General features: G+C 45.8%; 54 protein-coding genes and 1 pseudogene (1 of these 55 running past the window's edge). 21 read left to right on the top strand and 34 right to left on the bottom strand.

Annotation, left to right across the window (positions count from 1 at the left end; translation table 11 throughout):
• Positions 1 to 668, bottom strand: the 5' end (the start) of a protein-coding gene (locus tag IRQ95_RS09405; protein ID WP_194436701.1) for a tagaturonate reductase. It extends 766 nt beyond the left edge of the window; 668 of the gene's 1,434 nt are visible here — the first part of the coding sequence; the start codon lies at positions 666 to 668; the stop codon falls past the left edge of the window.
• A 330-nt stretch (positions 669 to 998) separates the two neighbouring features.
• On the opposite strand from IRQ95_RS09405, the gene IRQ95_RS09400 reads away from it, so the two are divergent.
• Positions 999 to 2,489 (top strand): UxaA family hydrolase, encoded by a 1,491-nt coding sequence (locus tag IRQ95_RS09400; protein ID WP_194436700.1) that lies wholly within the window; start codon positions 999 to 1,001, stop codon positions 2,487 to 2,489.
• Between the two features lie 286 nt (positions 2,490 to 2,775).
• Positions 2,776 to 3,288 (top strand): superoxide dismutase family protein, encoded by a 513-nt coding sequence (sodC, locus tag IRQ95_RS09395; protein ID WP_194436699.1) that lies wholly within the window; start codon positions 2,776 to 2,778, stop codon positions 3,286 to 3,288.
• A 92-nt stretch (positions 3,289 to 3,380) separates the two neighbouring features.
• On the opposite strand, the gene IRQ95_RS09390 is transcribed toward sodC, so the two are convergent.
• On the bottom strand, positions 3,381 to 4,256 hold the full coding sequence (locus tag IRQ95_RS09390; protein WP_194436698.1) for a LysR family transcriptional regulator: 876 nt from the start codon (positions 4,254 to 4,256) through the stop codon (positions 3,381 to 3,383).
• Positions 4,257 to 4,372: 116 nt separating this feature from the next.
• On the opposite strand from IRQ95_RS09390, the gene IRQ95_RS09385 reads away from it, so the two are divergent.
• Positions 4,373 to 4,801, top strand: a complete 429-nt coding sequence (locus IRQ95_RS09385) for a PACE efflux transporter (RefSeq protein WP_075650208.1) — start codon at positions 4,373 to 4,375, stop codon at positions 4,799 to 4,801.
• 239 nt (positions 4,802 to 5,040) lie between these two features.
• Here the strand turns inward: IRQ95_RS09385 and IRQ95_RS09380 are convergent, their stop codons facing one another.
• On the bottom strand, positions 5,041 to 6,549 hold the full coding sequence (locus IRQ95_RS09380) for a glutathione synthase (protein ID WP_194436697.1): 1,509 nt from the start codon (positions 6,547 to 6,549) through the stop codon (positions 5,041 to 5,043).
• 342 nt (positions 6,550 to 6,891) lie between these two features.
• Here IRQ95_RS09380 and IRQ95_RS09375 point away from each other — a divergent pair, with 342 nt between their 5' ends.
• On the top strand, positions 6,892 to 7,638 hold the full coding sequence (locus tag IRQ95_RS09375; protein WP_194436696.1) for a phosphatase: 747 nt from the start codon (positions 6,892 to 6,894) through the stop codon (positions 7,636 to 7,638).
• Positions 7,639 to 7,694: 56 nt separating this feature from the next.
• Here IRQ95_RS09375 and IRQ95_RS09370 read toward each other — a convergent pair whose 3' ends face one another.
• From IRQ95_RS09370 to IRQ95_RS09340, 7 genes are all read right to left on the bottom strand, one after another.
• The gene (locus tag IRQ95_RS09370; protein WP_194436695.1) at positions 7,695 to 8,756 is read right to left on the bottom strand and encodes a DUF4056 domain-containing protein; all 1,062 of its coding nucleotides are present in this window, start codon (positions 8,754 to 8,756) and stop codon (positions 7,695 to 7,697) included.
• A gap of 9 nt (positions 8,757 to 8,765) precedes the next feature.
• Entirely contained in the window at positions 8,766 to 9,884 is a 1,119-nt protein-coding gene (locus IRQ95_RS09365) for a BamA/TamA family outer membrane protein (RefSeq protein ID WP_194436694.1), read from the bottom strand.
• A gap of 12 nt (positions 9,885 to 9,896) precedes the next feature.
• Positions 9,897 to 10,694 carry a TonB-dependent receptor gene (locus IRQ95_RS09360; RefSeq protein WP_194436693.1) on the bottom strand — a complete coding sequence of 266 codons (798 nt, stop codon included), beginning with the start codon at positions 10,692 to 10,694 and terminating at the stop codon, positions 9,897 to 9,899.
• An 813-nt stretch (positions 10,695 to 11,507) separates the two neighbouring features.
• Entirely contained in the window at positions 11,508 to 12,113 is a 606-nt protein-coding gene (locus IRQ95_RS09355) for a fructose PTS transporter subunit IIA (protein WP_194436692.1), read from the bottom strand.
• Positions 12,114 to 12,125: 12 nt separating this feature from the next.
• Positions 12,126 to 13,817: an alpha-amylase family glycosyl hydrolase gene (locus IRQ95_RS09350; RefSeq protein ID WP_194436691.1), complete on the bottom strand. Its 1,692-nt coding sequence runs from the start codon at positions 13,815 to 13,817 to the stop codon at positions 12,126 to 12,128.
• A gap of 22 nt (positions 13,818 to 13,839) precedes the next feature.
• Positions 13,840 to 16,500: a glycoside hydrolase family 38 N-terminal domain-containing protein gene (locus IRQ95_RS09345; RefSeq protein ID WP_194436690.1), complete on the bottom strand. Its 2,661-nt coding sequence runs from the start codon at positions 16,498 to 16,500 to the stop codon at positions 13,840 to 13,842.
• A gap of 165 nt (positions 16,501 to 16,665) precedes the next feature.
• Positions 16,666 to 18,069: a PTS fructose transporter subunit IIC gene (locus IRQ95_RS09340; RefSeq protein ID WP_194436689.1), complete on the bottom strand. Its 1,404-nt coding sequence runs from the start codon at positions 18,067 to 18,069 to the stop codon at positions 16,666 to 16,668.
• A 175-nt stretch (positions 18,070 to 18,244) separates the two neighbouring features.
• Here IRQ95_RS09340 and IRQ95_RS09335 point away from each other — a divergent pair, with 175 nt between their 5' ends.
• Positions 18,245 to 18,892, top strand: coding sequence for a MurR/RpiR family transcriptional regulator (locus tag IRQ95_RS09335; RefSeq protein WP_194436688.1), 648 nt, complete (start codon positions 18,245 to 18,247; stop codon positions 18,890 to 18,892).
• A gap of 200 nt (positions 18,893 to 19,092) precedes the next feature.
• Here the strand turns inward: IRQ95_RS09335 and IRQ95_RS09330 are convergent, their stop codons facing one another.
• Together IRQ95_RS09330 and IRQ95_RS09325 are read right to left on the bottom strand one after the other, a co-directional pair.
• Entirely contained in the window at positions 19,093 to 19,635 is a 543-nt protein-coding gene (locus tag IRQ95_RS09330) for a flavodoxin family protein (protein WP_228481357.1), read from the bottom strand.
• 233 nt (positions 19,636 to 19,868) lie between these two features.
• Entirely contained in the window at positions 19,869 to 20,339 is a 471-nt protein-coding gene (locus IRQ95_RS09325) for an ASCH domain-containing protein (protein ID WP_194436687.1), read from the bottom strand.
• A 297-nt stretch (positions 20,340 to 20,636) separates the two neighbouring features.
• Here IRQ95_RS09325 and IRQ95_RS09320 point away from each other — a divergent pair, with 297 nt between their 5' ends.
• Together IRQ95_RS09320 and IRQ95_RS09315 are read left to right on the top strand one after the other, a co-directional pair.
• Complete coding sequence (locus IRQ95_RS09320) at positions 20,637 to 20,777, top strand: hypothetical protein (RefSeq protein ID WP_194436686.1); 141 nt, start codon at positions 20,637 to 20,639, stop codon at positions 20,775 to 20,777.
• Between the two features lie 21 nt (positions 20,778 to 20,798).
• Positions 20,799 to 21,242: pseudogene (locus IRQ95_RS09315) on the top strand (outer membrane beta-barrel protein); the annotation flags it as partial.
• Positions 21,243 to 21,325: 83 nt separating this feature from the next.
• On the opposite strand, the gene IRQ95_RS09310 reads toward IRQ95_RS09315, so the two are convergent.
• The gene (locus IRQ95_RS09310; RefSeq protein WP_194436684.1) at positions 21,326 to 22,717 is read right to left on the bottom strand and encodes an MATE family efflux transporter; all 1,392 of its coding nucleotides are present in this window, start codon (positions 22,715 to 22,717) and stop codon (positions 21,326 to 21,328) included.
• Positions 22,718 to 22,998: 281 nt separating this feature from the next.
• Between IRQ95_RS09310 and IRQ95_RS09305 the strand changes: the two genes are divergently transcribed.
• Positions 22,999 to 23,745 carry a methyltransferase domain-containing protein gene (locus IRQ95_RS09305; protein ID WP_194436748.1) on the top strand — a complete coding sequence of 249 codons (747 nt, stop codon included), beginning with the start codon at positions 22,999 to 23,001 and terminating at the stop codon, positions 23,743 to 23,745.
• A gap of 85 nt (positions 23,746 to 23,830) precedes the next feature.
• On the opposite strand, the gene fusA is transcribed toward IRQ95_RS09305, so the two are convergent.
• From fusA to mngA, 4 genes are all read right to left on the bottom strand, one after another.
• A complete protein-coding gene (fusA, locus tag IRQ95_RS09300) occupies positions 23,831 to 25,855 on the bottom strand; it encodes an elongation factor G (RefSeq protein WP_194436683.1) in 2,025 nt (674 codons plus the stop codon).
• 544 nt (positions 25,856 to 26,399) lie between these two features.
• Positions 26,400 to 27,593 (bottom strand): mannose-6-phosphate isomerase, class I, encoded by a 1,194-nt coding sequence (gene manA, locus IRQ95_RS09295; RefSeq protein WP_194436682.1) that lies wholly within the window; start codon positions 27,591 to 27,593, stop codon positions 26,400 to 26,402.
• A gap of 83 nt (positions 27,594 to 27,676) precedes the next feature.
• A complete protein-coding gene (mngB, locus tag IRQ95_RS09290; RefSeq protein ID WP_194436681.1) occupies positions 27,677 to 30,328 on the bottom strand; it encodes a mannosylglycerate hydrolase in 2,652 nt (883 codons plus the stop codon).
• 127 nt (positions 30,329 to 30,455) lie between these two features.
• Entirely contained in the window at positions 30,456 to 32,396 is a 1,941-nt protein-coding gene (gene mngA, locus IRQ95_RS09285) for a PTS 2-O-a-mannosyl-D-glycerate transporter subunit IIABC (protein ID WP_194436680.1), read from the bottom strand.
• Between the two features lie 254 nt (positions 32,397 to 32,650).
• Between mngA and IRQ95_RS09280 the strand changes: the two genes are divergently transcribed.
• The 3 genes from IRQ95_RS09280 to IRQ95_RS09270 all read left to right on the top strand — a co-directional run bounded on the left by IRQ95_RS09280 (position 32,651) and on the right by IRQ95_RS09270 (position 35,048).
• On the top strand, positions 32,651 to 33,370 hold the full coding sequence (locus tag IRQ95_RS09280; protein WP_194436679.1) for a GntR family transcriptional regulator: 720 nt from the start codon (positions 32,651 to 32,653) through the stop codon (positions 33,368 to 33,370).
• Between the two features lie 104 nt (positions 33,371 to 33,474).
• Entirely contained in the window at positions 33,475 to 34,110 is a 636-nt protein-coding gene (locus IRQ95_RS09275) for an SGNH/GDSL hydrolase family protein (protein WP_194436678.1), read from the top strand.
• 47 nt (positions 34,111 to 34,157) lie between these two features.
• The gene (locus tag IRQ95_RS09270; RefSeq protein ID WP_194436677.1) at positions 34,158 to 35,048 is read left to right on the top strand and encodes a LysR family transcriptional regulator; all 891 of its coding nucleotides are present in this window, start codon (positions 34,158 to 34,160) and stop codon (positions 35,046 to 35,048) included.
• A gap of 45 nt (positions 35,049 to 35,093) precedes the next feature.
• Here IRQ95_RS09270 and IRQ95_RS09265 read toward each other — a convergent pair whose 3' ends face one another.
• Positions 35,094 to 35,480, bottom strand: coding sequence for a VOC family protein (locus IRQ95_RS09265; protein ID WP_194436676.1), 387 nt, complete (start codon positions 35,478 to 35,480; stop codon positions 35,094 to 35,096).
• A 162-nt stretch (positions 35,481 to 35,642) separates the two neighbouring features.
• On the opposite strand from IRQ95_RS09265, the gene gloA2 reads away from it, so the two are divergent.
• The 4 genes from gloA2 (at position 35,643) to IRQ95_RS09245 (ending at position 40,124) form a co-directional block, all read left to right on the top strand.
• On the top strand, positions 35,643 to 36,029 hold the full coding sequence (gene gloA2 / locus IRQ95_RS09260; protein WP_194436675.1) for an SMU1112c/YaeR family gloxylase I-like metalloprotein: 387 nt from the start codon (positions 35,643 to 35,645) through the stop codon (positions 36,027 to 36,029).
• A gap of 230 nt (positions 36,030 to 36,259) precedes the next feature.
• The gene (locus IRQ95_RS09255) at positions 36,260 to 37,603 is read left to right on the top strand and encodes a PTS transporter subunit EIIC (protein WP_194436674.1); all 1,344 of its coding nucleotides are present in this window, start codon (positions 36,260 to 36,262) and stop codon (positions 37,601 to 37,603) included.
• Positions 37,604 to 37,641: 38 nt separating this feature from the next.
• Positions 37,642 to 39,084 carry a glycoside hydrolase family 32 protein gene (locus IRQ95_RS09250; RefSeq protein ID WP_194436673.1) on the top strand — a complete coding sequence of 481 codons (1,443 nt, stop codon included), beginning with the start codon at positions 37,642 to 37,644 and terminating at the stop codon, positions 39,082 to 39,084.
• Positions 39,085 to 39,116: 32 nt separating this feature from the next.
• Positions 39,117 to 40,124, top strand: a complete 1,008-nt coding sequence (locus IRQ95_RS09245; protein ID WP_194436672.1) for a LacI family DNA-binding transcriptional regulator — start codon at positions 39,117 to 39,119, stop codon at positions 40,122 to 40,124.
• A gap of 67 nt (positions 40,125 to 40,191) precedes the next feature.
• Here the strand turns inward: IRQ95_RS09245 and IRQ95_RS09240 are convergent, their stop codons facing one another.
• The 3 genes from IRQ95_RS09240 to IRQ95_RS09230 form a co-directional block, all read right to left on the bottom strand.
• Positions 40,192 to 40,701: a MerR family transcriptional regulator gene (locus tag IRQ95_RS09240; protein ID WP_194436747.1), complete on the bottom strand. Its 510-nt coding sequence runs from the start codon at positions 40,699 to 40,701 to the stop codon at positions 40,192 to 40,194.
• Positions 40,702 to 40,789: 88 nt separating this feature from the next.
• Positions 40,790 to 41,413, bottom strand: a complete 624-nt coding sequence (locus IRQ95_RS09235; RefSeq protein WP_194436746.1) for an MOSC domain-containing protein — start codon at positions 41,411 to 41,413, stop codon at positions 40,790 to 40,792.
• A gap of 164 nt (positions 41,414 to 41,577) precedes the next feature.
• On the bottom strand, positions 41,578 to 41,988 hold the full coding sequence (locus IRQ95_RS09230) for a PaaI family thioesterase (protein ID WP_194436671.1): 411 nt from the start codon (positions 41,986 to 41,988) through the stop codon (positions 41,578 to 41,580).
• Positions 41,989 to 42,014: 26 nt separating this feature from the next.
• Between IRQ95_RS09230 and IRQ95_RS09225 the strand changes: the two genes are divergently transcribed.
• Positions 42,015 to 42,290 (top strand): DUF134 domain-containing protein, encoded by a 276-nt coding sequence (locus IRQ95_RS09225; RefSeq protein ID WP_075649153.1) that lies wholly within the window; start codon positions 42,015 to 42,017, stop codon positions 42,288 to 42,290.
• A 35-nt stretch (positions 42,291 to 42,325) separates the two neighbouring features.
• Here IRQ95_RS09225 and nqrM read toward each other — a convergent pair whose 3' ends face one another.
• From nqrM to IRQ95_RS09210, 3 genes are all read right to left on the bottom strand, one after another.
• On the bottom strand, positions 42,326 to 42,520 hold the full coding sequence (gene nqrM, locus IRQ95_RS09220; protein ID WP_075649154.1) for a (Na+)-NQR maturation NqrM: 195 nt from the start codon (positions 42,518 to 42,520) through the stop codon (positions 42,326 to 42,328).
• A complete protein-coding gene (locus IRQ95_RS09215) occupies positions 42,517 to 42,954 on the bottom strand; it encodes a NifB/NifX family molybdenum-iron cluster-binding protein (protein ID WP_194436670.1) in 438 nt (145 codons plus the stop codon). Before IRQ95_RS09215 ends, nqrM begins: the two co-directional genes overlap by 4 nt.
• Before the next feature lie 114 nt (positions 42,955 to 43,068).
• A complete protein-coding gene (locus tag IRQ95_RS09210) occupies positions 43,069 to 43,716 on the bottom strand; it encodes an exonuclease domain-containing protein (protein WP_194436745.1) in 648 nt (215 codons plus the stop codon).
• A gap of 411 nt (positions 43,717 to 44,127) precedes the next feature.
• Here IRQ95_RS09210 and IRQ95_RS09205 point away from each other — a divergent pair, with 411 nt between their 5' ends.
• Entirely contained in the window at positions 44,128 to 46,221 is a 2,094-nt protein-coding gene (locus IRQ95_RS09205) for a methyl-accepting chemotaxis protein (RefSeq protein WP_194436669.1), read from the top strand.
• Between the two features lie 67 nt (positions 46,222 to 46,288).
• Here the strand turns inward: IRQ95_RS09205 and IRQ95_RS09200 are convergent, their stop codons facing one another.
• The 4 genes from IRQ95_RS09200 to IRQ95_RS09185 form a co-directional block, all read right to left on the bottom strand.
• The gene (locus tag IRQ95_RS09200) at positions 46,289 to 46,702 is read right to left on the bottom strand and encodes a GFA family protein (RefSeq protein ID WP_075649157.1); all 414 of its coding nucleotides are present in this window, start codon (positions 46,700 to 46,702) and stop codon (positions 46,289 to 46,291) included.
• Between the two features lie 51 nt (positions 46,703 to 46,753).
• Positions 46,754 to 46,993, bottom strand: a complete 240-nt coding sequence (locus IRQ95_RS09195) for a hypothetical protein (protein WP_194436668.1) — start codon at positions 46,991 to 46,993, stop codon at positions 46,754 to 46,756.
• Between the two features lie 107 nt (positions 46,994 to 47,100).
• The gene (locus IRQ95_RS09190; protein WP_348541598.1) at positions 47,101 to 47,607 is read right to left on the bottom strand and encodes a hypothetical protein; all 507 of its coding nucleotides are present in this window, start codon (positions 47,605 to 47,607) and stop codon (positions 47,101 to 47,103) included.
• Positions 47,608 to 47,829: 222 nt separating this feature from the next.
• Positions 47,830 to 48,144 carry a helix-turn-helix domain-containing protein gene (locus IRQ95_RS09185; RefSeq protein WP_194436743.1) on the bottom strand — a complete coding sequence of 105 codons (315 nt, stop codon included), beginning with the start codon at positions 48,142 to 48,144 and terminating at the stop codon, positions 47,830 to 47,832.
• Positions 48,145 to 48,282: 138 nt separating this feature from the next.
• Between IRQ95_RS09185 and IRQ95_RS09180 the strand changes: the two genes are divergently transcribed.
• Both IRQ95_RS09180 and IRQ95_RS09175 read left to right on the top strand, forming a co-directional pair.
• Complete coding sequence (locus IRQ95_RS09180) at positions 48,283 to 48,603, top strand: hypothetical protein (RefSeq protein ID WP_194436667.1); 321 nt, start codon at positions 48,283 to 48,285, stop codon at positions 48,601 to 48,603.
• Positions 48,604 to 48,871: 268 nt separating this feature from the next.
• Positions 48,872 to 50,785 (top strand): methyl-accepting chemotaxis protein, encoded by a 1,914-nt coding sequence (locus IRQ95_RS09175; protein ID WP_194436666.1) that lies wholly within the window; start codon positions 48,872 to 48,874, stop codon positions 50,783 to 50,785.
• Positions 50,786 to 50,856: 71 nt separating this feature from the next.
• Here the strand turns inward: IRQ95_RS09175 and IRQ95_RS09170 are convergent, their stop codons facing one another.
• The 5 genes from IRQ95_RS09170 to IRQ95_RS09150 form a co-directional block, all read right to left on the bottom strand.
• Entirely contained in the window at positions 50,857 to 51,540 is a 684-nt protein-coding gene (locus tag IRQ95_RS09170; protein ID WP_194436665.1) for a glutathione S-transferase family protein, read from the bottom strand.
• 130 nt (positions 51,541 to 51,670) lie between these two features.
• The gene (sigZ, locus tag IRQ95_RS09165; protein ID WP_194436664.1) at positions 51,671 to 52,243 is read right to left on the bottom strand and encodes an RNA polymerase sigma factor SigZ; all 573 of its coding nucleotides are present in this window, start codon (positions 52,241 to 52,243) and stop codon (positions 51,671 to 51,673) included.
• Positions 52,227 to 52,523: an ArsR/SmtB family transcription factor gene (locus tag IRQ95_RS09160; RefSeq protein WP_075649163.1), complete on the bottom strand. Its 297-nt coding sequence runs from the start codon at positions 52,521 to 52,523 to the stop codon at positions 52,227 to 52,229. Before IRQ95_RS09160 ends, sigZ begins: the two co-directional genes overlap by 17 nt.
• 559 nt (positions 52,524 to 53,082) lie before the next feature.
• The gene (locus tag IRQ95_RS09155) at positions 53,083 to 53,634 is read right to left on the bottom strand and encodes a carboxymuconolactone decarboxylase family protein (protein ID WP_194436663.1); all 552 of its coding nucleotides are present in this window, start codon (positions 53,632 to 53,634) and stop codon (positions 53,083 to 53,085) included.
• A gap of 39 nt (positions 53,635 to 53,673) precedes the next feature.
• Positions 53,674 to 53,916 carry a DUF2798 domain-containing protein gene (locus IRQ95_RS09150; RefSeq protein WP_102778453.1) on the bottom strand — a complete coding sequence of 81 codons (243 nt, stop codon included), beginning with the start codon at positions 53,914 to 53,916 and terminating at the stop codon, positions 53,674 to 53,676.
• Positions 53,917 to 54,064: 148 nt separating this feature from the next.
• On the opposite strand from IRQ95_RS09150, the gene IRQ95_RS09145 reads away from it, so the two are divergent.
• Positions 54,065 to 54,988, top strand: a complete 924-nt coding sequence (locus tag IRQ95_RS09145; RefSeq protein WP_194436662.1) for a LysR family transcriptional regulator — start codon at positions 54,065 to 54,067, stop codon at positions 54,986 to 54,988.
• Positions 54,989 to 55,060: 72 nt separating this feature from the next.
• Here the strand turns inward: IRQ95_RS09145 and IRQ95_RS09140 are convergent, their stop codons facing one another.
• Positions 55,061 to 55,576: a hypothetical protein gene (locus tag IRQ95_RS09140; RefSeq protein ID WP_194436661.1), complete on the bottom strand. Its 516-nt coding sequence runs from the start codon at positions 55,574 to 55,576 to the stop codon at positions 55,061 to 55,063.
• A gap of 802 nt (positions 55,577 to 56,378) precedes the next feature.
• On the opposite strand from IRQ95_RS09140, the gene IRQ95_RS09135 reads away from it, so the two are divergent.
• The gene (locus IRQ95_RS09135; protein WP_194436660.1) at positions 56,379 to 57,455 is read left to right on the top strand and encodes a permease; all 1,077 of its coding nucleotides are present in this window, start codon (positions 56,379 to 56,381) and stop codon (positions 57,453 to 57,455) included.
• Positions 57,456 to 57,671 lie beyond the last annotated feature (216 nt).

The following is a 57,671-nucleotide window of genomic DNA, read 5'->3' as shown; positions in this document are numbered from 1 at the left end:
ATCTCATCTCTTGGATATCCAGTGACAATTCTATCAACAAGGGTTGAGCAAAATACGTTTGAGTTCTCAATCCACGTAGAAAAGTCATTTTCTAGCTGCCAAACTTGCGCATATTTGAGCACGATCTCTTTTAATTTTTCGCCGTTTGCGTCTATCAATTCACACGGTAAAACTATTAGCCCTTTATCATTGGCGCCATTGAAATGTTGATAGCGGTGATAAAGAAACTGCGTTAACTTGGCAGGAAAAGATTTCGGTGGGCGCGTGGCGAATTCATCATTTTCATCAAAATAAATCCCTGCTTCCGTTGTATTAGAAACCACCCATTCCAATTCAGAGTTTTCCGCGATGGCAAGCACTTGGTCATATTCACCATATGCCAACAACTCACGATTCACTGAGGTCACCACTCGCGGCAACGAAACACTTTCGCCTTGCTCATTAAGACCACGAATCAATGCCGTAAAGACACCACCTTGGACATCCAATTTTGGGTGGCCTGCGTCAATCGGTCTAACGATGGTTATACCCGCATTGAAATCAGTGTGTTCATTGAGTAGGTCAATCTGCCAATCAACAAATGCACGAAGAAAGTTCCCTTCACCGAACTGAATCACCTTCTCTGGGCGATAAGCTTGCGTTGAAATGTCTCTATTTAGTTGTTCCATTATTGTCCCTTCTGTTGGCATCTTATTGATACCTAATCTAGGTAAACACTGCGTCGGACAGGTGTTATCGAATATGAAGCGAGTCTAGGTCGAGGGAGGCGGCAACTAGTTTTTTATAACCACAAAACGTGTATGTGATCATCTTTACCTGTTTTTTATCTGTATTTAATTTAGCAATTAAAACCAAAGTAGTAGATTAAAAGGCTTAATTTAGATTCCATTGGCTTTATTTAATGCTCTTTGAACAGTTTTATGGTTTTTTATTTGATTAAAATACCGAAACAAGGCTAGTATATTTAAGTCGGACGGGGTCACTTAATTGGGATACCCATGAAAAAATTCATAAAAATTAATAGCAATGACAATGTATTAGTTTGCCTACAAGCAATAGAAGCCGGACAAACAATTGAAATTGATGATCAAGCCATTGTTGTAAAACAGGATGTAGAACGCGGAAGTAAAATCGCCTTAGCACCAATATCAGCCAATCACGACATAATCAAATATGGTAGCCCAATCGGTTATGCCAAAGCCGATATTACTGTTGGTGAGTGGGTGCATACGCATAACATCAAAACCAAGCTATCTGATACCGATAGCTATCAATATCAGCCCAACTTTAGCCCAATCAAACCTTCTAACCTTGCCGAGCGTTTCTTCCACGGCTATCAACGTAGCAATGGTGACGTAGCCATTCGCAATGAAATTTGGGTCATTCCTACCGTAGGCTGCGTCAATGGTATCGCACAACAAGCGATTCAGCGCTTTACGCAACGTCACCCTGAGTTGCTATGTGATGGCGTCTATCTCTTCCCACACAACTACGGCTGCTCTCAACTCGGCGACGATCACCAAAACACTAAACAAATTTTAGCCAACATGGTCAATCATCCTCACGCAGGTGGTGCTCTTGTGATTGGGCTTGGTTGTGAAAACAATCAAATCGGTCCATTTAAACAGTGCGTTGGTGAGGTTGATGAAGACAGAGTGCGCTTTATGATTGCGCAGAAAGAACAAGATGAAATTGAAGTCGCCGTTGCGCATCTTGAAGAAATTTATCAAACCGTTAAGCAAGACAAGCGGACAGATATAAGCATCGGGAAGCTGCGTGTCGGACTTGAATGCGGGGGCTCAGATGGTCTCTCTGGTATTACCGCCAACCCGCTACTCGGTGAATTTTCTGATTATCTTATCGCACACGGTGGCACATCCGTGTTAACCGAAGTACCCGAGATGTTTGGCGCAGAGCATCTACTGTTTGAACGCTGTATTGATCACGCAACCTTTAGCAAAGCCGTCAATATGGTCAATAACTTTAAACAGTACTTTATCGATCACAATCAGCCGATCTATGAGAACCCATCACCGGGCAACAAGAAAGGGGGCATTTCTACCCTTGAAGACAAATCGATGGGCTGCACGCAAAAAGCGGGGACCAGCCCGGTTATTGGGGTGCTTGAATATGGTGAGCGTTTAACGACACCAGGTTTAAACTTGCTGAGCGCACCAGGTAATGATGCGGTCGCAACCTCAGCACTCGCAGCCAGTGGGTGCCATATGGTGCTCTTTACCACCGGACGTGGCACACCTTACGGTGGTTTCGTACCAACCATGAAGCTATCAACCAACTCTGAACTGGCAAACAACAAACCACATTGGATTGATTTCAATGCCGGAGCTCTGGTTGAAGGTGTCACCATGGAGACCATGTTGGAACAATTTATAGAATGTTTCACTTCCATTGCCAGCGGTGAGCCAACAAAAAACGAGCGCAACGGCATTCGTGAACTAGCGATTTTTAAATCTGGAGTCACTCTTTAAATCACGTTTGAATTGGCTTTGTGCATCTAGCTTGCAGTGTCTGTCCCTGCAAGATTTCGAACTTGAAGCTTGCGAACTTGAGGTGTCTGTCCCTATAAGGCTGGTTCCCACTAGCCTAGATCTTCACACTTTTTTCTGTCGGCATCGGTTTTCTTGTCACAATTGAGAACCTTTGCTGACTATGCGGCAATTATCATTTTTCTCGCCATACTTATAGCCAGGTAACCGCGTTATCCAGTGAGGATAATTAGGCGGTCGCTGAAATAGATCGATAAAGGAAAAAGCGATGAAGCAAAAACTACTAATAACGGCTTTATGTATGGCAGCGACTTCTGCGATGGCTGCAGAAATGAGCGTAGAAATGGTTGACCTTAAAAGTGGCAACTCAGCAGGGACAGTCACCATTGTGGAAACCGAATACGGCACCGTATTTACCCCACAACTGCAAGGCTTAACCGAGGGCGTACATGGTTTCCATGTCCACACTAACCCTTCATGTGAAAGCTCAGAAAAAGAAGGCAAAACCGTACTCGGTGGCGCAGCGGGTGGTCACTATGACCCCGCCAATACTGGTAAACATGGTCTTCCTTGGACAGATGACAACCACCTTGGCGATCTACCTGCACTGTATGTCGCCAAAGATGGCAGCGCAACTCAACCAGTTTTGGCACCAAGAGTGAAGATGAGTGATTTAAGCGGACGCGCATTAATGATTCACGCGGGTGGCGACAATCACTCCGATCACCCAGCCCCACTTGGCGGTGGCGGTGCACGTGTTGTGTGTGGTGTGATTAAGTAGTATCACACTAGAAATGGTAACCATGTTTAATGCAGTAAACGTCAAATGAAGTAAGCATGGTTACCTCCTCCCCCTGATTGCACTGCTCGTGATCACGACATATTTTGCAACAGCTCAATCAACTTCTCGCGCACCGGACCTGACGCTTGGCTACGTGATACAAGGCAGCCTGTAGTGGTGAGCCAACCCTCTTTTTCATGCGCAACCGGCAACTTGGCAAGCTTGCCTTGCTCAATCATTGGGCTTGCCATTACCTCGGGTACCAATGCCCAACCGATGCCTTGGCTGGCGAGCGTCACCATCATTTGGTGACTGTTGGCATGCCAATAATTGGAGCTAATGCCATAACTAAACCACAGCTCCTTTTCGCTGGCGCTGCGGTGAACAATTTGCCGATGGGCTTTTAAGTCTGAGTCGCGTACCTCTTGCAAGCTAGCAAGATGGTGCTCACTCGCTGCAACGGTAACAAAGCGCATCTGTCCAAGGGTAAAGAAGTCCATATCTTCTCTTAACTCTCCATCCGCGAAGATGATCCCGACTTGCGCTTTATTACTGCGCACTAACTCTTCCACATCAAACGTCGACACCGTGATCAACTCAATGTTGGTCACCGGAAATGCTTGTGCTAGACGAGAAAGAACCGCTAATAACTCATCCGTCACCAAACATTCATCAACCGCAATCGCGAGGGTGTTTTCAATGCTTTGCTCTAAAGACTCGACTTTTTGATCGAACAATTGCTGCTGACCAAGAATCGAGCGAGCAATCGGCAGCAAGGCAAGCCCCGTCGTGGTTAAGCTGAGCGCATTCTTTTCGCGGCTGAACAAGTCTTGATTAATCGCCAGCTCCAAGTTAGCAATGGACTGGCTTACCCCAGATTGAGCACGTTTCAACTTACGAGCTGCCGCAGACACCGTGCCGCATTCACACACGGTGACAAAGATTTTGAGTTGTTCAAGACTATACATAAAGGACTCTGAAGCTGCCATCAACCAAGCTATCACGATATGTGATAGCCGCTAACTTTCATTCTAATCTCAAAACCGCATAATCGCCGCCTGTTTTTAGTTATGAGGACTATTGAGTGAGTCGTTTAGAGCGCGTATTTCACGCAGTACTATTTGAAGTGTTGGCAATTTCGCTAGCGATTACGGGTTTGGCTATTTTTACCGATCATGAAGTGGCGCATCTATCAGGAACCATGATAGTTGTGGCAACCATCGCGATGATTTGGAATGTATTTTTTAACTGGGTGTTCGATAAATTTGTACCCGGCAAAAAAGAGCAGCGCTCTTTAATGACGCGCATCAATCATGTGGTTTTATTTGAAGCAGGTTTGCTGTTTTTTACCGTACCTGTGATGGCTTACATACTGCAAGTGAGCCTTTGGGAAGCGTTAGTTATGGACATCGGCGTCACCATTTTTATCACCATTTATGCCTTTGTATTCAACCTCGCTTATGACCATATTCGCGCATGGCTCGTTGAGCGTCGCTCTCCTGCAGTAGCGTGATACTTACCAATACAAAAACGACGAAGCCGAGCAATGCTCGGCTTCTTATACCAATCAGGATAAGTAAGTGGTCAGAAAATTGCGCAAGAAAAATCGCTTAGAACTAGGCGCAGATTGCAGCTAACTAGTTATTCTAATTACAAAATCTGCAACAACGTTATCAGCGATTTTAATCAGCAAGAATGATCAAAGACTTATGCTGATTGGTATTAACATCAACTTGCGAAGTTGAAAACGGCTTAATCCACCAGCATCAACGAATCAAGTATGCCTTTACCACTGTGGATACCACCTTCGTTCTCACTCGCAGGTTTGCTGCGAATTAAATAGCCAGCATAACCATCAAATTCCGTCACTGGTTGCCCTTTATAGTGCGCGGTAAATAAACCAATTTCACTGATCAAGTCATCCACGATGATCTGCTTAGCATCACGAATTGCGACGGTTGGTTTTTCACGATCATGGGGATACAAGCGCTGCATCAACGCCCACGCGTCATACTCTTCCGGTTTCAATTGCGCCAGTTTGACTCCGATGTCATCGGCAAAAATACAATGACCACCACCCTCGCCTTGGTTTTTTAGTACCCACTGAGATTTATCAGCATGGCGGTTAAACCATTCGATATTGGCTAAGTTTACCGGCTTCATTTCCGCCAGCACGCTTTTAACCAGCTCCGCTTCTTCAAGGGTTAAACCCCAACGCAAATATTGCTCAGCAGGTAACATAGTCAGCACCATTTGCATCGATTTACTGGTCGCCAATTGCTGACTAATGGTCGCGTTCATTGCGACTTTATGCTGCTCAATAAATACGCGAGTCTGGCTCAGAGTATGGCAGCAGTGCGCTTCAACAATCTCAGGATCGCAGTAATCAGAATGTTGATAACCGGCGCGCAGATACACCGCATCAATCGCACCAACATCTTGCAGCATCAAGCGCTGATTTTCACCGCTTGATAGCTGGTAACTGAGCTGTGCAAAGGTACGTCTCACCGTTCGCACGCCAAGATGTTGCAATGCGACTTCCAACAAATGTTGATCATAAACGTTGTCTTCGTTTGGCTGAACCACCATCAAAAACGTCGCTCGTCCTTCGTCAGCAAACTCTTGTTTGATGCTCTTTGCCGCCGTCGCAATACCCAGCGCCAACTGCTCCATACCAAGGTTATCCGCTGGCGTTGCGGCCTGAGCAACAGACCATTGTTGGAACTGCATCGGCCATTGCTGCTCAATATAGCGATGAAGCTCAGTCGCACGTTGTCCAAATGGCGCCATGCCAGCTGCAATACCGTTAAACTCAATCACTTTGGCGCCCAATTCGCGGTCATCCATAAAATCAGTGCGCATCAACAGTAGCGGCTCGCGCGCAGGCGCTAGCAATAAGCGAGCTTCATTTTCAGTTTGCGCAGCTTGTTCAATTGCACCATGCAGTTGCTGATGCATCGACATCAACAAAGCAAAAAACGGCTCGGCTTGTGACATGTTGGCTAATGATTGACGCAAGAACTGATGATCTTCAGAGACATTGCTGATCAACTTGGCGATTAAAGGGGTCACCTTTAACAGATGTTGATACATGTGGCGCTCTAATGTGGTTGGCGCAATGCTAAACGGACAGTGCCTTGCGGTATTATCCGACTGTTTAAAAGCAACTCCATGCATGATTGCCCATTCACAAACATCTTCAATAAGATGTTGAGAAAGCAAAGGTTTAATCTGTTCCAAAGTTTCTGGGGTGTTTTTCATTTATTCAATTACGCAAAGTTAATCATCGTCTAACTACTTAGACGAACAAAGTCTGAAAAAGACGGCGCGAGTTTAAAAATTTTTTTGCTAGCTGGATAGTAAAATTATCGCTTTCATTAACGATTATAAATTTGGTCAAAGAGGAAACATATATTGCTAAAATTGACCTCTTTTTTGATATGGATTTACTTGCAACAGCGTGAGTTAAATCGCAGAATATTTGAACATTTCTGTAGTATTGCTCAAACGTTCTAGCGCGGCTTGAGCATATTCTTTGCAACTGTTCACGAGTCTTCCTCAACTCTACTCGAACCGTTGCTTTGCATTTTTCGGGAGGGAAGAATGGACATAGTGGTTGATACTCATACCCATACACTGGCTAGTGGTCACGCATACAGCACCATTATTGAAAACGCAGAAGCCGCGCAGCGCAAAGGCTTAAAGCTTCTCTGCAATACCGACCACGGCCCTCGCATGCCCGGTGCGCCTCACTATTGGTACTTCACCAATCAAAGAGTGATCCCTCGCTTCTTATCTAATGTTGGGATTATCAAAGGAGTCGAAGCTAATCTTCTAAACACCGATGGCGACATTGATCTGCCTTTAGATTCAGATTCCTATTTAGATTGGCTAATGGTCGGTTTCCACGAACCTGTTTTTCACCCAGCCAATCCTGAAACTCACACCGAAGCGTTGATGAACCTAATCCAAAGTGGGCGCGCGGATGCAATCAGCCACATCGGTAATCCTAATTTCCCTTTTGATATCGAACGAGTATTACGCTGCGCGAAAGAGCACAATGTCGCAATAGAGATAAACAACTCATCGCTATTGGGGGAGAGCCGTCAAGGCAGCGAAGTGAGATGTGATGAAATTGCACGTATTGGTGCAGAAATCGGCGTTTATTTTACTACTGGCTCAGATGCCCACTTCTGCGAAGATATCGGTAGATTGGATCATGCGATCGCACTATTAACAAAATATAATGTCGATGAAGAAAAAATCATCACCTCTAGCACGAGTCGTTTCTTAAACTTCTTATTGCTACGAGGTAAAAAACGCATCACAGAGTTTGAGCATCTCTACTAAAGCTAGAAACACGAGCATTAAGCCTTTGGTCTGCGCCAAAGGCTTTACTACATTCATCACCGATGAGGATGAGTGTTTTGATCGCTCTGGCGAGCAAAATCCGCGATCATCTGGAACTGCTTTGCACGCCAACTCGGCATAGCGGTTAAAGCTTGAGGTAACTCAGCGAATGATGTCTCTTTTATACTGGCATGCAATTCAAGCTCCACCCAATCTTCTATCGATTGCTGGTTGGAAAAATAAGAATCAAGGCTCAACGCTTGATTGGCGGTTGGATAGTTAGGTTTGAGCTCTAGACCTAAATGGTAGTCACGAAACAGTACCACCCACTTATCTGGCAAGCGGCGACTGCTATCCCACCAAACACCGTCTAGCTGCTGCATAACGTCACGGGTCACCGCTTTAGGTTGCGCTTCTAGCGCCTCTAACGCTTGCTGAAAAACACTGTCCATCGCTTGAGCGAAACCCTCTGGGCAGGCGTCCGGCTGCTTGAGTAAAATATCTCGCGCTAACATTGCCCCAAGCATGTTTGAATAAAGATCTTCGGAAGAAAATGCCGAGGCGTATTCTTTAAACCCCGTCACTGAAACCATACCAAACCACTGTGCAATTTCATGCCACTGGGCAAGCCGATAAGCCATAAGTGCGGCAGCTTGCGCGCTGTATTGTAGACGCTGCGGTTCGGTTAATACCGTATCCTGCTTGCTCCACCGAAGCGTTCGCACTCGCAGTTCCGCTGGCAGACTAACCTCGGCATCAGAGCCGAGATAGTGACGGTTAAGCTGATAGAGATAGTAAGTGTAGTCTGCCGTATCGCGCACATGAGCGGTATCAATAAAGCCGCCCTGCTTAGTGAAAACAATTCCATTCACTTCATCATTAAGCCCAAGCAAACTGCCAGAAACTGATTCGCTACCGTCATTGTATTTGTGTATCCCCACTTCATCAGCAGCTAGGATGTTTTCAAGAGAGAAAAAGGGCACAGGAACACGGCCAAGTTGCGCCTTAAGATCCATACCAAAAGCACAACAAGGTCTAACGCCGACCGGTGCTTTAAGAGATTGAGCTTGTGCGAGTCCAGCCACCAAGCTCAACGCTAAAATCGCTATTTTCATCACTCACCACCTCTAGAATGCTTCGTTAATTTGGAAGTAAAAACCCGTACTCTCTTTACCGACCGCAAAATCGACTCGCACATTGATGCGCGCCTTAAAGGCAAAACGATAGCCAACACCAACACTTGGCAGCCAATCGCTCTCAAATAACTCACCATATGTTGGCGCAACATTGCCCATGCCCAACCACGTCACCACACCATGACGACCAGAAATGGTATGGCGCACTTCGACTTGGGTGGAAAGTTGGTGTTTATCGCGATACTGCCCCTGATAGTAACCACGCATGCGTTGATCATCACCAAGCTGCGCGTAATCAAACCAAGGCGCTTCACCAATAATCGATTGGGAATACACTTCCATTGCGATAATGGTCGACTCAGACCACGGCTGATAATGGCGAATGTTAGCAATCAAATTGTCATAGTTGCTGTCACTGCCAAGGCTTTCGCGGTTTGCCGTCCATTCGATATCAATAAACTGACCATGCATAGGATTAGGCTCAAAGTCGCGTGTATCGTATTCCAAACCAATCACGCTGCCGCTCGAAGTCGCATCTTGCATTTCTGTCGGCAGAATATCGCCATCAACGCCTTTTAACTCGCTATAGGATTGCCATTGCCAACCCGCTTTAAGGTAAGTATTGGGTAACACTTCAACCGCAAGCTTGGGATTGAACTGTAAGCGCTGCGCTTCATACTGCACTTTTCTGCTGTCATTTTCCGCAGCACGTGCGCCAATACCCCAATAGTAACCTGGCGTATGGCTAATCCACGCTTCACCAAGTAGGCGAACCTTATCGCTATTGAGATAAGTACGATTGTTTACCCCGAGGCCATAAGAGCCGGAGGTGGAACCATAGGAGGTGACGGTTAACGTCGAATAAGGATCGCCCTTTTGCCAATCATAAGGGGTATAAAGACCAACTGCAGCGACACCGATACCAAAACCTTGTTCAGGGTTTACAAATGGCCCTGGTAACACGCCCCAGTCGATTAGCTTTGATTCATCAACTGTTTCGCTTGAACCTAGCTTAGTCAGTAGCTCATCCATCCAGCTTTGCTCTTCTTGAGCAAAGACTGGTGATACAACAAAAACCGAAGTACACACAGCAATACAAACAGCTTTCATTACCACGGCTCCTTAAAAGCGGTAATCCAATGAGAAGAACAGGCTTTCACGTTCACCAAAGCCCATTTCACCGAGCAAATACAAACTCTCATTAATCTGATACTGCATACCGGCAATGGTGTTCCATTCTGAAGCGAGGCTTTGTTTAACTTCAAATTGAATAGGAATACCAGTCAGAGTTCCTGAAAGTTCCTGTTCAACATCTTGATACATTGCCCCAACCCATAGACGCAATGGCAAACCGTGTTGATTGAAATCATATCCGACTCGCGGAGACACTACATAAGCGTCAATCGAACCATCGATAACTGTAAGTTTTGTTTGAGTGTAACTAGCATCAACCAAGGCAAACCACTGGTCATATCCCCCAGCTAGAACAAATCCAGCACCTTTTATATCACCATCCAGATCTAGGCGAAATTTACCCAAGTCGATTTTTTTATCGCCAAAAGGACCGAAGTCAACTGTCATATTAACGTTGGTTTCAGAGTAGCCTTCAAGCTTACCCACTAACGCATAAAGATTAAGAAATGGGAATAGCCACATATCAGCACGTAAAGTAATAACATCAGTTACTTGCTTTCCTGGTTCTGCCTCAATTACTAGTTTTTCTAGCCCTTTGATTACTATTGAATCAACATTAATCCCCTGCTCCAGGCTCATGTAACTTAAGTTGAGACCGAAAGCTTTTGGTAGTTCATAGCCAAGGGCCTCTGCTTCTTCTTTCCAGATCGGTAAAGAGAAGGATTCAGCATTTGCTCCGGCAGCAAATACAAAAGATGTTGCAAATAACAACGAGCGTAATTTCATTAATAAATATCGAAATGCGTGGCGATATAAACCTTACTGACAGCGTTGGTCGGTTTAGTCTTAGCCAAAATTAATACAAGCTTTATCAGGAAGATAAAGCACCTCTGTATTATGAGAGACGGGTAGGAATTGTTGTTATTTTAAGCACTCTCACCTAAGTGATCAGCATCATATCTCGTCACTAAAACAAAGTAAACTCTAGGGTTTACTTAAATTTACAGCGGCAAAGTATATACAACAAATAGGAAGAGAGTAAGGATTCAATCGCTAAAAAAAGTACAAATTCTACTCTGCACTTTAGCCTACAATTTCTAAGAAAAGAGGAAGCTTGATTGTCGCTATCTAAAGCATTGATTATTAATTAAAAGAAAGATCCCCGCTCGCGCGAGGATGACTGTCTTGGGGGGAAGCGACCAGTGAGAAAAGCCTCTGAGCATAGTTCTACTATGTGATGAGGTTTTCGAGTGCCAGTCAACAACGCTACAGAAACAAATCAGAAATGTTCTAGTGCGCGCAATCCGCGCGTACACGGGTAATACTCTAACTAGTTGCCTCTGTAGCTAGGCGACCAGCGAGAAAAGCCTCTGAGCATAGGTCCACTATGTGATGAGGTTTTCGAATGCCAGTCAACAACACTACAAAGACAAATCAGAAATGTTCTAGTGCGCAATCCGTACGTACACGGGTAATACTCTAACTAGTTGCCGCTGTAGCTAGGCGACCAGCGAGAAAAGCCTCTGAGCATAGGTCCACTATGCGATGAGGTTTTCGAGTGCCAGTCAACAACGCTACAGAGGCAAATAGGACGAGTATTTAGAGCATCAGGAATAGTAGGACCGACACCGCCAAACCCACACCCAACACTAACGGATACGCCTTAGCACTAATATCACGCGCCATTTCTGACTGAGCAAACTCTTGTTGCTCACTTGGTTGCTCTGTTTCTGTTGGCTGCGGCTCCTCTTCGCCGGCACCGAACAGCGCCATCACTTCCTCGGTCGTTTTTGCTTGTAGCAAGGCTTCACGGAACTCATCCTCTACCAATGAAGAAGTTAGCGTGGTCAGCACTTCCATGTGAGTTGAACCAGCTTCGGCTGGCGGAATCGCCAATAGAAAGATCATGTTGACTGGCTCATCACCATCAAGACCTTGCCATTGCAGTTCATCTTTAACAAACGCGCAGGCAAATAAGGGCTCGGTAACGGCGATAGACTTACCGTGTGGCACCGCTAGGTACTCACCTAATGCGGTTGGTCCTTCTTCTTCACGCAGCAGGACAGCATCTAAGAACTGTTGGCGATTAGTCAGTTTACCGGCTTGATCAATTCGGTCGGTTAGCGCATTAATCGCCTCGAAACGGTCAGCAAACACCGCATCAAGCATGATCAAGTTTTCAGAAGTAAGTTGTGCTAATTTCATCTGCGGCTCCTATTAGTTTGCTAGCCAAACAAATTGATATGGGTTTAGAGTAAATTGTGCATCGAACGTGTCACCTGACACTAGGTCACGCCCACCAGCTACTAAAGTAACGTCTTGCGCTGCCTCTGATAGGTTAACCACAAAGCGAATCGCCTCGTCACCTTCACCGCGCTGCAAGCCAAATAGCTGTGGCGATAGCTCTAGCACTTGTTGCTGCGAGGTTGGAGCAAACGCTTGTTGCTGCTTACGCAGAGACAGTAGGCGAATCATCTCGTTATAAATTCGATGACGCAATGAGCCCTCTTCTGCCAGTTCCGTTTCTAATTGCTCAAGCTCAAACTTCTCACGGTTGATGCGACGGTTAATTCCAGACTCCACCATACCTTGCACGTCGTTCTCACTACCCAATAGGCTGTGATAGTAAACCGCAGGCACACCGACAAACGAAAGTAGAATCGCTTGCGCAGCGAGGAATTTGTTTGCCTTGGTCGCTACATCATCTTCAGGCTCAGTGATTGCACTTAGGTAGTTAATATTTAACTCGTATGGCGATTGGGTACCATCACCATTGTGCTTGTAGTTAACGCGACCGCCTTTACGCTCGACTTGCTCGCACATCATTTGGCGATCTTGGTTGGTTAAAATGCCTTCCGTTGGGCGAACACCAATACCATCATGGCTAGCTAAGAAGTTGAAGTAGGTCGTCTTACGCCCTTCTTCAAGCGATGCCATCGCTTCTGCCGTTAAACCTTTTGCCCATTGCGTTAAAACTTGGCTGTCTTGGCATAGAAACGCATGTAACGTCAGTGGCGGCAGTGGGAACTGATACACCATGTGCGCTTCATCGCCGTTGCCAAAGTAAGAGATATTCTCTTTGTGCGGTACGTTAGTTTCCGTAATGAGTAAGCTACCCGGCATCACTTCGTCTAACACAATACGCCATAACTTGATGATCTCATGCGCCTCCGGCAAGTGAATACAGCTGGTATTCAGCACTTTCCAAATAAAACCAATAGCATCAAGACGAATTGAACGACCACCGTTAGCCGCATACATCAACAAGATATCAATACTCTCTAACAACACTTTTGGCGAGTGGAAGTTAATGTCAATTTGGTCATCTGAGAACGTCGTCCAAACGTGAGCAGTTTCACCATTGGCTTTGGTAAATGGGGCCAGCAACGGCAGCGCACGAGGACGAGTAACGCTTGAGTAATCCAATGCAGGGTCTGATACAACAAAGTAGTCTTGGTAAGCTTCATCACCCGCGAGGAAACGTTGGAACCAATCACTGCTTTGCGAAATGTGGTTGATCACGCAGTCGTACATCAAATCAAAGTTTTCAGCTAATGCGTTTAACTCTGCCCAATCACCTAGGTTCTCGTCCACTTTGCGGTAATCAACAACGCTAAAACCATCGTCTGACGTATACGGGAACATCGGCAGAATATGAATGTTACTGATGGCGTCTTTTAGATACTTATCAGAAAAACGCTTCATCGTTTGTAGCGTTGGCTCGTTGTCACTGCGGAAGCTATCGCCGTAGGTGATTAGGTATGAGCTAGTTTGGTCTACCCAGTTAGGATATTGCGGCGCTTTACCACGCCATTTTTCAACCAGCGCTAGAATATCAGCAGTAATCGACTCAGCTTGCGCCTCGCCGTATAGTTGCGCCACTTTGGTATAGATTTGTTGTTTGATCATTTTATTATTCCTAACCCGAGACTTAAATTTTAAAACTGACACGCAAGTCGATGGTGTTATTTGGTTTTACTTGCCACGCTTGCTCTGCACTTTGCTCAACAAGCTGTTCACGATGGTTCACATGCTCCACTTGAGCAAAGTGTGCAAACGCTGTGCTATCTAGCAAAATTGCCTGCTCTGTAGGGTTGTATAGACGCACTATCACAGCATTATCCTGATAGAACGAGTGACCCACGCTCGACAGTTGCAGCGCTTGATCTAGTTCAAATAGGCTAAAGCTCTGGCTCACTTCTCGCGTATCAAAACGAACTTGGAAACGCTCTAAACGGTTTTCAAAACTGTTCAGCGTCTGCTTTTGATAACTAAATGGCGTATCCAAAAACTCTTGCTCTAAACAGCGTACCGTGTGGTGGCTGGCTTCTTCGCTCAACGCAATTGAGAAGTTGAACGTCATCGCTTTTTGTAGCTGGGCATCAGGTGTATAAACCACCGTATTATTGATGCCTGAAGCGCGTCCCGGACGCCATAGCAAGTCATCTTTGCCAAGTCGACCTGTCGATTTGAATAGCGTTAATGCAATCGCATTAGATGTGCGGTTCGCAGGTGAGTTGTCCGCGGTCAGGATCTGGAACTCTTTAATACCACGACCATTGACGATCATCGCTTTACCCGTTTCGGCAATCGCGACGGCTCCATCAGTCGTCTCGATATCAATTGGACATTCACGGAAACGCTCTCGCCAGCCCTCAACGGAAGGAGCAACGGGGCGCGTCATCAAAGCGAACGGTTGAGTGCTGATCGATTCAGTGGTGTTAACATCCGAATTAATCACCACACGTACGCGGTGATCACACACTTGGTTAATGGTGTCGATATCTACACGCAGCTGCTGCTCACCTTGGACAAGGTTCAAGGTAATATCAAAACTTGCCAATGCAGTTTTATCACCTGCCACTCGCGCAGCTAAGTCTTGTGGTAATGCAAGCTCTGCACGCAGTGACATGCTTTGTGTCATCTCACCTTGCATCACACTCAGGCAAGTCATCTCAGTACAAGTTAACGGTGTATCACCTTCAAGTGGTGAGTAGTCATAAGAGTCGCCATCATCCGCTTGCTCTTCAAAGCTTAAAAGCTGCTTGATAACTCGCCCTGACAGCTTATCTTCTAGACTTAGCTGACCATCAACAAAACTCACTTTTAGCGCTTGGTTTTCAATGCTTACACACTGCTCTGCTGCTTGTGCTTGTGCTATCGTCGCTGGCTCAGTCGCAACAACTTGGAATACTTGGTAACCCAATGCAGGCAGATCTTGCACTGCAACATTAAGCTCAAAACGGTAGTACGGTGGTACGTCAACTTCACGCTCACCATCTTTCGTCACTTCAATCACTTTACCGCCATCGAGTGTTTCACGGCGGATAATTTCAGTTTCAAGACGTTTGGTACCATCACTCAATGCAATATGTTCAGCTTTAGAGAAGGCAACCACTTTGGCTACGCCTGAATATGCCGTTGGACGCGAGTTGAAGATCATCACTTCGCTGTCTTGGCAAGCATTGCTGGCAATCTCCTTGACCACCAAGTTGTATAAGCCGTGGCAGATCTCTTGTGCTTGCTTTAGGCGATGCATAATGTCAGCGTTGGTCGCATCGCTGTTGCAACCACCCATACTGTCATGCGCATGGCACTCTAAAATCTTCTTCCAAGCCACATCGACTAGCTCTGTGTGTACGGTAATGCCTTGCGCTTTAGCAATCGCAATCACCACTTCTAGCTTCTTAACTAAGAACTGCTCAATTTCAAAATTGAGCTTTTTGATGTCATAACGAACCGAACCGATGGTTTTGTGAATACGGGTGTAACGTGGCGCTTTAAACTCACCGTGGTAGATTTCGAATTCTTCACTATTGTGGCGCAAATACTCAACAAAGTTCTCCATTGACGAGATAGTATAGATATCGCCTGCTGGTGAGCGTTCTGTTACCGCTGCCAGTGTTGCTGGCAAATTTGGATCAATATTAACTTGGTCACCACCGGATGGAATCAGTACTTCATCCAAACCAGATAGCGCTTTGATTTTCTCTACCATAGGGAAGATTTTTTTATCTAGATGATCCGCATCTGGCACAATGTTTTTCGCCGCACCATAGCCATGCACTAGGTTGTAAGCGTAGATAGTATCGCCACCAGCGGAATGCCAATGGAAATGCGATTTTTCAACTTGTTGGTCGTAATCAATCCCACGCCAGAAAACGATATTGTCAATGCCCATACCTTTAAACAGCGTTGGCATTTGCGCGTTATGACCAAAGGTATCCGGCAGGTAACCTACCGTCATGCTGTGTCCCATTTCCTCGGCAATATGCATGCCGTACTTTAGGTTACGAATGATCGACTCAGCACCGACGTTATAGGTATCGGTTTGAGTGTACCAAGGACCGACAAAGAGCTTTCTCTCGCTGATCAGCTTGCTCATGCGCTCACGCATGTGTGGCAGCACTTTCAAGTAATCTTCAACAATCGAAGATTGACCATCTAAGTGGTAACAGCTGTAACTCGGTTGGTTTTCTAGCGTCTCAATAACTTTAGTGAAGTTATAGGTGGCAAGCACGTCACTGTCTTGCTGAGTAAAATACCACTCACGGTCCCAGTGAGTGTGTGGGATGACATGTACTTTAGCCATAGGGAAAATCTCTTCTACTTAACTTGAGCCCCTTGATGTTGCTGCAGTGTTGACTGACAAAACATCAAGCATGTGGGTTTGTTTTTCTTAGTGCTTATTGCGAGTTGCAAAAGCTTATGTTTGAGTTATTCAAAAGAGGGGCGAGTGCATCGCCCCAGTGACGTGTTATGCGTTTGCGTTGTCCGGCTTAGTGCATAGCAGCAATGCTGCAGCGATAAAGCTTGAACCGATGAGTACTGAAATGGTGTAGCTGATTGGGTCTGAAGATAGGAACCAACCCCAAACTGCTGGCAGTGGCAGACTTTGCCATACATTCAATAGTACACCCACTTGCGTGCCGATGATTGAACCTAAGATCATGATTGGAATCATTTTTGGATTCTTAAGAATGAATGGGATCGCGCCTTCTGAAATACCAATTAGACCCAACATTAGCGATGTTTTACCAACAGTTTGCTCTTCACTTGAGAACACTGGCTTACGGAATTTGCCATCAAGTAGAGCCGCAATACCAACGCCAATTGGTGGAATAACGATACCCAACTCACGCGCCAGTAGGTCAAAACCTTCGCCCATGCCGTTTAAGCCTAGTGCTACCGAGCCTGCTGCTTTGTTGATAGGGCCGCCCAAGTCAAATGCGGTACCAGCTGCGATAACCATTGAGTAGATACCACGACCGGCATCACCTGCTTGAGTGAACAACTCGATCATCGCCATGTTTAACGCGCCAAAGAATGGGTTGATCGCGTATTCCATCGTCAGCACCATCACCACACCAGTAATTGCTGGCACAAGTAGCATGGTTTTTAGTGTCGTCAGTTCAGTCTTAACCTTGATGGTGTCGTTAAGGTAACGAACGAGGTAACCCACCAAGAAACCAATCGCAATCGCACCAAAGAAGCCCGATGGCGCCCAGCCTTCTAGGTCAAAGAAGCGTTTATACACTTCATCACTCATGATGCCGCCGATAAAGGCAGGGATAAGCGCGGGTTTACCAGCAATAGAATAAGCTAGGTACGCCGCGAAAATTGGGTACATAAACTTGATGGTCATAAAACCAAGCTTATCTAGAGTTTGGATTGGCGTACCTGAGATGTCGATGAACTCACCGGTGATCTTTGCCACCGCCATCAACAAACCACCCAATACCACCACAGGTAGCATGTAGCTGATACCCGTCATGATGTGACCAATCGCTACTTGGTAAGCTGAACGTTTCTCTTCAACGACTTGCGCGCCGCCTTCGCTCTTCTCTTTACCAAGGTTAAATACGGTCGGCAGTAGCTCATCGACACGTTTGATCAGCTCTTGAGTGCGCACTTTCAGTGGATTGGCGTTATCAAAACGCTCCATTTCCATAATTGGCACGTCGATAGCTAAAACGACACCGTCCGCTGTCGCGATATCGTGTGCAGTTAACTTGTTTTTCACCCCGTCGCTGCCTTGGGTTTCGACTTTCACTTCGTAACCTTGCTGCTCTGCCCAGCTTTGAATTTTCTTCGCCGCCATAAAAGTGTGTGCAATGCCGGTAGGGCAAGCGGTCACTGCAACAATTTTTTTCTTCGCCATGGTTTTTCACCGTTATATTTATTTGACTGCCGGCAGTATATTTTCCAGTGATGTATCAAGATACTGTTTCATGGTACAAGCCATGTATGACGATACTTTTGTGAAGCGCATCAAGGAAAAATATGCCGATTTCGCGCCTAATAGCAGCCAATTCGTTCCTAATTAAGTGTAAGTGATGAACACCTTTAAGGGCATTGAGCGAGCTATCTACGAATACCTCATTACCCATGCCAACGAGCTGCATGAAATTTCAGCGAAAACCATCGCCAATAAAGCGTTGACGACGACGACGTCGGTTAATCGTGTGTGTAAGAAAATGGGCTATGCCAGTTACACAGAACTGCGCTATAAACTGGTGCAAGATCTACGCAAGCAAACGGTGGTGGGAGAGGAAGAAGAATCACAATCACAGCGTATTACGCTGGTTGCTCAAGCGCTAAATAGCTCGCCAGTGGTTTATCTTTATTCGCGCGGCGCATCGATTGTCAGTGTTACTTACCTGTCGCGTTTTCTATCACTCGCCAATATTCCGCACCTAGTCATCACTGACATCCACCAACTAGCCCGCGCAGAAAAAGGCACTGTCGTCTTGGTGAGTAAATCCGGTGAAACGCAAGCCGTGGTGGATATGGCACACAACGCCAAGCGCAAAGGATTAAAGGTATTTGCCATCAGCCATCTCGGCTCTACGCTGGCTTCTATCGCCAACACTAACCTCGATTTGGAAGAGCAAGTCGACGGCATCTCGCCATACAGCCGCGAGTCACAGATTCAGATTTTGAAGATTATTGATTTAATAGGAAAAACCTTACTGGAAGGTTGAATAGCCGCATTCACATATAAGTATTCATATCGGTGATTAAGACTTCGGACTAAGCTCTTTTTATAGTGTCTGTCCCTATAAAACTTTTTGAAGTGTCTGTCCCTTCAACTTTTAATACGACTGTCCTTATAATTCCCAACCAAAGAAAAACCCACTCAAAGGTGGGTTTCAGTTACTAGAGCATTCGCGCGGGTACAAATCTATTTGGCGAATGAAGCAACTCGCTGACCAAACAATCGCGCGGTTTCTAGATCACCCTTACATGGCGCTTCCTCTGGCGAAGCATCTGCGGGGCTTTGTGCCAACAAACCAGAAAATGCTCCGAGATAATTTACATCATCGCGCTGAGCCGCTTTTGTATTAGCCGGCATAAGACCGGTACCAATCCAGACCATGCCATGTTGCATAGCGAGTGTCATTAGGTAAGAGATGGTCACACCTTTGTCACCATTCATTGATGCGGAATTAGTAAAGCCTGCCGCAAACTTATCTTTCCAATCCATACTAAACCAACGCTTGCTGGAAGCATCAGCAAACTTTTTAAACTGCCACGATACCATACCCATATAGGTTGGAGAGCCAAACACGATTGCACTGGCATTGTCCAATTGCTGCCATTGTTCTTCTGTAAGCTCACCATTTTCATCAATTTTGATTAATACTGCATTGGCACCCTCAGCCACTGCGTGTGCTTGTTTTTCGGTATGCCCATAACCACTGTGGTAAACGACTGCGACTGACATGATCTTCCTCCAATCTGAACGGGGTCAAATTAGAGTGTAGACGGGTTTATGCCCCTCACAAGATAAGCGGTTTAACGACCAAGTGTCTTGGAGTTGTTTTGAAAGGACAGATGTATTGAAGTATTGAACAGATTGAAGGGACAGACACTCTAAAAGCACCACTGAACTTTTGATGCCACCTTCTATAGTGTCTGTCCCTTTATCATTAATCGAGCTGACAACCCTTGCTGCTATTAACTTTCTGGATAGACTGTTTTGAATCTTTCCAATACCAAAAGCATGTCATCAGATGGCTCTATTTCGAGCTCCTCACACTCTTTTGAGAAGAAGTTCCAATGTGCTTTTCGCCACCAAGCTAAGCTTTTATCACCCTCACCTTCTGCTGCAGCAAATTCATCGGTAACTTTCTCGAACTCGCAAGTCATTACTGAAGTCACCTCAATGATACAAACAGGTTCACCGTTCCAGTTAGTCACCACTTGGAGATGACCGACTTCAGGCATTGGCTCGCCTTTTTCACTATACCAATGCTCTAAACTGCAAGATGCTTGCTTTTCACCTCGCAAGATAAGATCCGCACAGATGTTGGCATTATATTCATCTGCGCAAAAGTAGTCTGAGCTAAATGAAACATACTTAGCGGCAACCTCTTTCGATAGCAGACCAAGGTATTGTTCTAGAAACAGCTGACTTCTTTCATCCATGACTCTAAATTCCTGATTGAGAAAACATATATCGAGTTAATTTATAGTGTCTGTCCGTCTTGAGAAACACGTTTTGAGAAACATAATTGAGTTCAGTACATAATCTTAATTTTATTGATGTGAACAACAACATAAATTGGACATTTTCGTTCTTCTAAATAGCATATCATCCTAACTTCTTTATAACTTTTTATACTTATAAATGTAAGCATAAAATTTCATATTTCATGTTAAATTAACTTTTGTTCCATACATGGATTTAGCTTCACTTTAACAAGTCATTTCTAAGGAAAAATCATGAGAATAAAAGTAATTCCAGTGGCTTTATTATCTAGTTTAATATCAGTTCCCACATTCGCTGATGTGGAACATAAATTTGGATTTAAAGGTAGTTATGTCGATCAAGATGCCTCTCATAGTATGTTATTTGGTAAATAAAGCGATAATGCTTTTGGTTATGGCATTGAATATACTGCCTTGTCTCCAATCAGTACATCTTCTGAAAATAGAGCAAAATTTGGTATAAATTTAGGCTTTGATACTTTTGATCTTGAACATGATGTCACACTATCATCGGACAGAAATATTATTGATACTGAGTTTAGAGTTATAACTATTGCACCCATATTTGCGTACTCTGTTAATAACAATATTGATTTTTATGTCAAAGCAGGCGTAACTCTATGGGATGCTGATTTAGAATCCAAAGACCTTTCGATGTCTTATAGCTTAGACGGCGAAGATTTCATATTTGGATTAGGAGCCACCTACCAATCACATAATGGGGCATACTCTGGTATCGAAATTTCAAAAGCTGATTTTAGTGATTCTGGCTTTGATGTAGATACGGTAATGATTTCAATAAAATTTGGTTATACCTTTGGACTCAATTCGGCTAGATAGCCACAATTAACTGCTCTAATAAAAAAGCGCGTTACCAACATGCAGTAACGCGCTTTATTCACTTTAATTAATTGAGCTTGAGATTAACTCACCGCTACACCAAATGTCGGCATTGTATCGCGGCGCTTAATCACAAAGCGCAGGCGTAGTAGCATTAGAATTGCGGCAACCGTTAAGCCAGTCAGAATGCCGACCCAAAAGCCCTTCTCGCCCATTGCTGGCACAACGTAGTCTGTTAAGCCGAGCACCACACCCATTGGCAGTGCCAAACCCCAGTATGAGGCAATCGCCAAAAACATCGGGATCTTAGTGTCTTTGTAACCACGTAGCGCGCCATTAGCAGAGGTTTGCAACGCATCACTGAATTGGTACATCGCAGTAAACACCAGCAAAGTCGCTGCCGTCGCACTGATGGCAGGATCGGTAGTGTACAGACGAATAATCCACTCAGGGAACAGCAAAAATACGGCAACTGAAATCAGTGAAACTAAAGCGGCAACCAAAATACCGATTTTACTGCGCTCTACTGCGCTTAACTCATCACGCTCACCCAGAGAGTGTCCCACGCGAATCGTAATACCAAACGAGATACTCATCGGAATCACATAAGTTAAACTCGAGATGTTCAGCGCGATCTGCGCCGCCGCGACGTTCTCAGCGCCAATGCGACCAATCAACAGTGCGATAACCGCAAAGATACTGCCACAAACAGCGATATTCATACCAATCGGCAAACCCAACTTGAGCAGGTTAAACATCTCTTTGATGCGAGGTTTAGCATCAGAAAATGAAATGATTTTTTTGTAGTGATGGTGGCCGCGAATATACGAGTAAAGCAAGCCAGACATGACCCAATAGACCAAACTGGTTGCCCAGCCACAACCCACAGCACCCAATTCAGGGAAACCAAGCTTACCGTAGATCAGAACATAGTTAACTGGGATGTTAAGTAGCAAACCAATCACCGAAATAACCATTGGCACTTTGGTATTGTTCATCCCTTCACAGAAGCCGTTTAAGGTATAGAACAAAGCAATACCCGGCACACCAAACGCTAAGGCGAACGCATAGTCACTGGCAATAGGGATGATCTCAGAAGCAACACCAATCCATTCCAAAATAGGTTTCGCACTGACCAAATAACCAATCAGTAACACGCTAGAAAACAGCGCTAGCCAAACCATCTGGAAGAACTCAACTGAGATACTAGAAAAGTCACGCGCACCACGATGGTAAGCAACCACGGGCGTTAAGGCCATGATCACGCCGCGCAGCAATAGCAAAACAGGGATCCAAAGGCTACCGCCAAGTGCTATCGCAGCAAGATCCGCAGGGCTAACTTGACCCGCCATAGTGGTGTCAACAAAACCCATCGCTTGCGTAGCGATTTGCGTCAGAATGATAGGAATCGACAGATGCATCAAGGCACCCGATTCACGAGTAAAACGAGAAAAAGGACTAAGTGTCGTTTGCATGGAATTTCACAAACACCAATATAAATGCACCAGTGATGGCAGGATAGCGAGTGTGCATTTTAGGGTGTGCCCGTTGGGCGGCGATAATATAATCAGCTTGTTAAAATCGGTCAAGCACAACGATCATCAGCAAAAATAACTAAGTTATTGATAGTTATAAAAATGAAATAATTCGCTAAAAATAACAGCAAAAAAAACGTGTTTTTTTTGCTTCGTAACTGAGCAATGTTGGTATAGCATGCGCAGCCCAATAATTTACGAGCATAACAACTGTGGGAATCATTCCTTCAAACGCCCTCTATACCGACCTTTCTGGTTACTACGATTTAATGTGTGCCGATATTGATTACAAAGCGCAAAGTCACTTCGTAAGCCGCCTACACCAAATTTTTGGTAATGAAGGAAAGAAGCACCTTGATTTAGCTTGTGGCACTGGTCCGCATATTCGTCACCTGATTGATGCCGGCTACCAAAGCAGCGGTCTGGACCTAAACCAACCGATGCTTGATATTGCTAAGCAGCGTTGCCCAGAAGCGGAATTCATCCTCAACAATATGTGTGAGTTTACTGTTGAACAACCGCTAGATCTGATCACCTGTTTTCTTTACTCAATCCATTACAGTGATGGTATTGAAAACCTGAAAAAATGCATCGCCGCTGCCCATGCAGCACTAGCATCAGGTGGTATGTTCTGCTTTAACTCGGTCAACCGTAACAAAATTGATAACCGCTCTTTCGTTCGCCATAGCGCCCAACACGAAGGCAGTGAGTTTACTTTTAGCTCAGGTTGGCGATACAGCGGCGAGGGTGAACAGCAATTCCTGACACTGAGTATCGAAAAGCACTCTGAAGATGAAAAACAGCTTTGGAATGATGAGCACCCAATGGTTGCGGTTAACTATGACGAACTAAGCTCACTACTTGAACCGTACTTTGAAGTGCATATCTTCGAGCATGATTACGAAAAAATCCTGCCTTGGAATGGTCAGTCAGGCAACGCATTCTTTGCTTGTGTAAAGCGCGACTAATACCGACTCCGTCGACAAAAGAAGCTTATAAAAACGCCCTCTATCAAAAACGAGGGCGTTTTACTTTACCTAACAGTACAACCAATTAATTCGTTTCAGTAGCCTTATCACACACCCGTTTTTGTACTAATGGCGGCGCGGGCTCATAGTGGCTAAGCGACATATTAAAACTGCCCTCCCCACCCGTTATCGAACGTAAACGTTGCGAATAACCTTGCACCTCATTTAGCGGCGATTTCGCCCGTAGCAACGTAAAATGACCATCGATAGGCTCAGTACCTTCAATCAAGCCGCGGTTACCTGAGAGATCCCCAGAGACATCGCCTACATTCACCGTCGGCACGCGCAGTTCCATTTGTACGATTGGCTCCAGTACAATTGGGTCAGCATTGTTGATCGCATCTAGAAACGCTTTTTTACCCGCAATCACAAAAGCGATCTCTTTCGAGTCCACCGAATGATATTTACCGTCATAGACAGTAACTTCGATATCTTTGATTGGATTACCAGAAATCGCGCCCTCTTCAAGCGCTTGGACAATGCCCTTTTCCACCGCAGGGATCAGCGAAGTTGGAATCGAGCCACCCACAACCTTATTAACGAATTGGAAGCCAGCGCCACGTTCTAGCGGTCGTACCCGCAGCTGCACTTCACCAAACTGCCCAGCCCCACCACTCTGTTTCTTATGGCGATAATGCCCTTCAGCAGGTTTGGTCACGGTTTCAAAGTACTCGACACTCGGTTCACTGGTTTCGACTTCAAGCTTATAAACGCTCGCCATCTTTTCTAAGGCGATTTTAAGGTGGAACTCACCTTGCCCACTTAAAATGGTTTCATTCGTTCGAGCACGATGTTCCACGCGCAGAGATGGGTCTTCGCTGACTATCTTATGCAGTACATCACCCAGTTTTTGCTCATCCCCCCGTTTCACCGGTTTAAGACAGATTGAATACATTGAATTGGGGAAGTTTAAGGTCTTCAACGTCACGCCATCTTCGTCATGAGAATCATGTACGATAGAGTCAAACTGCAACTCATCCACTTTAGCCAGCACACAGAAATCCCCTGCTAATGCTTTCGTGATCTCGCTGCGCACCTTACCTTGAAGTTGATACAGATGCCCAACCTTAAACGCTTTATTGCTCTCACCGATATAGAGTTGGCTGCCGACATGGATTTCACCTTGATAGACGCGCAAGTAAGCCAGCTTGCCCATATAAGGATCCACACTCACTTTGTACACATGCGCCACGCTGTGCTCTAACGTTTCACAGTTAACCTTAATCATCTTACCGTTTTTCTCCAACTGAGGTGGGTTACCTTCGTTTGGCATCGGCATAATTTCGGTTAAGGTTTTTAGTAGAAGATCCACGCCTGCACCAGTTTGCGCAGACACGAAGCAGATTGGCACGACATGCCCAGTTCTGAGCGCTTCTTCAAATGGATCATGCAGCTGTTCAGGCGTAAGTTCAGAGCCTTGTTCTAGATAGAGCTCCATCAACTCTTCATCCACCTCAATCACTTGGTCGATTAACGTCTCATGCGCCGCTTCCACCGTTGATATCAAAGTCTCTTTCGCCACTTCCGGTTCAAAGAAACAGTCGACAACTGAGTGACCATCAGTTGAAGGTAAGTTGATTGGCAGGCAGTTGTCGCCAAAGTGCGCAACAATACTTTCCATCAGTGCTTCGAGCTGATCACCATGATTGTCTAACTTGTTGACAATAATCATCCGACACATTTGTCGCTCTTGAGCAAACTCAAATATCCGCTCAGAGGTTTGATTGATAGGGGCTTGCGGATCGATGATTAGTGCGGTGGTTTCCACTGCGGGAAATACGCTGAGGGTGCGTCCAAGTAATTCGTTTTGTCCGGGAGTATCGATGATATTAAGGCGGTGCTGATTCCAACTCAACGCGACAGGGGTGGCTTCAATACTGTGTTGATACTGAATCGATTGGTCGTCAAAATCGGTAACCGTGTCCCCTTTTTCGACACAACCTAAATGGGTCGTGGAGTCGCAGGTAAACAACAGTTTTTCAATCAACGTCGTTTTACCCGTCCCCGTTTGACCAACAAAGGCGATGTTGCGGATCTTATTGATAGGCATAAAGCCTCCTTGCAAATGACACGTTGAACACGACTCACGCGGCTAAGCGGGTCGATTACAAAGCAAACTTGATACAAGCTCAATCGCCATCAAGTCAGCTACGATAAAGTTACAAACGGCATTAAATCGGCGGGATTACCGCCTGCTCGTCTGCCATGTCATTTTTCGGATCACTCCATGCATTTCACCACCACTCACACAGATTAATGGCTAGTCACTCTAGGATGGCTCAATATCCTTATAATTAATGTGACTAATTTCATTATATCCGCTAGAAATCACTTTGCAGGATTGAGAATTGATGAATGGCATAAAAAAACCCGCCGAAATGGCGGGCTGGTCAAACCGTATTAAACACAACGGTGAACATGATACTTTCCAACGATGTTGATAATCAGCAAGTGACGCTAATTAAATTGAATAGTAGCGGTTTAATACTTATTCCAAATCCCCTTGGATACGACCAAAACAATATCACGGTTACCCAAAAGGCTATTGACCCACGCTCGGGGGAACATGATCTCAGCCGTTAGGAGCCTATCAATCAGTTAAACGCACGCGCTAATGTGCCAACACCATGATACTGATAAACTTTTGCTTTGTTACAAACAAAGGCTGACTCACCTGCGGCAAGGGTAACGAGCTCACTGCCACAACTAAGCGTTGCTTGACCTTCAATACAGAAAATAATCTCTGCACCGCGAACATATTGCGCTTTATCCTCGGCATCGAGCGCGATGATTTCAAAACCGAAATCATCCACCGGGATCGGATAACCGAGCTTATTACCGCTGCAAAATGGTGCCAGCTTGATTTCGTCAGCAGTAATAGAGTGGAACTGAGTATTAGCAATAAGCTCCGCCACATCCATATACTTAGGCGTCAAACCTGCGCGCAGTACGTTGTCAGAGTTCGCCATAATTTCTAAGCCAGTACCTTTGACATACGCGTGCGGCGTTTCAGCATGGAGGAACATCGCTTCACCTGGTTCAAGCTCCACCACATTTAACAGCAGCGGTGAAAACAGACCGATATCATCGCCATACCCTTGACTAAAGTCTTGAATGAGTTCAAACGCTTCACGTGCTAGTGCCGTTTTAGCGGGCAGTTCGACTCGCGCCACAAGCTCAGCGATCGCTTGCTGCTTACGCTCACCGGTAAGGTTCATCACCACAGAGAAAAACTCTGCTAAACCTTGCTCGTTCGGCAAAGCACTCAGCGCATCAACTTCATCACGCAAGGAATCAATCCCCGCTTGCTGAAACAGCGCCACAATCTCTGCAACAGGACGAAAACCATTCATCGCTTTGTAAAACGTTAACGCGTAAACCAACTCGGGTTTATGGTTAGCATCTTTGTAGTTACGGTTCGCCGCACTTAACTCAATGCCTTGCTGGTTCTCTCTCGCAAAGCCTGCCATCGCTTTCGCTTTACTAGGGTGAACTTGTACCGAAAGCGGTTTTGCCGCAGACAATACTTTAAACAGATAAGGCAGTTCACCAAAACGCTCCGCCGTATACTCGCCTAAAACGCCATGTGGATCTTGCGCGATAATCTCAGACAAAAGCTCACCGCTGCCGGCTACTTTTGAGCAACCATTTGGGTGTGCACCCATCCAGATTTCAGCTTGAGGTTGATTGTCAGGGTTAGCAATACCAAATAGCTCACCCATCGCCGTTTTACTACCCCAAACATAATTTTGAATTACGTTATCGAGTTTAAATAGTGTTTTCGTCATCGTTGAATCTCTTGCGAGCGAATGGAGGTGAAATAAAAAAGCTCAGCACATCTATGAGGCAATGTGCTGAGCAAAACCCGTAATTAGAACTTCACTAGGAATGACTTAGCTTGGCATGATTTCAAAGTGCCAAAGCTCGTCTCAACTTGAGATTGCTCTTGAGATTCCGCTAAAGGCTTCTCATCCATGCTCACTTCTTGCCATGCGCTTACCGCTTGAGTGAAGCAAACACCATCTTCTAACTCACCCGTTTCTGCTGGGTTGTAAACACGAATCACAAGACCTTGCTCATCTTCCGCTTTCTTCAGTACACTCAATACCGCGCCACGTTGCTCTTTTTCAAGCAAGCTGTATGTAAGTGGCTTGTCTTGTTCACCCACGTTTAGCTTCATCGCGTTGTATGGGATCTTGTTGTAGCACTGAATTGGAGTGACGTTGTCACGAGATTCAGCCATGATATTCGCACTGATGTGATCACCTTGGTAACCAAACAGACTGAAGTTACACACTAGCTTGCCACGCGTTTGCGAGTCAGGCGTTGGGATCTTAATACCTGAAGGGCGACCAGGACGCAGTAGCAGCTCTTCTTTACCCAGCGTGCCAACACCACGTAGCAATGTTAGAGCAAAAGTATCACGCTCTTCGTTGTTCTTGCTTGAAATGATTTCAAACTCACGTAGACCATTGGTCATCAGCGCCATACCGCCAGCCGAGTTCTCAACCGCCGCAAAGTTCATAAGTTGGTAAACTGGTACTGGCGCTTCTTTCCAGCCCTCTTGTTCCCAAACTTCCATCGCAGGATCGTTGGTTGGGCGAGTGATCAAGCCAAACTGGTTATCCGCAACCACAGTTTCAGAGACAAATGGCGTCGGGATAAGCACACGTACACGGTGATCATCAGCTTGGTTATCAAGCTCCATGCGAACGTCAATACGGCGGCTACCTTGTTTTAGAACCACTTGGCAGTCAACATCTAGGAAACCATTTTGACCCGCTCGCTCTTCACGCTCCTGCAGATTTGCTGGGACAGACATGCGTAGCTTAATGTTCGCGACCGATTGGAAGCCTTCGTGTTTGATCTCTGTTTGCACCTCAAACTCATCAGAGTAGAGTAGCCATTCTTTACGTGATGGCGAGTAATCGTATTCGTCGCCATCATCTGAACCATCTTCGATACGCAGCGCTTGGTCGTAAGTGTGTAGCGTCTCTTTGTCGAAAATAGTTAGCGTACCGTTAGCGTTGACATTGATGCGGTAGAAGTCGTTCTCTAGAACGTGTTCACCCTGCTCTGCCACTTTTTGCGTGCCTTTGCTGTGCGCTTCAATGTGCAATGTCGTGAAGCCCATTGCTGGTACTGTGTGTTTAAATTGGATGTCATATTCAATGAACGGGTCGTAGTTACCGTAGTGAACGATCTGACGGTCAATCTTACCTGGGTCAATCACGCGTTGGTCTTGAATGAAGTACTCAATCGCATTGTCGTTATCATCAAACAGATTAAATTCATTCGCACGTAGAGTAATCGTGGTATTGATCACCTCTTCACGCGCATATGGAGATAGGTTGAACAGCGCTAGCTTGTCACAGCCTTCACGTGCTGGCATGTGGTCAACAATCTTACGCTTGTAGAAGTTGATTAGGTTGGTCGCCATATCATCCGCAAGGATGTAGCGGTTTAGGATCTCAGCGTGTACTTTGTCTGAGCAGCAGCAACCAATCGAGTCATGAGCGTGGTTCTTCATGCTCTCTTTCCACATTTTCTCAATCAGACCGTGGTGGTATTCAAAGCCCAAGCTCCAAGCGATAGACGCAAGCGGCTCTAGAATGTTAACAATCTTATTCTCAACTTCAGCGTGGATCAGTTTGATGTCCATACGAGTTGAAGAAATCGTGCGGTGAACACGCATGTATTTACCGTCGTTAAACTCACCTTTTACTGTATCCAATTGATCGCGCAGCGCTTCAATACGCTCAAACACTTCTTCGTAGCGGCTCATCACAAACTCGCGATCAGGGTAGATCTCACGCAGCTTGTCCATCACTTCAAAAATGTCTTTCTGAATTGGCATTTGGTCGTGACCGTTTGGCAACAGAATGTCTTTCGTCACTGACGGCTTTTCAAGCACAGGGAAGTATTTGTCTAGGCGATCACGCAGACCTTTTTCATCTTGAGGTAAGTACTTACCAATCGCATAGCCCAGTGGTAGCACTTGTGATGTCACTTCACTCCCATCATTCGATTGCCATACAAATTCGGTTTTATCTGTACCGTGACGCTCTGAACAGCCGCGCCAGAACATTGCACGATTAATACCAAAGCCGTTGTAAATCATAGGTAGTTGCGAGCTCATTGAGAATGAATCTGGTAGGTAACCAATCTTCATTACTTCACCAAACTCTAGGCAGTCACGAATACCGTAAAGCATATTACGTACAATGGATTCGCCAGACACTTGCATGGTATCCGTTTGCGAATACCAAGGACCAATAATCAATTTGCCCGCTTCAACTAAGGCTTTAACGCGCTCTTTGTTCTCTGGTTTGATCGCGAAGTAATCTTCTAGTACCGCGGTTTGACCATCGAGTACGTAGTATTTGTATGCAGGGTCATTTTCTAGACGCTGCATGATCTCTTCCATGTTGTTAATCAGAAGAATACGTGACTCTTCAGTAGTGAAATACCATTCACGATCCCAGTGCATGTGTGGAGTAATATGAACGCGTGATGTAGTCATAACTGTATTACCTATTGAGCGATTTACTTAAGCAGTAAAGAGACTCGAAATTTGAAATTTGAAAATATGGGGATTAAATCTTGTTACTTACACAGGGCACATAACTTGTGCCCTGTGCTATTTAGCGTTAGTTTGAAGTCGCAGCCTGAGCGTCAAATTGACCCTTTTTTACTGCGTGTGCTCGCCAGCCGATTAGCATTGCGGTAGAAATCGCCGTACCAATTAGAGCAGCACCTAGCCAGATTGCGCCGGCACCGAATGCGCCGATTTCAGGGCTGTAATCCAATAGGAATAGCGACACGATACCCGCACCTGGCGCTTGCAGACCGATACCAGCCGCACCTACGATGGCACCACAAACTGCAGAACCCACTAGGAATGAACCGATTACGCGTACTGGATCTTCAATCGCCATTGGAATCGCACCTTCCGTGATACCCGCAAGACCTAGTAGCCAAGTTGACTTACCCGTTTCAATCTCAAAGTCTTTAAACAGACGTGGACGAAGCATAGTCGAGAATGTCACTGTAAATGCCGAAACCATTTTCACTGAAGCAAAGATTGCATAAGGCGCAAAGTTACCGTTCGCCATCGCACCAACACAGAACAGGTAAGCTGCTTTGTTGATTGGACCACCAAGGTCAGACGAAACGAACAGACCGATTACCGCACCTAGAATGATGGCATTGGTACCCGATAGACCATTAAGGAAATCGGTTAGTCCTTGGTTTAGCCATGCCACAGGTTTGCCTACCACGAACAGCATCAAAGAACCAATAACCAAGGTGCCTAATACTGGGTAAAGGTAGAAGGTTAAAAAGCCATTAAATGCCGGGCTAACGCGAATATTCTCTTTCACCCAACGCATGAAGTAGCCTGCTAGCAAACCACCAGCAACACCACCAAGGAAACCTGCACCGATTAAGTTCGCTGCAAGACCCGCTGCAAAACCAGGCGCTAGAGCTGGCTTATCCGCCAATGAGTAAGCGGTGTAAGCTGCCAGTACAGGCACCATGATCACACCAAGTAGACCACCACCTAGCTTACGGTACATGTTCAACCAACTGCCCGCTTCGTTATAAAGCGCAAGCATTTCTGGGTTGATACGTGAAAGCAGAACTGCAATCGCCAGCACCGTACCACCCGCCACAATCAGTGGCACAGCAAACGAAATACCAGAGAGCAGCGCTTGTTTAACATCGGTTTTCCAAGAGTTACGCTTCTTCGGCGCATCCGTTGCAACGGCACGCTCGGCACCAGAGCCATTTTTCGCCGCTTCCAACGCTTCATTAAGAATACGCTCAGCGTGTTTAATCGGCTCAGCAACTGGCACTTCAACGCGAGGAATACCGTTAAAACGCTCTAGCTCTTTGATAGCCACTTCTGCCGCAAATACGCAAGCATCGGCTTTATTCAGTTGCTCAGCCGTTAAGCGATCTTCAATACCATTAGCACCTTGTTTTTCAACATGAACGTTGATACCAAGCTTCTTACCCGCTTTTTCTAGGTATTCCGCAGCCATATAAGTATGAGCGATACCAGCAGGGCACGCTGTCACACAGACAACGGTTGGCGCATTTGTATCTAAGTTGTCTTGTTCTTCAACCACTTCGTCAGGCTTGTTGAACAGCGCCAGAAGTTCATCTGTGGTGGTCGCATTCAGCACGGCTTCACGTACGTCATCATCAACCAAGGTTGTAGTAAGCTCTGTGAGCAGGTGCATGTGCGTAGAGCCTGCTTCAGCATTTGGAATAGCAATTAGGAAGATCAGATTAACATCTTCATCTTCGTCCAAGCCTTTCCACTTTAAATCTTGTTTTAGTGTCGCAACCGCGAAGGAAGCTTCTTTTACTGCATCTGTCTTACCATGAGGTACAGCAAGACCTTCACCTAAAGCGGTTGGTCCTTGTTCTTCACGCGCAAATACCGCATCTAGGTATTGTTGTTTATCGTGCAGTTTGCCTTGTTGATCTAATTGTTCAGCCAGCGCACGGATCGCTTCGTCACGACTTGTAAAAGTCGTTTGTAGGTTAATCAGCGATGGGTGGGTTAGAGAGGTCAGATTCATAACGTTTGTCCCATTGTCACATTATTCATTGTTGTCCGAACAACAACGAGACCAATAATACCTATTACATACAAATGTTCTGCGATCCAGATCTCAGTTGAATTAAAATATGTATCATTGTTGTATTGTCTATTTTCAAATTATACCAAACAACTGCTTGTCATATTGAATCGAATTCGTATGATACGATTAACTATAGCGTATATAAGTGCTGTTCCATCGAGTCGTAGCGGAACAGTGTAAGAGAGGTAGCCATGGCAAGATTGCCTATGTATCGACAAATAGCAGACGCCATTCGTGGCAAGATCAGCTCAGGTGAATATAAAGTCGGTAATGCCCTTCCTACTGAGGCACAATTACGAGAAGAGTTTTCCGTTAGCCGCGTGACAGTGCGCCAAGCGATTAAATTGCTGGTTGAAAGCGGCGAGCTAGAGAGCAAGCAAGGCAGCGGAACCTACGTGAAAGAAAACAAGGTGAATTACGACATCTATCAGCAAAGTAGCTTTGCTGAAAAATGGTCACACCTCGATTCTGTTACTCGCAGTGATGTACTGGCATTTGAGATCCGCAGCGCCTCACTCACCATGGCAGAACACCTTAATATCTGTGAAGGCGACCGCGTCTTCTACGTTAAACGCGTGCGCTACGTTGATGAGAATCCAATTACGGTTGAAGAAACTTGGCTACCAACCGAAATGTTCCCAGACCTCACCTACCAAGTGATGCAAGGTTCAAAATACGAGTTTATTGAAAATCAAAAAGGCATGGTCATTGATCGCAGTGAACAGGAAATCATCCCTGTTTTGCCACCCAGTGACATTGCCGATCTCCTTGGTATTGACCCAGCGCAACCGATCATAGAGAAACGTACCCGCAGCCATTTAATCGATGATACAATTTTCGAATACAGTCGAAACTACTTTAAATCAAGCGATTACAAATTTACGTTGGTAGCAAAGCGTCACCGTTCATAGCGAATTTCAAGCCTGTATCTTCTTAGATCACTGACCTTAAAAACACGCTTTTGAACGCACGTGTTTAAGCGCAAGCAACTCGAATTTGTTGGCAAGGATAGAAAATGAACTCTGGTGTGAAATCTGTTTTATGTTTTGGTGACTCAAACACATGGGGCTACATGCCCATCAAAGGCGGTCGCTACCCAGCCGAGCTACGCTGGACGTCGCTATTAGAGCAACAACTCCCAGCAGACTGGCAAGTGATCAGCGAAGGCTTGCCAGGCAGAACCACCGGTTTTCATGAATCGATTCACAGCCCTCACTCCGGTCTCGGCTATTTCCTACCTTGCTTAGAGAAATACCAACCAGAAGTGGTGGTGATCATGCTTGGCACCAACGACTTGCAAAGTCATCTAGGTTTATCCGCCGAAGCGATCTCTTGTGGTGCGGCGCAACTGGTTAAACAAGCCCAGCACTTTGCCAGCCACAACCAAGATGTCGCGACCAATATCGTATTGGTTTGCCCACCGCCTATTGTTGAAGTCGGTTTCGCTGCCACAGGATTTTGCGGCGGTGCAGAGAAGTCGCAACAATTTGCCGAGCATTATCAACAAAGAGCCCAAGAGCTTGGCTGCTATTATTTAGATGCAGGTAAATGGGTGTCATCGAGTACAACGGAAGGGGTACACTGGCATGAGGATCAGCCCGCCAAGTTTGCCGAAGGTTTATACCAGACGATCAAACATCTGTTTGCTTAATCACCATCAAGCCACAATAACTGGCAGCGACGAATCATAGGAACCGGATGAAAGTACTTCAGGACTTCAGTGTCTTTATCGAAACCGCGCGCCAAGCGAGCATCACCCAAGCTGCGAATACGCTGGCAATAACGCCTGCGGCGGTAAGTGCCACAATAAAACGCCTTGAAGCGCAATTTGGTTGTGCGCTGTTTATTCGCTCAACACGCAGTATTCGCCTGACGCCTGAAGGTCAATTAATGCTGGAGAAATGCCAGCAAGCCGTGACTGCGATTGAATCTGGCGTTGAGTCAGTAAAGCGCGATCCAAACCAAATCACCGGGCACCTACGTTTAGCAATGCCATCGGATCTTGGGCGCAACATCATCATTCCGTTGCTCGATGAATTTATGGAGCAACACCCAACTCTTTCGGTCTCACTTGAGCTTAGCGATAGTTTGATTGATCTCTACACTCGCCCGATCGATGCTTCACTGCGCTATGGCACGCCGCCAGACTCAACCATGGTTGCCCTACCGATCAGTCCAGACAACGATCGCATCGCTTGCGCATCCCCTGACTACCTTGCCAAATATGGCACTCCGACTCACCCATCAGAACTTGTTAATCACAACTGCATCAACTTCATCACGCTAGTGAAGTACCACACCAAGTGGCGCTTTACCAAACAAGGGGAAATGTGTGAAGTGATCGCCACAGGCAACCGCTTTGCCAACGACGGTGATGCAGTCAGACGCTGGATGATCTCCGGAAAAGGGATTGGCTATAAATCCCGAATTGATTCAATACCAGATATCGAAAACGGCAGCCTCGTACCCCTGTTTGAAGATTGGCAAGGCGATGCGATTCCTCTCAATCTTGTAGTGACAGACAAGCGCCAGCTGACTCCCGCACTTTACCTGCTGCGAGATTTCTTGCGCGAGCGTTTAAGCCGCTAGTTCATATTGCTATTAACCAACGGCTCATGTACTGCAACGTTGCCGCTATTGAGAAGCCACCGGCGAGCAAATCTCGACCAGATAACCATTCAGATCGCTGACGTACGCGGTGGTCTGTCCCCACGGCATCTCTTCAACGTCTTGAACTAACGTTGCACCAGCCTTTAATGCCTGACTAAGCTGCTCTGCGACTTGCTCAGTTTCAAAGGCAATTTCAAATGTCGGCGCGCTAGGATTTGGCTTGACCGCGCCTTTACCCAGTTGCTCCATCAGCTCAAGCGAGCTAAACGAAAGCGTGGTTTCGCCCGTATTAAGCGCACCGTAGTCGCCGCTTGGGTGTAAAAATTCGATCTCAAAACCAAATGCTTCTCGATAAAACTCTAATGTCGCCTTTACGTTTTCAACATACAAAATGGTGTATTTCAGTTTCATGTTGTTCCCTTAATCACTCACTTAATTACATATTGCGCCACTGCGCACTTTTTAGCCGCCACAACGAGTCTGATTTGCGACACTGAAAAGCAAAATAATGGCTAGTGAGCGCACGCGATTGTGGTTACTCTTATTCTCTATTCACCACTAAGGATTGATATCTTGAAACTGGAAGCCATTCATCACGTTGCCATCATCTGCTCAGATTACTCAAAATCAAAGCACTTCTATGTTGAGTTGCTGGGTCTTGAGATCATCGCTGAGAACTACCGCCAAGCGCGCGACTCTTACAAGCTGGATTTAGCGCTGCCAAACGGGAATCAACTTGAGCTGTTTTCATTTCCCAACCCACCAGCGCGCCCAAGCACCCCTGAAGCGCAAGGCTTACGCCACTTAGCTTTTGTGGTTGAGTCCGTTGAACAGAGCGCGCAACATTTAACGCAGCACGGCGTAGAAGTAGAACCGATTCGCATTGATGAGTTCACCGGCAAAGCGTTCACCTTTTTCAAAGATCCCGACGGCTTACCGCTGGAGCTGTACCAAAAGTGACCTTGACACTCTTTGCCTAAATCTAGCAACTTCAACCACAGCATAAGAAAACGGGTGTATAAGACTATACTTACCCCCGATGATCTTCACTCGCCCATTCAGCTTAAGAATGTGATGTAATCGATATAATTGACGATCAAATTTAGATCCAACTTGATGAAATTTTGATGATGTGAAAACCTTACCACATTAAAACATGAAAACCTTTTCACACATTAAGGGTAGAACAGATGAATAACAAAATTGCAGTGAGTTTACTCAATGCTTTGGGTGGAAAAGAGAACATCCGAGCGCTTGAGCATTGCGCGACTCGTTTACGCGTAGTGGTGAAAGATGACGCTAAAGTTGACGCAGATGCGATCAAAAAGACCGCTAAAGTAGCAGGTTACTTCCTGCAATCGGGTCAGCACCAAGTGATCTTAGGCACGGGTCTAGTGAACACTGTTCACGGCGAAATGACCAAACTGGTTGATGGTGAGCTAGAAAGCACCAAAGGCGCAGCGTATGAAAATATGAGCCCGTTCCAAAAGGCACTGCGCGCGTTGGCTGACGTATTTATCCCGCTAATTCCAGTGCTGGTTGCAACGGGTCTGTTCATGGGTCTACGCGGCTTTGCACAACAACTGGGCGTTACTTTCTCACCTGATGTTCTGACTATGACGCAAGTTGTAACAGACACAGTATTTATCTTCTTGCCTGCTCTCGTTGTATGGTCTGCTTTCCAACGTTTTGGCGGCACGCCAGTGGTCGGTATGGTGCTAGGTCTTATGTTAATCGCGCCAATGCTGCCAAACGCATGGGCGGTTGCATCGGGTGATGCAGAGAGATTGTCACTGGGTATCTTCCAAGTGCAAGGCTTCCAAGGCACCATCATTCCTGCTCTTATCGTCGGTATCTTTGGTGCAAGCCTAGAGCGTTGGATCAAGTCTTGGATGCCATCGGTAGTGGCGCTGGTATTCACGCCATTTTTAACCATCACTATCGGTATGTTGGCGGGTCTTTTGATTATTGGTCCTATCTTCAACGTAGTTGAACACGGCGTAATGGTTTCTTCAGAAACGATTGTGAACCTACCATTTGGTATCGGTGGCGCTATCTTTGGTGCATTCCAACAAGTACTGACGGTAACGGGTCTACATCACAGCCTAATGGTGGTAGAGCTAAACTTCCTATCAACATTGAAAGTAAACCCACTTAACGCATTGATCACTGCCTCAATGGCTGGTCAAGCAGGTGCAGCCATTGCTTACACCATGTCACTAAAAGACAAAGAACAGAAAGCGCTTAACTACTCATCAATCGCGCCATGTTTCTTCGGTATCACTGAGCCATTGCTATTCGGTATCACGCTGACTAACAGCAAGGTATTTGCATCAGGCATGATTGGCGGTGCTATCGCCGGTGCATTCGCAACCATGATGCACATCGCGCCTTCAGTAATGGGTGTGACGTACTTGCCAGCTATCCCTGCTTACCTTGGTAACGGCTTGATGATGTACATCGCCATGATTGTTATCGGTATGGGCTCAGCAATGATCGCAACCAAAATTCTGCTTAAAACTTCAAAAGCTTAACTATCAAGGGAGCCCAGCAATGGGCTCTCTTTACTTATATGAATACACTACTTAATCAAGCGAATGCGGTTCTAGCAAGCGCGACCACAGCAACCAATGACCATTGGCGTCCAAAGTTTCACATCACGCCGCCGGCAGGGCTGTTAAACGACCCAAATGGCTTTATTCAATTTGATGGTCAATACCACCTGTTTTATCAATGGCACCCCTTCGCTTGCGAGCACGGTTCCAAATTCTGGGCACACTGCACCAGTGATGATCTTATTCACTGGGAACTAAAACCAACCGCGCTCGCACCGGATGCCAACTACGACAAGAATGGGTGTTATTCAGGAAGTGCTTTTGTACTTAATGATGAGCTGCACTTGTTCTACACTGGCAACCTCAAAGATGAAGCCAACCAACGCATATCAACTCAATGCCTGGCAAAACCGAACGATAGCAAGCTAGAGAGCTACGAAAAGCTTGGTCCAGTGATTGATGGGCAACCAGAAGGCTACACAGCACACTTTCGCGATCCAAAGATCTGGCAACATGACGAGCGCTGGTACTGCGTATTGGGCGCGCAAACAGAGCAACTGACCGGACAAGTGCTGCTTTACTCTTCTGACGATGCAAAGCAGTGGCAATATCTAACGCCCATCGCTGGTGATGGCATCAATGGACTGACTGAGTTTGGCTACATGTTTGAGTGCCCAGATCTTTTTGCCCTTGATGGTCAAGATGTCTTAATTGGCTGCCCACAAGGAATTCAGTCGCAAGGGATGAATTTCCATAACCGTCATAACAACGGTTACTTTGTCGGTCAATTAGATTACGCAACCACTCAATACACCCATGGTGAGTTCCTGCCACTTGATCGCGGCTTTGAATTCTATGCACCGCAAACCACCCTTGCCGATGATGGTCGTCGCTTGCTAAGTGCTTGGCTGGGGATTCCCGATGAAGATAATCAACCAACGGTGGAACATAACTGGATTCACGCCTTATCGCTCGTTCGCTCTTTGCACCTAGTCGATGGCAAAGTTCAGCAGCGTCCGGTGGAAGAGCACAAACAATTGCGTCGCAGCCAACAGCAGTGGGCAGAGCAAAGCCTCAACGCACAAAAACCGCTGAGCTTTAGCAGCGAAAACTGCTTTGAGCTCGCTCTCAAGGCTGAGCAAATTGACGGAGTGTTCTCACTGCGTTTAGCTGAAGTGGGTGAGCACTTTGTTGAAATCAGCTTTGATAGCGCAACTGGGGTATTCAAAGTCGACCGCAGTCATGCCCTTCACCAAGATGGCAGCCGTGAATGTCTGTTGAATACTCGCGACAGCTTAGAGCTACAGATCTTCTTTGACCGTTCGATTCTGGAAATTTTCGTCAACAATGGCGAAGAAGTCTTCTCTGGTCGCGTATTTCCTGCTCAGGCGGTATCAAACACCACTGTGACATCGACTAAGTCGTGTATAATCAAGGAGCTTATTCGATACGACTACTAGGGAACACCGCCCTAAAGAAAAGGACACGGGACATGCCAACCATCAAAGAAATCGCGCAATTAGCAGAATCTTCTATCTCTAGCGTGTCCCGGGTCATTAACAATTCTGGTTATGTCGGTGAAGAAGCGCGTAAGCGTATTCAAAAAGTGCTCGATGAAACGGGCTACCGACCTAACGCGCTTGCCAAAGCCCTGCACTCTAAACGCAGCCAAACCATCGGCGTGATCTTGCCAAAAATCAATGCGACCTCTTCAGGTGAAAACATTGCCGGTATTGACCAATACTATGCCGACAAAGGCTATTCGATCATCCTAGGCAACACCAACCACTCTGTAGATAAAGAAGTTGAGTTTTTGGATCTGTTCGCCGAAAAGCAGGTGGATGGCATCATATTGATCGCGACCACCATCACCCCAGAGCACGAGGCTAAAATTAAGAAACTGCGCGTGCCTTTAGTTGTGATGGGACAAACCGCCACCGATGGCTCACCAAGCGTGCTGTTTGATGAGATCTCAGCGGCAAAAGATATGATGGCGCATTTGGTTGCGCTCAACCACCAGCGCATCGCCTTTATTGGTGTGTCTGAGCTGGATATCTCGGTGGGTCAAAAGCGTAAACAAGGTTACTTAGAATCACTCGCGGCACACGGCATGCAAGCAAAGCCGGAGTGGATGAGCATTGGTGATTTCTCAGTAGAGAGTGGTTATAAGGCGTGCGAAACCATTTTCACCAATAGCCAAACTAAGCCAGATAGCATCTTTGCGGTGAATGATAAAATGGCAATCGGCGCGATTAACTACCTGTTAGAAAATGGCTACCGCGTACCGCAAGACATCAGTGTGTGTGGTGTGGGCGGCGGGGCAATGTCGGCTTACTACAACCCGAAGATCACCTCACTGGTGTATGACTTTCACGAGTCTGGCCGCATGGCTGCGGAGCTGCTGCACGGCTTAATTGAAAAGACCCAAACCATCGCCAAAAACCACATCAGTTTTGTGCCTTACTCGTTGGCTCAACGTGATAGCACTGAACAGAAATAGCCACCAATAAGTCAGCACCTAAAACACAAAAAGCCAGTCACTCGACTGGCTTTGATTTGGCTGATACCTACATCTTACGGATCTGCGCTATCTCATCAGCATCAATAGCTAAAGATTCAAGAAACTTCTGATGCTCCTGTGGCTCCATCTCTTCAAACTTCTGGTGCCACTTCACCATGTCTGCTTCGGTAAAACCAGCGGCTTGCATAATTTCGACCCAACGTTGTTTATTCACGCTCTTATCCTCTCTTAGATTTGGTTCTTGCAGCAGGGCAACAATCGCGCTTTGCTGCGCGCGTAATGTTTGGATCTCTCGCTCTAACTCTTCAAAGTGATCTTTCAAGATAGTCGCTTGAGATTGCCCCTGTTTGTCCAACAAAGTGCGAATACTGGTTAACGGCAAGCCATAGGAGCGATAAGATGAGATGGCTTTTAACCGTGCAATCTCTTTGTCGCCATACCAGCGATAACCATTTTCACTGCGCAACGTAGGCAGCAATAGCTGCTCTTTTTCGTAGTACAAAATCGTAGTGCGCGAAATCCCGCACTCTCTCGCCAGTTGAGTAACCGTTAACATATTCTTGCCTCTTTGTGGTTCAGGCTGCATCTTCAACCCTCGACTGATAGACGGGTCAACACGTTTTTTTCATTATGCTCTTTTCACCTTAAGCGTGACCGAGTAAACGGAAATTCCAGTTCTCAACTTCACCGGTGGCAATGCGCTGCAGCACTTTGTCACTCCAACTCTTTGAAAGTCTTTCCTGCGCTTTAAGCTGCTCAAGACCTTCTGGATTAAGCGGGTCACCAAAATAGCGCTCACACACCGCTAAGATAGAGAGCGGATTGGCCACTCGTTCAATCAAGACTAGCGGCGCATCAACACTCACCACGCCAGGCTGTATCACGCGATATAGCCAGCCACAGCGACTAACATCTTGCATATCCACAGAGAAATTCTCAACGCCCCAGCGCTGGCTTAACTTCATGCAAGGTGAACGTGGCTGGCTCACTTCAATAATCGCCTCACCCCACTGGTAGCGATCGCCAATACAAACATCGGCTTCAGACATACCAAAGGTACTGATGTTTTCGCCCATACCCGGCGCCTGCCACGTATGCTCACTGCGGTATTTACTCGCCCAATATTCATAGTGTTCGGCAGGATATTGATGCAACGCACGCTCTACACCACCATGAAATTTAGTCTCGGCGCATTCGTCGCCTTCCAAACCAGTCGCCGACAAATAGAGCTCGCCCGTAATTGGTGATTTGTCTATCGCGGTCGTCATACCAAAACGCTCGGCGACTTTACCTGTGTAAACACCTGATAACTTGTACTGTTGAGACACGTGACTGCTCTCCCTGTATTGATTAGCTGCGCGCTATTCTGCTGTGCTGATTACAAAATGATATCGCTATGCTAACACGGAAAGCTCACAGGAAAACGGGGAAGTTAATTGGTGTCAGGTAGCGATAAAAACTGACTTTTAGCACTCGAACAGACCTGCCCTTCAACACTGATTTGACTGCTCAGTTGATGCAAGTTGCGCTTGGTGGCGAGCCACCTCGCCTCCACCACAATACTGACACCAACCGGAACTGGTTGATGAAATCGAGTTTCTAATTTGGCAGTCATTGCGGTGATGCCCATGCTAAACAAGCAATGCAGCATCGCACTGTCATGTAAGGCTGTGATTAAGCCGCCTTGCATAATACCAGCGTAGCCTTGCACCCTATCTGTTGTTACAATCTCAGCTCTAACCACACCGAGTTCAACGGTTGTGAACTGAAGGGTGTTATCAGCAAAAAATGGCTGTTGGCAAACCACGCAATCCGCGTGATTGTGAGGAAATATTGGCTTCATGGCGTACTAGCCTTTAGGAAATAGTTATGGCTCGACCTAAAATCCATCGCGAAATCTGCACTCGCGCCCCTTACTCATGTTTTAAGCCAAACGGGGTTCCGATGACTGACTTAGAGCAAGTTGAGCTGCTACCAGAGGAGTTGGAAGCGCTGCGACTGGCGGATCAGGAAGGATTGAGCCAACTCGACGCCGCAGCCCAGATGCAGGTATCTCGCCAAACCTTTGGCAATATTGTTAAGCGAGCAAGAAACAAAGTGGCACATTGCTTAGTCAATGGTCATGCGCTGGTACTGAGCAAATAACTTAACTAATAAACAGCAGATGCCAGATCTCGCTGCTATTTAGACGGCTCTTGAATTTGATACAGCACTTTGTGTTCCGCGCACACCTCTTCACAGTTGCACTCGCGTTCAATATCAATTGAAGCCAGCCCTCCGCAACTGCCAGCGATTGGCTTACGCGAGAACATCACGCCAATCGCCATCAAAGCAATAATCGCCACAAAAGCCAGCACAGTCAGTATTAGCGTCATTTGCCGATCCTAGTGATCTTAGCAAAATTCGCCGGTGCTAATCGAGCCAATAGCGATGGCTTAGCTGCTGGCTTGCTGCCACAACAGCCACTTTGCTTACGTGGCTCTCTGCCATATTCCAAGCTTTTCACTTGCTCTAAATTGGCAAAGTCGAGTTCTTGCACGGGCACTTTTGCCGGGGATACCAATACGGTTAGTTGTCGGTCAAACAGGCGTTGCAGCATTTTTTTACCAATCGCTCGGACGACCACCGCATCAACTTGGTAGGTATCGAGAATTTCCATCCACTGTTTTTTCTTACCACATTGCGAAGGGGTTTCCACTAAGGTAATAAGTTGATGGGTATTACGCTCATCATCAACGATCAGCACTTGCGGAGAGCGAGAGAAGTGATTGGCAACTTCAGCGTTGCGACTAGGAATAGCGTATATCATGGGCACTCGGAATAGGTGACTTCACTGTGCCTCTATTATTGCTAGTTATTGGCATATGCCAATAACTAGCAATGAGATCTTAGATTGCGCGCTTGCTTAATGATTAAACGAATTTTACAAACTCAGCTTATTCGCTATCTTCTGCGCTTCTTTTCGAAGCATCTGATCAACCACCGCTTTCGAGGTTTTGCCTACTTTGACCATTAAATCAAAGCTCGGCTCAGCAATCGCATACTTTTCTTGCACCGTCGCCAACTGCGCTTGCCACAAATGTGCGGTCATTTCGGCATCGGCTAACGCGCGGTGAAAAACGCCATCATTGGCAATTTGATGGTACTTCACCAAATCACCGAGCTTATGTGAACTACTCTCTTGATGCAGGCGTCTTGAAACCAACAGTGAACAAGCAAACTTACCATCGTAGTTGCGGTTGATTAGCTGTAACTCACCATCCAGAAAACGTTGGTCAAAAGAGGCATTGTGCGCCAATAAGTTACTGCCTTGAATAAAGTCAGCAAACTCATCCATCACCTCAGCACAACTTGGCGCGGTCGCTAGCATATTGTTGGTGATACCGGTGTAGCCTTCAATAAAGCTACTCACGCGAAAGCCTGGATTCATCAAACTTTGGAAACGGTCGACAACCTCACCTTGGTGCAATTTAACCGCACCAATTTCTATCGCGCGATCACCTTGTTGCGGTGAAAGACCCGTGGTTTCAAAGTCGAGAACAATAATCGAGCTTGCTGCTGATGGAATAATCACAAAACACCTAATAGAGAACAGGAAACCGGGTGAGTTTAACGGCGGATTGGATTAAGCGCAAAACATCGATTCACTCAATTTAAAATTTGACCTAACGCACTAAATAATCAAATAATTTCGAGTGTTTCCTCTGTGATCATTGCACGAGTCATGCGTCAATTTATCGGCGCATTATTGCCATCACTGAGAGATGTTTATTAAAATTCATATAGTTAGGAAAATTCCTACGCCGAATATGAAAACTCTCTCACTGCCATAATACAAGCACACCAACAATCCCATTCATAAACCAATTTAAACCATTAACAATCAAACACATACGCAAATAACTCATTCAACTCTTGCCGCTATAATCGCCGCCCAATCACACAAAAATAATAAATTCACATAACTGAGAGTTAATTGAGAATGTTTAATAGTATTCGTACTCGAATTGCTGTGACCGCTGGTGCGGCAATGGGCTTTACCCTGCTTATTGCCATGGGCATGACCACTAATGCGTTTACCGACGTAAACCAGCAAATCTCAGCAAAAGTAACCACCCAACTGACTGAAGCAACCACATCTCACTTACGCTTTACCGCTTCAGAGCAGAGCAAAACCATCGCAACTGAGCTATTTCCTGTTACGCGCAGCCTAAGCCAGTTACGCTCAATTATGGAGCATAGTGCCGCGGATAAAGCTGGTGCCGACGCTCTGGTTAACCATTTTATCGCCGCACTCAAAGCGCAAGATGAAGCGGTGTTCGCGGGTTACTTAGTGTTTGAAGAGAAAACTTGGGCGCCAGAAAGTGAAGCTGCGGTTGCTGCTGCATTTAGCCCAGATGGTTACCTTGCTCCATTCTTTTCGCCAAATAGCCAAGGTGGTTTTGATGCGCTGGGCATGGCAAGCTTTACCAATACCCAGCTTAACGCCAATGGCGAACGCACCGATGAATGGCACTTAGCGCCATTTGAAACAGGTCGTCCATTTGTGATGGAGCCTTACATGTACCCGGTGCGTGGTAAGCAAGAGCTAATCACCACCATCAGCCAACCAATTCGTTTAGACGGTAAAATCATTGGCTCGCTGGGCTTTGACCTATCACTCGAGAAGCTACAAGGTCAAAGTGAACTGCTTTCACGCGATCTGTTTGGCGGACAGGGCAATATCATCATTGCTTCGTGGAAAGGGGCGACGCTGGCGAACAGTAACCTGCCAAGCTCGGTGGGTAAAAAGGTACCAAGCCAGCTATTTAAGCAATGGTCAAATATCCAAGATCTCGCGACTCAAGCGGATATCGGCATGATGACGCAAAATGGTCAAGAGTATGCCATCACATCAATCAAAACCTCAGGCGCACCATGGGTGGTGATTGTTTCTGTTCCGACCCAAGTGCTACAAAAAAGCATCACTGAGTTCGCAAACTGGAACGATGAGATGAACAGCAGCGCACTGGAGAAAGGTATTTGGGCAGGCGTACTAGCGATGTTGGCAGGCGTGATTGCCATGACCTTAATTGCCTCATCATTAGGACGCGTATTAGCGAACCTAGTGGAGCGTTTTAAAGATGTCGCACAAGGTGATGGTGACCTGACTTACCGTCTAGAAGTGAAAGGCAAAGACGAAACTGCGCAGTTGGCACAATGGTTTAACGCCTTCTTAATTCGCATGCAAGAGATGATTAAAACCGCCAAGCAGACCGCAACGCAAGTGGAGCACCACGCAGGTGAAGGTCAAGCCAGCGGACAGGTTGCCAAAGAGAAACTGAATGCACAGCTAAACGAAGTCAACTCTCTCGCCACGGCGATCAACGAGATGACCGCGGCAGCCCAAGAAGTGGCCAACTCAGCAGTTCAGGCGGCAACCGCTGCTGGTCAAGTGCAAGTTAGCAGCCGTAGCGGTATGGATCGCATGGATAATGCAGCCGTTGCGATGGAAGATCTGGCAAACCAAGTGAACCACGCACAGGCGCAAACCCTTTGCTTGGCTGAATCGAGCGCCAATATCCAAGGCATTTTGACTGAGATTGGCGGCATTGCCGAGCAAACCAATTTGCTAGCACTCAATGCAGCAATTGAAGCGGCTCGCGCGGGTCAAGCTGGTCGTGGTTTTGCCGTGGTTGCTGATGAAGTGCGTAACCTCGCTAATCGCACCCAAAGCTCAACGGAGGAAATCCGCACTATGCTGGCGCGTCTAGAACAAGACACACAGAACATTGTCGGTTTGATGCAGAAGAGCCAACAACAAGCGGCAGACACCAAAGGCGAAACTCAAGCGGCTCAAATGGCACTATCTGAAATCAACCAAGCGATTGAAGTGATCAACGATATGAACAATCAGATCGCTTCAGCGGCTGAAGAACAAAGCCTAGTGGCAGAAGAGATTAACCGTAACGTAGTGATCATTAATGACACCGCGGTGGATGTGATGGATACCATGACGCAATCGGTTGAAATCAGCCATGAGCTCTCTCTTGGTGCCACTGAACTACACCAAGAGTTGAATAAATTTAAGATCTAATCTGACTCGCTCTCTCAAATAAAACAGCGTCCTTAGCGACGCTGTTTTACTCTCTAAAGCTGACCGTCTAAGGTTGACCGTCCAAGGCTTTAACGCCTTCAGGAATTTGATACCAAGAAACCTTCTCTTTTACCCACACATGCACCTTAGGTTCAAAGATAGAATCATCTTCAAGCGCGACCGGTTTAAGCTTAAGTTTGATCAGCTGAGGCTCTTGTGGATTGAGATGGTAAATGCGGTTGCCGCAACCCGTACAGAACTTCGCGGCATTGATATTACCGCTGTCAGTTGGGCGACTCCACTCACCCATCTCGCCGCTAAATTCAATATCTTCTGCTTTCACTACAGCTGTCACGCTAAACGGCGCCGTCGCAAGCTTTTGACACTCGGTACAATGGCAGGCTGCCACCATCTGCGGCGCGGCTTTAAGTTGATAGGTTACCTGACCACACTGACATTTCCCTTCAATTGGGTAACTCATGACGCTCTCCTTGTCTCTCACTATTTCGTGTAACTACAGCTATTAATACAGCTATTGAAACTCTTCGCCCTTGTTGTCTAGCGTCATATGCTGGCAATGAGAGCACTGCTCATAGCGATCAATCAGATCCAATGAAGCTAATGGCGCACTCAAAGTGGCAGCCGAAAAGAAGCCAGACAAAAAAGCTTTAAACTGCTCTTTACGGCTTTTGCCATAAGGTGAAGGTTTCTGTTTTATGATTTCTTTGTGCTCGCACGTTTTTCCACAATTTGAGCAATAACGAACCGCCATCGCTTTCTCCACTACTCAATACAACAGGGATTAACACCCATCAACTGCTAACAGGATGGGTCTAAGTGTCGGTTCAGACTACAAATTCGTGTCACAAAGGTCAAATTTTACTCAGTGCTAGCCCTTGGCGGCCGATTAGATTGCTGGTTCAACTGCTGCATAATCACCTGCTGTTGAGCGGTACTCGATTCTAGCGCCTGAGCGGTAACTTGAATCGCTTTTGCCATCGATGAGATGTTGGTCGTTGCCTTAACCAGCCCTTGTTGTAATGGCCGCAACACAAACCAGTAAATGGCCGCTAGCGCCACCACAAGCAATAAGCCAATCGCGACAGCGACGATGATCACTTTAGTCTGCAAATCATCCATAAAATTCTGACTGGTCGAGATCATCTTGGCACTGGTTTGATTAAACGCGGTAGGCAGTTGCTCAATCGACTCTCTTGATAGCAATACCAGTTGATCGAGATTATCTAAAGTATGCCCAAGCACTTGCTTCTGCTGATCCGTCAAATTATCACTCGACGATATTTTTTCTAGCGCCAACCCAATTTGATCTAGGGAATCTTTAGTCGCATCAAGTGAGCGCTCGATACCATCGAGTTCGAGCGACACATTAATATTTACCAAAGGTTCAGAGGGTGTATCAATTGATGGTTGGTCTGTCTGGGCTCGACATATTGAGGAAGACAAAATTAAAACTAATAACCAAGCTATCCGTTGCCACTTCATCAATCGCACTCCCTACTCTCATTGCTATATCAATGTTAGTGGTTTAATTGAACGAGCGCTTCTAACAACACCAACAATGTGACCGTAACGGCAGGGAACATACAGTTACCTCTTGGCAACCTGCATAATAAAGCGAACTAACATCGCTTGAGCCTCTGGGCTAAGCAGTCGAGCCGCAGCCAACAAATCGGCATGAGTAAATGGCTGGATTTCTTTGACATCAAGAGCGATATCTAAATCGGTTAAGTTCAATGCGCGAAGGATCGAACGATATTGAGACATTTTCATATCGGATTCCCCTCGTTCTATACGCTGATAAGTCTTCAAACTCATTCCGGCCACATCTGCCATTTGTTGACGTGTTAACTTGGCAAGTTTTCTGCGGGTTGTAATCACTTGCACAATAGGATCAATCATAATCACCACCCTAAACGGACATATTTGACCTAATAAAGGCAATAACTAGACCATGTTAACTAGATGATGTTTACCCCGTCCCGCAGCAACCCAAAATAGCCCAACTTTTTAATCACTTAGATGCGGAAACGTTGGCTAGACATGGAAAAAGAAAAGAATATCTTTGATGCAAGTTGCGAAATTGACCTTCGCAATTTGCAAAAAAACATAGCAGATCTGGTTGCATATGTGGAACTGAGATCACTAAGCAAACAACAAGACACTCATACCGCATTGAAGCAATCTCAATATCGCTTAATTAAGTACAAAGAGTTGCTTCTGCACGCAGAGCATCTTGATGAAACCGAACTACTTTTGATGTACACCGAGCTATCAAAAGTAGAGAAATCAATCGCCAAACTGGGCGTTGATGCCTTAACTATTGCCATCGATAGATTAGATAAAGCGTTTCTAAATAACTAATATACCCAAGCCGAAATTCAACTCGGCTTGAGTGTCATCTCTACCTTATAGCACTCAACACATCAGCTCCTTCTGGTCACCTTGCAAATACCCAAACTCAAATTCCAAGACAAATAAATTTAGTTCTCATTTTTTTGTAAAGAAATGCAACGAGCTGCCGCTATCTTACGCGTATTGGAACTATCTACGAACGGATGACCGCCTATTAGGGTAAGCAGGCGAACCCAATCATCACCATATGACACGCTATAACAAGGTAGATGAACCAATGAAGTTGAATTCAATTAGCATCAAACAAAAGGTTGTTGCCGGGATTACTTTCGCTGTGCTCGCATCAACGATCATCATGGGCGTTCTTGCCTACAACCAATCTCGCAGTGTAATCGAGCACCATCTGATCGACGTGGAACTGCCATCACTGCTGGATGACATCAGCAGCCAAATCGATCGCGAAGTCAGCGAAATGCTACTCGCAGCGGAACAGCTCACCAACAATGAGTTTATTAAGCATGCCGTTGATGGCACTGAAATAGACACCACCACTCAAGCGATGTTGGTTAAAGAACTCAACAATGTTCGCCAGCAATATAAACTGAATGATGCCTCGGTAGCTAATCGCCAAACCGCGTACTACTGGAACCAAAATGGCTTCTTGCGCCAACTGAATCAGCAGCAAGATGGCTGGTTTTTTGGTTTCACTCAATCAGGCAAACAGACCTCTGTTAGTATTTTCCAAGAGCCGACTGGTGAAGTGAAGATGTTCACTAACTACCAACTCGTGCATGGTTTAACCATGGCGGGTCTATCGAAATCGATGGACGATATGGTCTCTCTGCTCAACAACTTTAAAATCGAGCAAACCGGCTTTGTGTTTCTAACCGATGCGCAGGGTGCGGTAAAAATCCATCGTGATCGCTCGATGGCTGATTCAACACTTTCTCGACTCTATGGCGCCAACGCGACCAATTTGCTTAATAAGCACCACTTCAATTTAATCGAGGCGGATTACCAAGGGCAACGCGTATTCGTTTCTAGCGCTTATGTGCCATCAATGGATTGGTATGTAGTTGGCGTAGTGCCAGTGAACGAAGTGTTCGCTGACCTTGCCGATGTTGCGAAAGAGATGGTGATGACAACGGCGGTTATCGCCGCAATCTTTATCTTTATGGGTTTACTGTTAGCCAATAGCATCACGCGTCCAATTCGTTCTATCGCACAACGTTTTAGCGACCTTGGCAAAGGTGACGGCGACCTGTCACAACGCATTGAAGTGAAAAGTCGTGATGAAATCGGTCAGCTTTCAGAAGGCTTTAACGGCTTTATTGATAAAATTCACCAATCGATGAAAGAAGTGGCGTTCACCAGCCACGCATTGCAAGTGGCGGCGGATAGCGTATCGGATCGCGCTCACTCTACACACGATAATAGCCAACAGCAGCATGACCAAACCATTCAGTTAGTCACCGCGATTAACCAAATGGGAGCTACCATCAGCGAAATCGCGTCTAACGCAGCTACAGCAGCTGAGACAGCAACTCTTGCATCCGACAACACCCAAGTGGGTCAAAGCGTTGTAAACACCGCCAAAGAGGCGATAAGCCGCTTAGCGTTGGATATTGATAACACAGGTCAGGTGATTGAGCAGCTTGCAGCAACCACTCAAGAGATCGGTTCGATTCTCGATGTGATCCGTGATATTTCCGACCAAACCAACCTACTCGCGCTGAATGCAGCAATCGAAGCGGCGCGCGCAGGCGAACAAGGTCGTGGATTTGCCGTAGTTGCTGATGAAGTACGCAATCTAGCCAGCCGCACAGCATCATCAACCGATGAAATCCAAAAGATGATTAACCAGCTACAAAGCGATGCTAAAGATGCCGTAATGGCGATGGAAGCAGGTAAAGCGGTGACTCATGAAGGGGTTGCGTCATCTGACGAAGCGGTTGATGTGCTGCGTAGCATTTCAGAACGCATCCACGATATTTCAGATCGCAATACGCAAGTGGCGACGGCAACAGAAGAGCAATCGACCGTGGTTTACACCATCAATAGCAACATTGATGAAATCAATGCGATTAACTCAGCCACCACCAGCACCGCTGAAGAGTTGGCGCTAGCCAGTGCAGAACTTAAAGATCTATCACAACGCCTAGACAGCATGGTGGGTAGCTTTAAGCTTTAAGCTGTAACTCAACCTCTCAAACAACAAAGCCCCGCTAATTTTGCGGGGCTTTTTCATTCTCTAGCAACAGATTAGCAGCAGTTTGACTCGCCTTTGCACTGCACTTTCTCCATCCCTAAATGGGTTTGCTCTGATAGGTAAAAGTTAGCAAACACTTGCTCAAAATCTTCTGGCACCGAGCGCGCCATCAAACCAGTTTCAAGCAACGCTTGCTGCCAAGCTTGTACCTTAGGAAAACCTTGCAACATATCAACGCAGCTATGTTGCTTAATAATATGCGCGCGGTGCAGCAATGGTAACCAAGCGATATCAACGTTACTCAGTTGCTCGCCTTTAAAATACGCGCCCTCGCCTAGCTGCTGCTCAACTTTCGCAAACGCTTTTTGCAGATTGGCAAGTCGCTCACTAAACAGCGCCTGATCGCTACTGCGCATGGTGCTACATTGAGCCAAGTAGTGCTTAGCACCCAAATAGCTCCACGCTCTATCTAACGCGCGTTGTTCGTTGCTAATGCCTTGTTCTAACGGACCATACTCATCTTCGATGTATTCAATAATCGCATCAGATTCAAATAGAGCCGTGCCAGCCTCAGTCACAAGCAGTGGTACTTGCCCATTCGGTGAAATGTCTAAAAACCACTGCGGTTTATCACTTAGGCTAATAAACTCAATCTCATAAGGGATCTGCTTTGCCTCTAACGCTGCAGTGACACGTTGAACAAACGGGCAGATTTTAAAGCTAACGATTTTGATCATCTTTCATCTCTCTATTTAGGGGGCGAAACCGAGTAATTGGGTTTCGCTTACATCCCTAAGACGACGGTTAAAACTGAAAGATGAAATGATTTCGATAAAAATGGAAACTTTTCCCTTGTCCGAGGAAAAATTAGCAACGCGAGCAAGCTTTGCCTTTTTGATGGTAATCGACCACGTTACCGTGTTTGTCTAACTCAAGCTCACAGCACTCTTCAAACAGCTTTTTCAGCTCTGTACGGCTCTTTTGCACGCGAGATTTCAGGGTGGAGTAGCTAACGCCTTGCTGCTCAGCCAACTCTTTTTGGCTCACCCCCTCTAGCTCAACGCTACCGAGAAGTTCAGCACTCGACTCAGGCAATGCTTGAATAAATGGCGCAATGCAATTTGCCAGTTCTTGCTCAACGCTTTCCGGGGCTTGTGCAAACCACAAATCATCCGCTTGAAGATCATTATCGCGCTGAGTACGAGCACGCTTACGATAAAAATCGATGATGGTTCGCTGCGCCAACTGGAATAACCAAGACTTCACACTGGATTCGTTTTGTACATCCGCCAAGCTTTGATAAGTTTTTATCAAAATCTCTTGTTGCAGATCTTCAACATCAGCCTCATTGGCGACTTTGCTGTGCAAAAACGCCTTGAGTGAATGTTGATACTGACGCCAAACCTCATCAAGGTTCAGTGAATTACTGACACTTTTCATCTGCACAACACTCAGCTTGCAGAAAGCCAATCACACCTTCCAAACACTGATATTCAGCGACACAGAACAGGGTGCGACCTTCACGGCGTTGACTAATCAAACCAGCAGATGCCAAGCTAGCAATATGGTGTGATAGCGTTGAACCTGGGATATCCAACTGCTCTTGTAAGCCACCCACTGCAATACCTTGATGACCCGCTTTGACGACGCTTTTGTAGATCGACAAGCGAGTCGGATGCCCAAGCTCTTTAAGGGCTTTAGCAACGCATTCTAGTTCCATTGTGTTCTCCGATTCTTTATATATTTCCACAATAGTCGAAATGTATTTTAAATGCAATCTTAAAGCGTGGGGTTGTTTGTTGTGGGGCTAAAAGTAGGTCATTTTCGCGAAGGCAGAAATCTTAGTTTTGATTTTAGTTGGTGGGTTAGTTTATCAAGAGGTTTGGTTGGTCAATGGGTTATGTCCCGCTTAAAAGTCTGTCGATCACTTTAGCTTCGTTGTCAGCGGTCCAGTTACTCTTTGTCTTACCAAAGAGTAACCAGAAAGGCGCTTTTGTATAGCACGCGTTGTCCAGCCAGTTTTAGGCGTTCCCGACGCCGAAAACCTAAAAATGCTGTCCTGCATTTTTGCTTATGGTTGTGGTTTATTGGAGTAAATCATTTTTGGATAGAAACGCGTTAAATTTTAAGCTCTAACGCATCAATGTTTGACTATCAAACCTTATCAACCAACACTCAACTTCTTCGGATACTCGAATAGCACTTTCTATCTCAACATCCAAATTTTCGTAAAAAAGAGCGAACTTACTCTTTCGCTCTATGAAATCTAGCACGTGGGACTATTTCTTTGACCAAGCAAACTTCTCAAATACTTTGTCTACTGGCGTGTGAGCAACGTGGTTGACGTAGTTACTGATCACTTTTTGCGATAGACCAAGGATCACTTCCAGTACCTGTTGCTGACCGTAACCTGCCGCAAAGAATGCCGCTAGCTCTGCTTCTGATACATTGCCACGCTCACGAACTACTGCAAGAGTGAAGTCTTTCAGAGCTTGAAGCTTTTCTGTTGGCATTGCTTCATCCTTACGCAGTGCTTCAATCAATGCAGGATCAACCTTCATTGAGTGCGCGATCCCAGTGTGTGCAGGAACGCAGTAGTGACACTCGTGTTCAACGTTGATGGTCTGCCATACCACTGTTAGTTCTTCGGCATCAAATGATGTGTTAGTGAATTGCTGATGCAGTTGCGTGTACGCTGTTAGGATTTGAGGAGACTCAGCCATTACTGCGTAAAGACCAGGAATCATACCCATTTGCTTTTGTGCGCCTTCAAGAATTGCTTTGCTTTTCTCAGGTGAAGACTCAACAGTGTGTAGTTTGAATTCACTCATTTTCTCTTTCCTATTCTTTAACTTGTTAACTTTACTGACTTATTTTGCTTCTGGCTCTAGCAGCACTTTGGTTACGAAAAGACGAACAGTTGGTGCTACAAGGGCTAAAACTAACAGTGCAGATGGCACCATTTGTGAAACTGCGTTTAACCATGCATCAAAGAATGCGCCGTTCTCTGGCAGTGTTTTAGCTACCATGATGGCTGGCATGCTAAGAAGCATAGTAGGTAAAACCATAGAAACCATTAATGGGTATTGGAACTTACGTGAAAACTTTTTCATGATTGACTCTCTTATGCCTGACTTTGATTGGCTAACTGATGGGGTCATACTAGCCCCGTCCATCACGATCAAAAACAGACAACATTGAACTTGAATCTTTCATATTTGAATGATTAACTCAGAGTGCAATCTTCAAGAGCGATCAATTATGAAAGCAAAAGACATCTCCAATCTCTATCTGTTTTGCCAATCTGTCGAGTGCGGTGGCTTTGCAGCAGCGAGCCTTAAAACACACGTTTCAGCCCCAACATTATCAAGGGCTGTAGCAAGCCTTGAGGATAAACTGGGTGAAAAACTGGTACACCGTAATGCAAAACAGTTCCAGCTCACGACAGCTGGTGACGAATATTACCAGCGCTTCGCTACCCTATTTATGCAGCTGAATGACGAATGGACACAGATCTCGAATAGTCAGCCTGTATTAACGGGTGAAATCCGAGTATCTTGCCCTGAGCCATTTGCTGATAATTTCCTGCAAAAGATGGCGATTGAGTTTATGCAGCTTCACCCAGAGGTCTCCGTCACCATTCAATTTAGCGCAGGTACAGAACGTTTCTTTGATGAGCAGATTGATCTTGCGATAGCGACGACGCCTCCTCATGCCAATCATTTAATACAGCGTCAGTTGTTTGAATCACAATTAATGCTCGCGGCATCACCCAGCTATATTGAAAAACATGGTCAGCCAGAACGAGCAGAAGAGTTAATTAACCATCAGCTACTCTCAGGTAATAACTTGCCATATTGGGAGCTTAAAGAAGATGGCAAAACACTCCGTATTCCCTATCAACCTCGTTACTCAATCAGCAGTCTACGTTTAAATATTGATGCGACATTGGCAGGTGCTGGGATCTGCATGATGCCAAGAGCAGCTTTTGAAAAGCATGCAGATAGAAAAGAGTTGGTCGAGGTGTTGCCAGAACTTGAATACCCAACGGGTAAAGCATTCTTGGTGTGGGCAGACAGAAAGCTGATAGCGACCAGAGTGGTTGCCTTTAGGGACATGATTTTTGAACGGTTTGGGCAATCTGCTGAATTTCTGGCTTCGATTCACTCAGAGCGAGACTCGTAGTTGTTATATTTATGAAATGAAAAACGCCAGACTAGACGAACTAATCTGGCGTTTATTATGTGACTTTAGCGATTACTTTTTACGAAAATATAAGAATGCATTCAACCACGCTAAACCAAGAATAGTCAGCGTCATTACAGGTGGTTTAGACTGAAGCGGTAGCACTTCGGCAGGCACATTTGGCAGTAGGTGAACATACACTGCAACGATCATAATTGCTGTCGTTAATAGCGTTGCTAACTCTATGGCTTTATCTTTAATCGGTGCTGCAAGTGCCTTATTACCAATCATCACCACAAGCAACAGTAGACCTGCAAAAATCTCACCTAATTGACCAGCCCAGCGAGACAACGTTGGTAAAGGCAGTTCACTCAGTGCAATTTGTTTTGCAAACATAGCCGTGAACGGGTCAAAGAATTTTACCATTCCCGCCATCACCATAAAGGCGCCAAGTAGACCTGTTAGGATCTTTTGAACTTTTGTTCCTACGCTGTCGGTTTTGTCATAGCTACGAACCAAAAAAATACCCGTAACGAGTAGCATCGTGCCAATAAGAGATAGCTCAAGAATTAATTGTGATGTGCTCATAGCAAACCTTCATTATGTGTTATCAAGTTGATGGCACTATTCTACGAAGCACTCTAAGGTTCAAAAATAGACAACTTTGTTCTATATCCATGCAAAAATGAAAGATTGAATTGTTTATAGATTTACTTCCTAGACCGTTTTGGGGCAAATCTGAGTTACAACCATACTTCGATACTGGTCGCCCATTTACTTATAAAAAGACTACTCTACTCAGCCAAAGATATGCATCACTTTAGGTAAAAATGCAGGACAGCATTTTTAGGTTTTCGGCGTCGGGAACGCCTAAAACCGACCGGACCACGTCAAAGATACTAAAGCGCCTTTCTGGTTACTCTTTGGTAAGACAAAGAGTAACTGGACCGCTTGTTGCAGAGTGAAAGAGAGCGACACACTACTAAGCGGGACATACCCACTAACTAACTCACCAAATCAACAAAAACAAAAGCCAGATTCCCCGCCTTCGCGTGGAATGACAAAGGTTGAGTCTATCGCTCAAAAGCGTATGAGTGGCAAGCCATCACGGCAAGACAAAGAGTAACTGGACCGCTTGTCGCAGAGTGAAAGAGAGCAACACACTACTAAGCGGGACATACAGCAATACTCATACAGCAATACTCAAGCTCAAACAGAACCCAAAACCTTACTATCCCACTGATTCTAAAAACAATCCCCCTAAAAAAGACAAGTTCATTAGCTATCCCTAATAAATTTATTTCGATTTTTATCGAAATAACACTTGATCATTAGCGAAACATTTCTATAATTCGAGAAACTTCGAAATTAAACAGAATTTGAGGCTCCTATGAGTAATGAATTGATGACAATGGCACGCGACGCCCTAGACATGTTCGCGTTTTTAGCGGTGGAATTGATTATCCTTTTCCTAGCAATCAGCTACATCGTAGGTGTGTTGCAAGAATTTCTAACCCCGGAAAAGATCCAATCGATCCTAAGTTCGCGTAACGGTAAAGGTTACTTTATCGCGGCACTATTAGGTTCTATTACACCGTTCTGCTCGTGCTCAACCATTCCTTTCCTAAAAGGTTTGCTACGTGCTCGTGCTGGTTTTGGTCCGATGATGGTGTTTCTATTCGCAAGCCCACTACTTAACCCAGTAATTATTGGCCTATTCGTAGTGACATTTGGCTGGCAAGTGGCGTTGTTCTACTTTGCTATCGCAATGACAGTATCGGTTGTGGCGGGTTATGTGTTGGAAAAACTGGGCTTTGAGCGTTACGTAAAACCTGAAGCTTACGAATCTGCGAATGCATCAAGCTGCTCTAGCAAATCAAGCTGTGGCGATAGCAAACCAGCAGTAGAAGCGACAACGTCTTGCTGCACTAAACCTGAGCCTGTGCCTGCACCGACTAGCTGCTGCACAAGTTCAAAACCAGAGCCTGAAGTGAAAGTCTCTTGTTGCTCAACTGACGGTACCGCGACTGCAACTATGGTTGAAACCAAACAACCAAGCCGTTGGATGCGTATTTGGCTTTCAACTTGGAAAGACTTTAAACAAGTACTGCCTTACTTAATGCTAGGTATTGCGATTGGCTCATTTATCTACGGCTTTATTCCAACTGACCTAATCGCGGAATACGCTGGTGCGGGTAAATGGTATGCGATTCCTGTAGCGGCAGTAATTGGTATTCCTTTGTACATTCGTGCTGAAGCGGTCATCCCACTAAGTGCAGCATTGGTACAAAAAGGCATGGCGTTGGGTTCAGTAATGGCGTTGATTATCGGTAGTGCGGGTGCAAGTTTGACAGAAGTTATCTTGCTTAAGTCTATCTTCAAGAACCAAATGATTGCGGCATTCCTAGTGGTTATTCTAAGTATGGCGATTGGCGCAGGCTTCTTGTACACAGTGATCTTCGGCTAAATGATTTTCGACTAAACCAGTTAATCCACTAGTCTTTCAAATTTCAAATCACTTAACACAAAACAGCAACTCAATGAGTTGCTGTCAGATTGATGACGAACCCCGCTTTTTCAAGCGGGGTTCTTTTTTGGAAGCGACCGTAGGTCGCGATCGCGATATTTTTTGTTATACCGTGCGCAGAAGCTTCCATTCATTACATAGGCATACAGAAGCAAG

The organism is Vibrio fluminensis, from assembly GCF_015278125.1.
GTDB lineage: Bacteria > Pseudomonadota > Gammaproteobacteria > Enterobacterales > Vibrionaceae > Vibrio > Vibrio fluminensis.
Note: the sequence above shows the minus strand (reverse complement) of the source record. Positions and strands in the feature narration are given on the sequence as shown.

What these genes read in the sequence shown, in the direction of transcription:
- IRQ95_RS09325 (WP_194436687.1), bottom strand. Translation starts at nt 20,339, where the DNA reads ATGGATGAAAGAAGTCAGCTGTTTCTAGAACAATACCTTGGTCTGCTA.
- IRQ95_RS09215 (WP_194436670.1), bottom strand. Translation starts at nt 42,954, where the DNA reads ATGATATACGCTATTCCTAGTCGCAACGCTGAAGTTGCCAATCACTTC.
- fusA (WP_194436683.1), bottom strand. Translation starts at nt 25,855, where the DNA reads ATGCCTATCAATAAGATCCGCAACATCGCCTTTGTTGGTCAAACGGGG.
- IRQ95_RS09380 (WP_194436697.1), bottom strand. Translation starts at nt 6,549, where the DNA reads ATGAAAAACACCCCAGAAACTTTGGAACAGATTAAACCTTTGCTTTCT.
- manA (WP_194436682.1), bottom strand. Translation starts at nt 27,593, where the DNA reads ATGACGAAAACACTATTTAAACTCGATAACGTAATTCAAAATTATGTT.
- IRQ95_RS09310 (WP_194436684.1), bottom strand. Translation starts at nt 22,717, where the DNA reads ATGCAAACGACACTTAGTCCTTTTTCTCGTTTTACTCGTGAATCGGGT.
- IRQ95_RS09265 (WP_194436676.1), bottom strand. Translation starts at nt 35,480, where the DNA reads ATGAAACTGAAATACACCATTTTGTATGTTGAAAACGTAAAGGCGACA.
- IRQ95_RS09175 (WP_194436666.1), top strand. Translation starts at nt 48,872, where the DNA reads ATGAAGTTGAATTCAATTAGCATCAAACAAAAGGTTGTTGCCGGGATT.
- IRQ95_RS09375 (WP_194436696.1), top strand. Translation starts at nt 6,892, where the DNA reads ATGGACATAGTGGTTGATACTCATACCCATACACTGGCTAGTGGTCAC.
- IRQ95_RS09205 (WP_194436669.1), top strand. Translation starts at nt 44,128, where the DNA reads ATGTTTAATAGTATTCGTACTCGAATTGCTGTGACCGCTGGTGCGGCA.
- IRQ95_RS09140 (WP_194436661.1), bottom strand. Translation starts at nt 55,576, where the DNA reads ATGAGCACATCACAATTAATTCTTGAGCTATCTCTTATTGGCACGATG.
- IRQ95_RS09340 (WP_194436689.1), bottom strand. Translation starts at nt 18,069, where the DNA reads ATGGCGAAGAAAAAAATTGTTGCAGTGACCGCTTGCCCTACCGGCATT.
- IRQ95_RS09270 (WP_194436677.1), top strand. Translation starts at nt 34,158, where the DNA reads ATGAAAGTACTTCAGGACTTCAGTGTCTTTATCGAAACCGCGCGCCAA.
- IRQ95_RS09275 (WP_194436678.1), top strand. Translation starts at nt 33,475, where the DNA reads ATGAACTCTGGTGTGAAATCTGTTTTATGTTTTGGTGACTCAAACACA.
- IRQ95_RS09255 (WP_194436674.1), top strand. Translation starts at nt 36,260, where the DNA reads ATGAATAACAAAATTGCAGTGAGTTTACTCAATGCTTTGGGTGGAAAA.
- IRQ95_RS09200 (WP_075649157.1), bottom strand. Translation starts at nt 46,702, where the DNA reads ATGAGTTACCCAATTGAAGGGAAATGTCAGTGTGGTCAGGTAACCTAT.
- IRQ95_RS09150 (WP_102778453.1), bottom strand. Translation starts at nt 53,916, where the DNA reads ATGAAAAAGTTTTCACGTAAGTTCCAATACCCATTAATGGTTTCTATG.
- IRQ95_RS09360 (WP_194436693.1), bottom strand. Translation starts at nt 10,694, where the DNA reads ATGAAATTACGCTCGTTGTTATTTGCAACATCTTTTGTATTTGCTGCC.
- IRQ95_RS09195 (WP_194436668.1), bottom strand. Translation starts at nt 46,993, where the DNA reads ATGGCGGTTCGTTATTGCTCAAATTGTGGAAAAACGTGCGAGCACAAA.
- mngB (WP_194436681.1), bottom strand. Translation starts at nt 30,328, where the DNA reads ATGACTACATCACGCGTTCATATTACTCCACACATGCACTGGGATCGT.
- IRQ95_RS09145 (WP_194436662.1), top strand. Translation starts at nt 54,065, where the DNA reads ATGAAAGCAAAAGACATCTCCAATCTCTATCTGTTTTGCCAATCTGTC.
- IRQ95_RS09170 (WP_194436665.1), bottom strand. Translation starts at nt 51,540, where the DNA reads ATGATCAAAATCGTTAGCTTTAAAATCTGCCCGTTTGTTCAACGTGTC.
- nqrM (WP_075649154.1), bottom strand. Translation starts at nt 42,520, where the DNA reads ATGACGCTAATACTGACTGTGCTGGCTTTTGTGGCGATTATTGCTTTG.
- IRQ95_RS09400 (WP_194436700.1), top strand. Translation starts at nt 999, where the DNA reads ATGAAAAAATTCATAAAAATTAATAGCAATGACAATGTATTAGTTTGC.
- IRQ95_RS09250 (WP_194436673.1), top strand. Translation starts at nt 37,642, where the DNA reads ATGAATACACTACTTAATCAAGCGAATGCGGTTCTAGCAAGCGCGACC.
- IRQ95_RS09235 (WP_194436746.1), bottom strand. Translation starts at nt 41,413, where the DNA reads ATGACGACCGCGATAGACAAATCACCAATTACGGGCGAGCTCTATTTG.
- IRQ95_RS09180 (WP_194436667.1), top strand. Translation starts at nt 48,283, where the DNA reads ATGGAAAAAGAAAAGAATATCTTTGATGCAAGTTGCGAAATTGACCTT.
- IRQ95_RS09345 (WP_194436690.1), bottom strand. Translation starts at nt 16,500, where the DNA reads ATGGCTAAAGTACATGTCATCCCACACACTCACTGGGACCGTGAGTGG.
- IRQ95_RS09245 (WP_194436672.1), top strand. Translation starts at nt 39,117, where the DNA reads ATGCCAACCATCAAAGAAATCGCGCAATTAGCAGAATCTTCTATCTCT.
- IRQ95_RS09160 (WP_075649163.1), bottom strand. Translation starts at nt 52,523, where the DNA reads ATGGAACTAGAATGCGTTGCTAAAGCCCTTAAAGAGCTTGGGCATCCG.
- IRQ95_RS09390 (WP_194436698.1), bottom strand. Translation starts at nt 4,256, where the DNA reads ATGTATAGTCTTGAACAACTCAAAATCTTTGTCACCGTGTGTGAATGC.
- IRQ95_RS09365 (WP_194436694.1), bottom strand. Translation starts at nt 9,884, where the DNA reads ATGAAAGCTGTTTGTATTGCTGTGTGTACTTCGGTTTTTGTTGTATCA.
- IRQ95_RS09330 (WP_228481357.1), bottom strand. Translation starts at nt 19,635, where the DNA reads ATGTCAGTCGCAGTCGTTTACCACAGTGGTTATGGGCATACCGAAAAA.
- IRQ95_RS09230 (WP_194436671.1), bottom strand. Translation starts at nt 41,988, where the DNA reads ATGAAGCCAATATTTCCTCACAATCACGCGGATTGCGTGGTTTGCCAA.
- IRQ95_RS09225 (WP_075649153.1), top strand. Translation starts at nt 42,015, where the DNA reads ATGGCTCGACCTAAAATCCATCGCGAAATCTGCACTCGCGCCCCTTAC.
- mngA (WP_194436680.1), bottom strand. Translation starts at nt 32,396, where the DNA reads ATGAATCTGACCTCTCTAACCCACCCATCGCTGATTAACCTACAAACG.
- sigZ (WP_194436664.1), bottom strand. Translation starts at nt 52,243, where the DNA reads ATGAAAAGTGTCAGTAATTCACTGAACCTTGATGAGGTTTGGCGTCAG.
- IRQ95_RS09355 (WP_194436692.1), bottom strand. Translation starts at nt 12,113, where the DNA reads ATGAAATTAGCACAACTTACTTCTGAAAACTTGATCATGCTTGATGCG.
- IRQ95_RS09350 (WP_194436691.1), bottom strand. Translation starts at nt 13,817, where the DNA reads ATGATCAAACAACAAATCTATACCAAAGTGGCGCAACTATACGGCGAG.
- IRQ95_RS09135 (WP_194436660.1), top strand. Translation starts at nt 56,379, where the DNA reads ATGAGTAATGAATTGATGACAATGGCACGCGACGCCCTAGACATGTTC.
- IRQ95_RS09280 (WP_194436679.1), top strand. Translation starts at nt 32,651, where the DNA reads ATGGCAAGATTGCCTATGTATCGACAAATAGCAGACGCCATTCGTGGC.
- IRQ95_RS09335 (WP_194436688.1), top strand. Translation starts at nt 18,245, where the DNA reads ATGAACACCTTTAAGGGCATTGAGCGAGCTATCTACGAATACCTCATT.
- IRQ95_RS09320 (WP_194436686.1), top strand. Translation starts at nt 20,637, where the DNA reads ATGAGAATAAAAGTAATTCCAGTGGCTTTATTATCTAGTTTAATATCA.
- sodC (WP_194436699.1), top strand. Translation starts at nt 2,776, where the DNA reads ATGAAGCAAAAACTACTAATAACGGCTTTATGTATGGCAGCGACTTCT.
- IRQ95_RS09155 (WP_194436663.1), bottom strand. Translation starts at nt 53,634, where the DNA reads ATGAGTGAATTCAAACTACACACTGTTGAGTCTTCACCTGAGAAAAGC.
- IRQ95_RS09240 (WP_194436747.1), bottom strand. Translation starts at nt 40,701, where the DNA reads ATGTTAACGGTTACTCAACTGGCGAGAGAGTGCGGGATTTCGCGCACT.